Genomic DNA, 55,434 nt, shown 5'->3' on the forward strand with positions numbered 1-55,434 from the left:
CGAGGTGGGCCAGGCCGCCCCGAATGTGCTGAAGCGCCAATTCGAGGCCACTGGTGCCAACCAGAAATGGGTAACGGATGTGACCGAATTTAATGTCGCTGGCGAAAAGCTGTATCTCTCGCCGGTGATGGATTTGTATAACGGCGAAATCATCGCCTTCGAGACGGCGAAACGGCCAGCATTTGAGTTGGTGGGATCGATGCTCAAGAAGGCATTGGCTAAGCTAAAGGCCAGTGATCGTCTGGTACTGCATTCCGATCAGGGCTGGCAATATCGCATGCCGGCCTACCAGCGCGCACTGCGACAGAAACAGGTTGTACAAAGCATGTCGCGCAAGGGCAATTGCCTCGACAACGCAGCAATGGAGAGTTTCTTTGCCGTGTTGAAGTCGGAGTTCTTTTACTTGAACAAATTCGGCAGCGTCGACGAGCTGCAAGCTGGCATCAAGAAGTACATCCGATATTACAATCACGACCGCATCAAGATGAAACTAAAAGGGCTGAGTCCTGTGCAATACAGAACCCAGCCCTTGGCTACCTAACAAACTTAACCGTCCAACTTTACGGGGTCAGTTCATTGCGGCCCCTTTTTATTTGCCGCGTGCGATGGGCGCAGCTTCGCAGTGGCCCCGCGTCATGGGAAAGTCGATGGTGGTGAGCTTGCCCTTCAAGGTGCCGGTGATGCTGGCGTGCAAGATGCGCTCGCTGTCGTGGCGGTAGATGATGCGGCTGGGGAAGTCATTGTCCAGGTTAGCGAAGATGAATTCATTCGGTTTGTCCTGGCGCAGCAGATTGAAGATCACGGGCGGCTGGCCCGACGGCTGGACGATGTAGGCCAGCTGGCCCGGCTCGGTGAGGCGGATCTGCACGAATTCAAAGGCCGTCGTCTTGCCGCCCTTGACGGTGCGGCTGGCGCCGAGCAGGGTGCCGCCGGCGGCCGTGCTCCATTGTTCCCCGGAACCGGGTTCGGCGCCATCGACATTCCAGCAGCCGGCCAGCCAGGCCAGCTTGTCCACCGTTTCCGGCGGCCGCACGGCTTTTTCCGTAGCCTGGGCGGTACTCATGGCCAGCAGCGCTGCCAGCAGGGTGGGGATGCATCGTTGCATGCGGTCTCCTTTCATCGAATCGTTTTTCGGTTCGGGGTGCCCCGGCAGTGTTCTGGCCCGATGCGGCCTGGCAAGGACTATTCTTTCGGATTAATGCGCGGCAAGACGACGGTCAGGGCCGTGCCGCCTTGCGGGATGGTTGTCAGGCTCAGGCTGCCTCCCAGGTAGTGCACGCGTTCGCGCACGGAGCGCAGGCCGTGCTTGCTCATTTCCACGGGTTCCCTCGCCGGCAGGCCGCTGCCGTTATCCTTGACGGTCATCATCAGCGCTTCATCATTGTCATCGATGATGATGTCTACTTCTGTGGCGTTGGCGTGCGTGGCGATGTTGCTGAGCGCTTCTTCCAGAGTGCGCAGCAGGGCCACGCCCACGTTACGCGGGCAAATCAGTTCATCGTCGGGCAGGCTGCAGCGCACGGTAATTTTGTGCTGTTCGGCAAATTGCGCGGCCAGCTCGCCCAGCGCTACGTTCACGCCGAGAAACTCCAGCTTGTCGTTCCACAACTTCATCTGCATTTGCCGATTGGTTTCAATCACATTCAGCAGCAATTGCTTCATGGTCGCCGCACGGTCGAGCAAGGCCGCTTCCTGTGGCATTTTTTGCGTCAGCAGCGACAGGTGCATGGTCAGCGCCGTCAGCGATGAACCGAGGCTGTCGTGCAACTGGCGCGACAGGGCGCGCCGTTCATTGTCCCAGCTGGTGTTGACATGACCCAGCAACTCGCTGAGGTCGGCGGCGCGTTCCGCATCGGCCTGGGCCGCTTCCTTGTTCGGATTTGTTTGTGCGGACATAGCGCCCCGTGAATGGTGAAAGGTGGACCAAATTCAAGTGGTGGATCATACATGATGATTTCATCGCAGGGCGCATGGATGGAAAATTTCTGTCTTTTCGGCAATTTTAATCTCCTCCCATCATTTTTATATCATAGGCAAGATTATCGTTTTCGCCAGGTGGAATTGTTCCCGTCGTTTCGTACGGCTGCGCACATACCGGGACGCTGCGCGCTGCCATAGTGGGGTCATGCATTCTCCCCATGCAGCATAGCCGCCATGCGGCGCAGGGCGCAGCACCGGCCCGTTTACCGAAACGAAAGGATATGCCATGAATATCGATACCATCGTCGACCAGGAATACCTCGACAAAAGCTTCCGTGACATCGTCAATGCCCCCATCAGCGCCCTGCGCGGCGTCAGCGCGAAGGACGCCAAAGCCTTGCAGCAGGCATTTGGCGTGCACACCGTGCGCGAACTGTCCAACCTCAATTTCGTCAAATGGGCCAGTGCGCTGGCCATCCTGGCCGATGAAGAGGGCATGAGCGGCGAAGAACGGGCCAAGGAAGAACTGCTCGACGACGCCGTGGAAATGACCTTCCCCGCCAGCGACCCGATTTCCGTCGATGCCGGCATCACGCGCATCGAAGTGGCGCCGGACACCGTGAATGCGCAAACGGACCACCAGCATGCGGGTCAGCATGAAGTGACGGCTGGCAAGAAATAAAGTGTCGCTACAATAAAAAACCGGCTGGCCGTGATGATGGCCAGCCGGTTTTTTACGCGCCGCGCGCAGTAAAATTCAGGCGATCGAGGGGATGCTGCTTTTCTGCATGTTGACCTGCGACACCATCACGTCGTGGGGCGAGCAGCAAAAGCGGTTCTTGCCGGAGCGCTTGGCTTCATACAGGGCCGTGTCGGCTGCGCCCAGCAGGGACTCGACGGTACTGGCGTCGTCCGGGTAGATGGCGATACCGATGCTGGTCGACAGGCGCAAGGTCAGGTCATTGATGAAATACGGTTCGGAAATGACTTCGATCAGCTTGGCGGCCGGTTCGCGCGCGTCGCCCTTGCCGGCCAGGTTGCCCAGCACGATGACGAATTCGTCGCCGCCGATGCGCGCCACCGTATCTTCCTTGCGCGACGCGCCCACGAGTCGTGCCGCCACCATTTTCAGGATCTCATCGCCATAGCCGTGACCGTAACTGTCGTTGATGGCCTTGAAGCCGTCCAGGTCCAGGTACAGGATGGCCGACTTGCTGCGGCTGCGGGCCGATTGCTGCAGGGTGTGCTCGATGCGGTCTTCCAGCAGGCGCCGGTTCGGCAAGCCCGTCAGGGGGTCGTGCAGCGCCAGTTCCTGCTGCTGCTTGCTGTATTGCGCCAGTTCCTTGTACAGCAGGCGCACTTCCAGCATGTTGTGGATGCGCTTGTGCACTTCCATCAGGTCGAACGGTTTGCTGATGAAGTCGCGCGCACCCGCTTCCAGGGCGGCGATCTTGAAACTCGGTTGTGCCGTCAGAGCCAGCACGGGCAGGTAGCCGCCATGCTCGATCTCCTTCAAGCCTTTCATGACCTGGAAGCCATTCAGCTCCGGCATTTGCAGATCCAGCAAGATCAAGTCGTAGCAATGTTCCCGGTGCAGGGGGCAGACCTGGGCCGGACGCATGGTGGCCGTGACATTGGTATAGCCGGCATCGCGCAGGATTTCCAGCATCAGGTCGACATTGTCGGGCGAATCGTCGACGACCAAAATTTTGGCTTTCAAAATCTCATCTTGGCTGGGCATGGTGGGTCTCGGTTAATACGGTCTATGCAACGCTGGCGTCTACCGCTGATGATCGGCTGGCGGCGGTGGGAAAGATAGTAGCGCCTTGCAACAAGATAGGGCGCACAACAGCGCTTGAACTCGCTTCTGCCACTGATAGCAGCCAAGGCTGCCTGTTTCCTGCCCGCCATACAGGTGCGCTTCTGGATTTCAGTGTAGCAAACTTCAGCTTAGTTGCTTGTAGGACAGTGCCGCGTCTGAAAGTAGGAAGGCCAACCCACAAAAATAGCTATTATGTTCTGCACTATGTATTTCTTTGCATCATCTTTTTAAGGGTGGTGCCGTAACGCGCGTCGCCGCCAGTTGCGCCACGGCCGCCACCAGTTCGCCCGGGTCCAGCGGTTTCGAGACCCAGCCCTGGAAGCCGCTGGTCAGCGCCCGCTGGCGATCCTGTGGTTGCGCAAACGCCGTCAGCGCCAGCGCGGGCAGCCGGGCGGCATATGGGGAAGCGTGCGCGCGGATGTGCGCCAGCAAGGCGAATCCGTCTGTATCGGGCATGCCGATGTCGCTCACCAGCACATGGGGCTGCACCTGCTCCAGCAGTTGCAGCGCTTGCGCCACGCTGGCGGCGCCATGCCCTTCGGCATGGCTGTCGCGCAGGATGCGTTCCGTCAGTTCGCGCGCATCGGCCTCGTCACCGACCAGCAGCACCCTGACGCCGCGCAAGTCAGGCCTGGCGGACGGGGGTGCTGCCCGCCGGGCGCGCGGCAGCGGCCGGCGTGTCCAGAGGCAGGCGCACGGTGAAACTGGCGCCCTGCATGTCGCCGGCGCTGCTGGCCGTGACCGTGCCGCCATGCTGTTCCACCAGGTGCTTGACGATCGCCAGCCCCAGTCCCAGGCCGCCATGCCGGCGCGTGGTAGAGGCGTCGGCCTGGCGGAAGCGGTCGAATACGTGGGGCAGGAAGTCTTTCTTGATGCCTACGCCGTTGTCGGCCACCGTGATGGCCAGACGGGTGCTCTCGCGGCGCACGCCGATATCGACCCGCCCCCCTTGTGGCGTGAACTTCAGGGCATTCGACAGCAGGTTCCAGATCACTTGCTGGATACGGCCGGGGTCGGCCGTGATGCTGCCCGCATCGCTGGCGATGTTGCAGTGGATGGCGATGTGCTTGGCGTCGGCCGCCGGGCGCAGGGTTTCGATGGCCGAGGCAATGGCGCTGGCGGGCGCGATGGTTTGCAGCTCGAGCAGCACCTTGTCGGAGGTGATGCGGCTCATGTCGAGCAAGTCTTCGATCAGTTGCGCCTGCGCGCGCGCATTGCGTTCGATGCTTTGCAGGCCACGGTGCAGGTCGGCCTGGTCCCGCGTGCCGCGCCGCAGTACCTGGGCCCAGCCCAGGATGGCCGACAGCGGCGTGCGCAGTTCGTGCGACACGGTGGCGAGAAAATCATCTTTCAGCTGATTCGTGCGCTCGGCCTCGGCGCGCGCCTCGCGTTCGCTGTCAAGTAGCACCTTGCGCTCGTCGGCGGCGCGCGTGGCGGCTGCGTACAGGCGTGTATTGTCGAGCGCGACGGCGGCCTGGGCCGCGATGGCCGAGACGATGCGTTGGCTGCGCGCGCTGAATATGCCCGTCTGCGGATGGCCCAGCAGCAAGCGCCCCAGCAACATGCCCGAGCGAGAGCTGACGGGCAGGCTCAGGCAGCTGTGCAGCGGCGGCGCGCCGTCGGCGCTGGCGTCGGGCGCGGTCTGCAAGTCGTTCTGGCGCATGGCCGGTCCCTGGCGCAGTTGCACGGCAATGGCATCGGCCTGGTGCAGGCTGATGCCGTTGACGGCGCGCGCCGCGGGCGGGGCGCCCGGGCTGTCGAGGATATCTCCCGCATCGTCATAGTAAAAGGCGCCAAAGCGCGCGCCGCTGATGCGCGTGGCCGCATCGACGGTTTCCTGCAGCAGGGCAGGCAAGTCGAGCGTGCCGGCCAGGGCCGCGCCCGTGTTATTGAGCAATTCCAGTATGCGCGTCTCGTCGCGCAAGGCTTGCTGCGCGCGCCTGACCTGGTCGACGTCGGTGCTCGTGCCAAACCAGCGCAGCAGCTCGCCGCCCCGGTCGCGCACGGGGTTGGCGCGCGTCAGGAACCAGCGGTACTGGCCGTCGGTGCCACGGATGGGAAATTCCATTTCGAAGGGCGTGCCATCGCGCAACGCAGCCTTCCAGCCTTGCAACATGAGAGGCAGGTGCCGCGCGTCATAGGCGATGCTCCAGCCCTCGCCCGCCATCTGTTCCGCGCTGGTGCCCGTATAGTCGTGCCAGCGCTGGTTGTACCAGGCAATGGTGCCGTCGACGCTGGCGATCCAGGCCAATTGCGGGATGGAATTGGCCAGCGCGCGCAAGTCCTCGTCGCTGCGGCGCAAGCTTTCTTCGGCCGTCTTGCGATGGCTGATGTCCTGGATATACGTGGTCAAGCCTTCGCTGGACGGGAAGATGCGCACTTCCAGCCATCGCCCCAGTGATGGATACGGCAGTTCGACACTGCCGCTGTGCTGCTGCGTCATGGCGCGCCGGTACTGTACTTCCAGTTCTGTGCCCTGCAAGTCGGGGCAGGCTTGCCACAGGCTGCTGCCTGCCAGCTGGCTGCCGGGCGGGCGCTGCGGTGCGAGCATGTCGGCGCCACGCGTATTGATGTAGCGGATGGTCCAGTCGCGGTCGAGCAGGCAGAAGCCGTCGGTGATGCTCTCCAGCAAGGTGGCCAGGCGCTCGTTTGACAAGCTCAGCGGCGCTGATGGGGGGGGCAGATATTTCTTGCGGTCATGCTTAGCCATCGGAAATCCTGCAACGGTGAGTCTGCCGCACAGGCTGTTGCCCCTCCGGGCCGCCATCGCTAAGCTCAGTGAGTGGGGCCTCATGGAACTGCCTGCCGTCATGCATGAGAGGAAGCACAAGCGCCCCTGTCTGGCAAGTATTGTAGCCCCAAGCGGCGTGCCGGCACCGCACGCTTGCGTGCCGCCTGCAGATAGCACTGGACAGGTGGGAATGCAGTCCCTATAATCCCGCTTCTTTCGAGACAGCAACTTCTCGATGCGCTGGATGCTACTGTGAAAGCAAGTGTGTCCATCGATGAAAGGCGTAGGCTTTTCGGCAGTGAAAAGATGCTTGATGTTGCGGGGCGGTATTCTGCAAAATCAGCTAAGCGATTGAAAAATCGAACTTTTCAAAGCGAAATGAATACGCTATAATGTTTGCCTGCGCGGCTGTAGCTCAGCTGGATAGAGTACTTGGCTACGAACCAAGGGGTCGTGGGTTCAATTCCTGCCAGCCGCACCAGAATACTGAAAATCAGACTTAGCCTGGTTTTGTTGTAAAAAGTTTCAAATCCATGTTGTTGATGGACTGTTGTAAAAGTTTTGCGGCTGTAGCTCAGCTGGATAGAGTACTTGGCTACGAACCAAGGGGTCGTGGGTTCAATTCCTGCCAGCCGCACCAGTATTACTAAAACGCAGTTCGCTGCGTTTTGATGAAAGTTTCAAGCTTCGCGCAGTCCGGCGAAGTGTGTCAGAGTTTGCGGCTGTAGCTCAGCTGGATAGAGTACTTGGCTACGAACCAAGGGGTCGTGGGTTCAATTCCTGCCAGCCGCACCAGTATCAGCAGTAGTGAAAAAACCCGGAAAGTTCGCTTTCCGGGTTTTTTTTCGTTCTCGCGGCGGGCAGGCAGCGGTCATGCTGGCGGCCTGGGCAATTGTGAAATTTCCGCACGGCGCCCTTTGCCATTCTGCAAAGCCCTGCTATAATCTTGTCTTAGGCGGCTGTAGCTCAGCTGGATAGAGTACTTGGCTACGAACCAAGGGGTCGTGGGTTCAATTCCTGCCAGCCGCACCAGAATATTGGGGGTCAGATTGTAAAATCTGATCCCCTTTTTCGTTTCCGAATAGATTTATGATGCGCGTTCGGCGCCGCGCCGGTATTGCAGGCGGAATGCGCGCGGCGTGACATGCCGGGCGGCGCGAAACTGGCGGTTGAAATGCGCGAGGTTGCGGTAGCCCGCCTCTTGCGCGATGACGGCGATGGCGAGATTGCTCTCGATCAGCTGTTGGCAGGCGCGGCCGATGCGCAGCCGCGCCAGGTATTCGCCCGGCGTGCAATGCGCGTGGCGCTTGAAGCAGCGGTGGAAGGCGCCCAGCGACAGGGCGGCCTGCCGCGCCAACGTCTCCAGTGCGATCTCTTCCCGGAAATGCGCGTGCATGAAATCAAACACACTGGCCATGCGCTTTTGCTGGCCATCGGGCAGCGGCGCCTGCGCCATCGAGGCCAGCGGCTGCGCCCCCGTATCTCCCGCCAGATCCAGCAACACGTCGAGCAGCAGCGGCAAGCGCTGCGGCACGGGCAGGGCATTCAGTTGCAGCAGTTTATCTGCGCTGCGCGCGCTCCTGTCCGCTGAAAAATGCAGGGCACGGCCGGCGCGGGCCGCCAGTTGCCGCAAGCTGTGCAACTCGGGAAAACAGGCCGCCAGCTGCTCCACCCATTCCAATGAAAACCACACGACGACGGCCAGCATGGGCTGCGCGCCGTCGATGCGCTCGCTGGCTGACCAGGTGTGGGGCAAATTCGGCCCCAGCAGCACCAGGTCGCCCGGCTCGAAGTCGCCCAGGTGGTCGCCGATATAGCGTTGTCCCCGTGCATTGATGGTGAGGGTCAGCTCGAATTGCGGGTGGTAATGCCAGATGAAAGGGATGGCGTCGAGTTCGCGCCACAGCAAGCCCCAGGAGTGGCCCGTGGGGATGGTGACTTGTTCGAATAAAGGCGTCATTGTGACGTTTTGAGGGATTGAATAGTCAGGATCGTATCAGTATTGGCCGCTCAGCGCGCATTTCATGGCGCCGTGCCATCGCACAATCTGTCTCACACCAACACAGGAGACAGCGATGCAAGACAAATATCAATACGGCGAAGACCGTCCCGGCAACCCGTCCGTGGCCTACACGGAACAGACCCAGTTGCGCGACATCCAGAAACAGCTGCCCCTGCGCGTGCTGTCCGACAGCGATTTTTTGCACTGGCAAACTTATGGCTACGTCATCGTCAAGGATGCGGTGTCGCCCGAGCAAGTGCGGCGCACCACGGATTTCCTGTGGGAGTTTCAAGGACTGGACCAGCACGATTCTGCCACCTGGAACCGTGACCAGCTGCGCGACCATGCGATGAAGGAACTCAACGGCTCCGGCATGGTCGAGGCCTATCATAACCAGACCCTGTGGGATAACCGCCAGACCCAACGGGTATATGACGCCTTCGTCGACATCTGGGACCGTCAGGATTTGTGGGTGACCATCGACCGCGCCAACCTGAACACGCCGAACAATGGCAAGCGCAAGTTTGGCGGCTTCATTCACTGGGACGCCGATACCACGCTCGACCCGCTGCCCGTCAATGTGCAGGGCGTGCTGGCCCTGTCCGACACCACGCCCGAGAGCGGCGGTTTTCAATGCTATCCGGAACTGTTCAACAACTTGCTGGCGTGGCGCAAGACCGTGCCACTCGATCGCAACCCATGGCAGCCGGACTTGGAGACGGTGCCATACCCGATGGAATTCATCGCCATGAAGAAAGGCGAGCTGTTGATCTTCAACAGCCTGCTGGCGCACGGCATCCGCCCGAACACGTCGACCGACCAGGTGCGCCTGGCACAATACATTTCCTTTACGCCAGCCCAGGAAGACAATCAAACTTTGCGTGACTGGCGCGTGCAAAGCTGGCGCGAGCGCAGCGCGCCGCAGGGTTATGCATTCCCCGGCGACCCCGAGGAAAAGGAAAAGCTGCGCTATCCGCAGGCGCGCTTGACTGCGCTGGGCGAGAAGATACTCGGCGCGCGCGACTGGTAAGTGTGGCGCGACGGCCGGTGGCATTGCCTGCCGGATAGACAATTGCCAGCAAATGCACGATCATGGTCCGACTTGTCATCGACCGAGGAAACGCATGAGTATCATCACCTGCATCGAAGACTTGCGCGTGCTGGCCCAGAAACGGGTGCCGCGCATGTTTTACGACTACGCCGATTCCGGCTCCTGGACAGAATCCACGTACCGCGCCAACAACAGCGATTTTGCCAAAATCAAATTTCGCCAGCGCGTGGCCGTCAACCTGGAAAATCGCAGCCTGGCCTCGACCATGGTGGGCCAGCACGTGTCGATGCCGGTGGCCCTGTCGCCCACGGGCTTGACGGGCATGCAGCATGCGGATGGCGAAATCCTCGCGGCCCAGGCAGCTGAAAAATTCGGCGTGCCGTTCACCCTGTCGACCATGAGCATTTGCTCGATCGAGGACGTGGCGGCGAACACGACGAAACCGTTCTGGTTCCAGCTGTACGTGATGAAAGACCGCGAATTCATCAACCGCCTGATCGACCGCGCCAAGGCGGCCAAGTGCGCCGCGCTGGTGCTGACCCTTGACTTGCAGGTGCTGGGCCAGCGCCACAAGGATTTGCGCAACGGCCTGTCGGCGCCACCGAAATTGACGATTCCCAACATCATCAACATGGCCACCAAGCCGCGCTGGGTGGCGGGCATGCTGGGCACGAAGCGGCGCGGCTTCGGCAATATCGTCGGTCACGCCACGTCCGTCTCCGACATGTCGTCCCTGTCGGCCTGGACGCAGCAGCAGTTCGACCTGAGCCTGTCGTGGGCGGATGTGGAATGGATCAAGCAGCGCTGGGGCGGCAAACTCATCATCAAGGGCATCATGGATGCGGAAGACGCGCGCCTCGCCGTGAACAGTGGCGCCGACGCGCTGATCGTTTCGAATCACGGCGGGCGCCAGCTCGACGGCGCGCAATCGTCGATCGAAGCCTTGCCCGCCATCGTCGACGCCGTCGGCAGCCAGATCGAAGTGCACATGGATGGCGGCATCCGCTCGGGCCAGGACGTGCTCAAGGCCGTGGCCCTGGGCGCGAAAGGCGTGTACATCGGCCGCCCCTTCCTGTACGGCCTGGGCGCCATGGGCGGGCCGGGCGTCACCAAATGCCTGGACATCATCCGCAACGAACTGGACTTGACGATGGCCTTTTGCGGCTTGCGCGACCTGCAGCATGTGGACAAGAAAATCCTGCTGCCGGGAACGTTTTAATCTTGCCCGCGCCCTGCGCTCGCTGACAGCTTAGTCCTGATGCGTCCACACGACGCTGGTGGTGGGGGCAGCGCTGCGCTGGCGATGAATCAAGGCCGTTGCGTCGAGCGCGCTGCGGCCCACGCGCACCGCGCTTTGCAGTAGAAAGTAATCGCTTCTGATATCGATGCGCAGCGCATCGGGCAAGCGTTGGCCGCGCAGCGCCGCGTTGAATTCGTCCATCGTTCTGAAATAAGCGTGTTGCCGGCGCGCCGCCAGCTGGCGTCCCTCCGGCATGGAAAGATTGATGGCGGCCGCCAGCACTTCTGGCGCCGCCGTATTCACATTCACAGCCGTCGGATGTGGCAGCAGCACCGCGTATTCGCTTAGCAGCAGCACTATCTGCGGCGTATAGCCAGCAATGCCGAGCAGCTCATCCATCCGTTTCAATGCAGGGCGGTCTGCGCCTGTCGCGCCTGCCTCGGCTTGCCGGGTAGCGGCGATGGCGAGGGCGGTGGGCAAGGCCAGGCCCGGATTCAGGTGCAGATTGGCCAGCAGGCGTTCGAAAACGCGTATTTCAGCGGGATCCGGTGTGCGCAGCGTGGCAAGGTTACTCACGTTGTAACGCGACTGGGCGTCTATCATGCGGCTGCCGATGTGCGCTTGCGAGCGCTCGTCTGCGGCAAGTTCATGCTCGACATAGTGATCCAGACGGATGTCTGCCATCGGTGCATTCCATGCTCCGTCGAATGTTGTGTATGCCGGACGGCTTGCGCCATCCTGGCGCAGGATCAGTTGCGCCGAGTCCAGGTTTGCCTGCCATATCCATTGCGTCTGTACGCGTTGGCGCTGGTTTTCCATTCCTCGCACCTGCACCTGCTGCATCCAGAACAGGCTTGTGACGGCGGTGACGGCCAGCGTGGTCAGCAGCAGTGCCGTAATGATCGCCACCCCTCGCTGAGCCTGACCATGCCGACAGTAGCGCCCCGCGCGCGCGGGCATCAGTGCGCCTCCAGCAGGAACAGGTGGGTCAGCGTCCCGGCAGGGCTGCCGGCGCCCAGCAGAACTTGCAGCGCCGCAGGGTCTGGCTGCGGCGCATGCACTATCCGTCGGGTGCGCAGTCTGAGCGGTGCGCCAGGGTTTCCGCCTGATTGCCAGCCGCTGCCATTGCGCCACAGACTGAGTTCAAAGCTGCCCCCGTGCGTGAGCAGCGTCACGCCGTCGAAATGGTCCTGGCCTTGGAGTGTGGCTTGCCAGGCAGCCGCCAGTACCTTGAGATCGCTGCCGGCAGGCGAGGTATGGCGCCGCAGTACGCCTTCTTCGTTGCGGTAGACGACGATTTGCAGTTGATCGCTGTGCCCCTCAAGGGCCACGCTGCGCAGCAAGGCAAGTTGCCCGTTGGCCGTGGATAGGGTGGCTTGCCCGTTGAAGTCGGCGCTGCGCACCAGGTGACGGCAATCGACCTCGATCTGCGCGAACGCCAGTTGCGCGCTGCGTGACTGCTGCAGTTGCTCATGCAGCGTCGCGCGCGCGCGCAAAATGCCATCAAGAGCACGCCATCCGAGGACGCTCATCAATGTCAACAGCAGCACGGCCACCATCATTTCGACGAGTGACATGCCGCGCGCAAGGGCCGGGCGCGTCACGCCAGCCCTTGTCGCTGCGTGCGCACGAAACTGGCTGAAGCTGAACAGAAATGCAGGGCGAAAAATGTTTGCATAAGGAATAGACTAGCCCCTCCCAGCGCACTATTGCTGGCGCCGGGAGGGGTAATGCATCAGCGACTTATTTGCCGAAGACTTTGACTTCTTTGAACGAACCGCTCCACGACGAAGGACCGGCGCGTCCCGATACCCGCACGCCAACCACGCCGCTGATGGTCTTGCCACTGAAGGTGTAGGCAACGCTGCTGGCAGATGCATTGTTCGGATAGGCCGGAGTGACGCTCCAGCCCGATTCCACCCATGTGCTGCCATTCAGCGTGTATTGCAGGCTCAGGCCGGACTCGAAATAGCCGTTGCCGTAGCTGTCCAGAGCGCCATTCACGAACACTGCCGACGTCACGCTTTTTGCAGACGAGAACATCACGCCAGCGGCTTGCCATTTCTGCGCGCCCCCTTCGCCGTTGTTGTTCAACATCAAGGTGGTGCTGAGGTTGCCGTCGTTCACCGCCGGCGCAAGCGCGCTATTGGTGTTGGCGGTGGCGCTGGCATTGGCATTCCAGATATAACCCTTGCCGGCCACGGCGATGTTGCCGTCCGGACTCTCGGGTGGGGCAGGCGGCTGCACACCCAAGCCGGCCGATACTGCGTCCCAGAAGGCGGCATCTTCATAGCCCATTGCCCAGATGCTGGTGCCGCCCAGTTTGTAGGTATTGACCAACGCGGTTTTGGCGGTGATGCTTTGCACGTCGTCGTACCAGAGGACTGGCTGCTTCGTGCTATTGCTCCATTCGACGCCGCTGGTTTGTTGCTTGACTGTGCCCCAGGCCGCATACGGGGTGGCCGCGGCGCTGTCGCGCGATGGCTTGGCGGTGGGGTGGGCTTTGAGGATGTCGTTATAGCCAAGTACGCCATTCGATCCTTTCCAGTACGAGATCTTGCCGGTGCTGTAATCGTAGCCGTAGGTCGGCAAGCCTTGCAAGACCTTGTTGGCCGGTACGCGCGACACAGCATAGCTCAGCTTGGCGTTCATCCAGTCCAGTCCAGCTTGCGGACCGGGCCAGGTGCCCGAGCTCGACGACGACCAGCCTGGGCCTGCCTCATCGTAGGTCATCACCTGGAAGTAGTCGACCGCCGCGCCGAGCGCCTTGTAGTCGTAGCCGGCCATATACGAAGGCGCACCGTCGCCGCTCATGGGCGGAACACTGATGATCAGCTTCTTGCCTTTGGCATGCAGGGCGTTCGACAGCGCGGCAATGAAGGTCGACAAGTGCGCCTTCATGGGCGGCTGCACCGCTTCCAGATCGATGTTGATGCCGGCGTAGTTCCCGTTGATCGTCAGGCTGAGCAGATTGGCGATGGCGTTCGTGCGATTGGCCTCGCTGCTGAGTATGGTGTCGCTGACCACGCGGTCGAATTCAGATTTCTCGTTGCTCCAGTCGGACACCGTGGGATACACCGGCAGCCGTTTTTCATTGGCAAATCGGACGATATCATCATTGGTCGTATTTTTGCCTTCGTCGAGGACGCTGCCGTTTGCCTTCAGGGCATAGCGCGAACCCAGGCCGACCGCATCGAGGTTGGTATAAAAGTTGCGCAGGTTGCTGAAGGACTGGGGATTCTGCCCGTCGGTATAGGCCAGCACGAATGGCTTGGCCATGGCGCTGGTGCTCAGGCCTGCGGCGGCCAAGGCGATGACGATGCTGCACAGCGCGGTCGAAACGGGGTTTTTAAGGTTCAAAATACAGTACTCCCAGATGGATAAAAGTTGAAAAAAGCGTATTTTTGCCCCGGCGCACCACGGTTTTCTGCTTTCTCAGCTCGATGGCGGAAAAATGGCAGAGCGCATCACCCGTCCTCAGGCCGGCTGTTGCTGATGGCACTACCTCAGCGAATAGTTTGCTGGGATGCGTCAACGCAGCCAGGCGCGACAGCTAGCCGACGGGGGGCGCCGAGTGGGTGGAGCAAGCTGGCGTTGCAGGCAGGGCAGAAACGGCGCCAGTATTTTAGTTGGGCAGTCATTATTCCCATAGCGCAATTTTTTCATGTTGCTGTGCTCGCTGCCCATGCCTGCCTGGCTGCCGTGCACTGCTGGCCGCCGTCCGGCACGCTGGCCAGCCGGGTGGTCAAGGTGGCGTTTTCGGAAGCAGTCTTGCCGCGCACGAGGTGCAGGGTGGGGCTAACGGTGACGCTGTAAAGGGAGCATGGCCGCTCGCTCGGCTCGGGGATACCAAGCCTGCGAGACGCCAGATGAAGCCAAGCCGCCTTGCGGGCGGCTTGGTCTATGTCATTCCTGCCTGGCCACCCTGGTTCGAATGGTGGCAATAACCGATGACAGGGGCGGGAATGGCGATTGCATGGCTGAACGATGCCGTGCGATGGCTCGCACTGTCAAGCTTGCTCCATGCGCGTCCATGGCTCGCAAAACGCTGCTGCATCGAGCGGCCGCGCATGCGGGTCGTCGTGCTGGAACAGGCCTCCGATCAGCATATCCTGGATGGCGTCCGTGAAACCGCCGTACGCGGCGCGGCCCCACTGGCGCTGCGTATGGGCGAAGACGACGGCGTTTTGCTGCGCGGCCAGTTGCGCCAGGGATAGGCGCAAGGTCGCGGCCGCTTCCGGGCCCATGTCCGTGGCGATGGCACACACCAGGCGCTGGCTGAACTGCAAGGTTTTGCCTGCCAGTCCCAGCAGCGATTCATTGGCCAGGGAGAGGAACAAATCGGGCGCCTGGTCGTCTTTTTCGCAAATGGTCCAGGTGGGCGCCCACGCTTCCAGGCTCATGAAACGGGCTTCCGACGTGGCCGGCGTGTGCGTCCATTTCGCGTGCGATTTGGCGTCCCAGCCCAGGCGGCCAAAGGGAATCGACTTGCCCTTGGGATTGTATTGATGGCAGCGCACGCTGGCCTTGCCCCGCGCTTGCGCCACGACGCCATCGAGGCTGGCGGCAAACGGCGCCCATTGCGCCGCCTCCCACAGCGGCGCTGCATCGGGCGCGGCCAGCAGCAGGAATACTTCATAATCACGTGAAAAAAACGCCATGCGATGCCTCAGTCAATGGATAGTCAATCGTGTCGCAATATTATAATTGTGGTTGCGACATGGCGGCGCGCTGGCTGGGGCGCAGCAGGTAGACGCCATACAGGCACAAGGGCAGCACGGCCAGCAGGGCGATATATGGCAGGATGGACACGCCATACTCGGCAGGGTTCGGCAAGGTGGCTGTCACCAGCGCGTAGTCCCACAGTCCATGCACGAGCACCATGGGCCATACCGAACGGGTGCGCAGGCGGATGGCCGCATAGCCGATGCCCTGCAAGGTGGCGGCGACGGCTTGCCACAGGGCGCCGCTGACGTCGCCCGTGGCCAGGCCGTTGGCCGTATGGGCCAGGCCGAACAGTGCCGAGGACATCAGAACGGCTGGCCAGACGGCATACCGGTCCAGCATGCCCTGTAACAAAATGGCGCGGAACATCAGTTCTTCCGAGATGGCCACCAGCGCCGCATTGCAGGCCACGATCAGCAGCACGCGCGGCTGCGGCCAGCCGCCCGCCCAGGCCAGCAACAGCATCAGCAGCGCATACAGCAGCGGAGGCCAGACCAGCCACAGCGTTTTGAATGGCTGCGGCGCACCCAGGCCCGACGCGCGGCGCCGGCTTGAGGCCAGCAGCAGCGCCAGCGCGAACAGTGCGGCCAGCGCCCACGACAGGCCGATACGGCCGGTGACGGCTGCGCCCGGCAAGGCGTAGCCGGCGGATTCCAGCCAGCGGCCGCCCAGGCTCAAGCACAGCCAGACGGCCAGTGCGCCGACGGCGAGCGGCATGGTGAGGTGGATTCTAGGGATGGACATGGTTGGCTTCGGTGTTGGCTGCGTCGATTACTGCTTACATAAGCGGAGCATGAAGTTGCATCAATGATATGGTGAAAAATATTGCCATAGTACATTAAAAGCATCGTCACAAAATTGCCACATCGTTATAGTTGCATGGAATAATAAGAAGTCGTCCGTTTTCCGCCAGACTGGAGCGCCATGACCTACAGCAAGACCATCACTACTGAACGATTGATTCTGCGCAAGCCGCAGCCATCCGATGAAGCGGCGCAATTCGCCATGCATGCGGACCCCGAAGTGATGCGCTATTTCAGCGAACCGCCGTGGACCGATGCCGGCCGGGCGGCACGCCAGATTGCCGAAGACATTGCCGCTTTCGAGAAAGAAGAATTCTTCCGCTTTGCCGTCGAGCTGAAGGCGACGGGTGAATACCTGGGCAGCTGCAGCCTGTTTTCCGAGCACCGGCAGAACCGCCGCGCCGAAATCGGCTATGCACTGGGTCGCCCATTCTGGGGCAACGGCTATATGCACGAAGCGCTGTCGGCACTGCTGGAATTCGCCTTCATCGAGCGCGACCTGAACCGCCTGGAAGCCGATATCGACCCGCTCAATGCCGGTTCGGCCAGCGCCCTGGCACGCCAGGGTTTCAACAAGGAAGGCTTTTTGCGCGAACGCTGGATCGTGGGCGGCCAGGTCAGCGATTCGGCCCTGTACGGCTTGCTGCGGCGCGAATGGGAAGCGCGGCGCAAGGGCGCGGCGTGAGCGGGCAAGACATCGACGCCGTCCAGCGTTGGCTGGGTCACGCCTTGCCGGCGCACTACCTGCATTTTCTCGCGGACTGGCAAGAGGGCATGCGCGGCGAACAAATCATGTTGTACGGCCTGGACAGCTTGCGGGAACGTAACGAAACGTATGACACGCAGCAAGCCTGTCCCGGCTATTTCACCATCGGCGATGACAGCGGCGGGCGCGCCGTCATGCTGGCGCTCGATGGTGCCTCAACGGCTGTGTACCTGGTGGGCCATGGCTCGATGCAGCGCGAGGATTTCGAACTGACCTCCGATAATTTCGCGGCCTGGCTGGCCGATGATTGCCCCGTTGACTGAGGAGGGGGTATAGCGATGACGCCAGAAGATTTGCCAAGTTGCGATCATCCACTGGTAACGTTCCGCCACCTCGTGCGCGACGATGCGTGCGCCTGATATGCTTACCTGGCCGATCCCGCCGTCGTGCAATACACGAGCTGGGACTTGCGTTGCGTCGACGATCTGCAGGCCAATTTCGATGACTACGCATCGGCCGAGCCGTCTTCGCCGATACGGCAGGCCCTGGTCCTGCTGCTGGCGTACTGGCTCTCACCCATGCGCAGCCGCTGGGCGGGCAGGAGCTGCCGCAGCAGTTTGCGGCCGACAAGGTGGTCTTGTATGGGGGCAACGATGGCGGCTATCTATCCGCCGAGGATGCCTTTGCCCACTGGCGCAAGCAAAACCGCCTCGAAGGAGCCGCGCCACCGGCGCGCCTGCTGCCCACCGTGCATTGGCAAGACCACGCGCGCCATCGATGCGAATGAGGTGATGTGGGCATTTTTCAGCCGTCATCGGCGTTGACGCCATGCTAGGATGGCGGCCATCGCTGCAGTGCTATGCGGCAAATCAGGGGGAGGGGTAGCACGGTGGCAATGTCAGAGGCAGGTATCGCGGCCTTGGCCGAGGCAATCTTCGCCAAGCCCGGCGCAGCCGTGGCAGAAGCGTATTCGGAGGCGGAACATGAAACGCTGCATTTTCATTCGGCCACGGAACTGTGTGCGTATGCGGCCAGGCTGGAGGCCGAAGGCGCCAGCGAGGTTCTTTTGGCCGTGCATTACCCGGACATGGGCGGGCAGTTTGCCCCGACCCGTATCGCGCTGAACCCGGCCAAGTGCGATGGTCTCACCTACCGCTATGTGTGCGAAGGCTGGGGCGTCATCCGCGTCTACCTGCGCTTGTCCAGCGGCAAGGGCCTGGACTCGAACGTGAGTGCCAATTCGCAGCAGCGCGCGGAAAAATGGCAAGCCCATTACCCGGCATTCGGCCCGACCGACGCCTGGCACTGGGATGCCGTGGGTCGCCATGAACGCCGGCTGATCCGCGTGCTGAAGAAGGTGGCCACACAGGAGGGCCAGTCATGACGGAGCTGATGCGGACCAATCCCGCCCCCATCTTTTGCCGCTCGCTGGCGCAGCTTTCCGCCATGCTCGACAAGAGCGGCACCGCACCGCAACTGCTGGCGGCGCGCTTGCACCCGGATATGCTGCCGTTCGCCCAGCAGGTGCGTGCGGCCGCGAGTTTTTCCCTGCGCGGCTGCTGCCCGCTGGTGGGGCTGGACGTGGCCGATTTCAGCGCCGCCGCCAGCTTGCAGGAACAGATCGCGCAAACCATGTGCTACCTCATGGCGATTCCTGCGGAACGTTTTGACGGGCCGCCCGGCCGCATCTGCCGCGACCGCGCCGGCTTCGCCGATATCGCGCTGCCTGCCGACGAATATCTGAACTTGTACATCCTGCCGAATTTCTATTTTCACTTCAGCATGGCCTATGCGATCGCCCGCAGCGGCGGCGCGGCCATCGGCAAGGGCGATTTCGACGGCTATCATGCCTATGCGCCGGGGTTCAGCTTCGAGCGGCCCGCCGCGCCTTAGTGCCTACAGCCCCGCTTCCTTCCAGGATACCAACCCCAAGCGCTTCAGCAGCCGGCCCGACAGCCCGCAACTCCAGCAGCTCATCTGGATTTGCCGGTGCTGCTCGGCGTCCGCATGCCAGGCTTGCTGCGCGTAATCGAGCAGCGCTTCGCTGAGCGGCGAAGAATCCGCACTGGGGGGCAAACGCGTCATCAGCGCGAAGATGCCCTTGCCGGCGTCCTTGATCTGCAGCAAGCCGGCCAGCAGGGCACGCAGCAAGGCGCCGTCGATGTTGCTGCTCGCTTGCGTGAAACGTTGCTGCCAGCACGGGGTGCGCTGCTGCCACAGGGCCAGTAGCGCAGGCACGTCAGCCGTCCACAGTTGCCCGATCAGCTCGGCCGCTTCGAGAAACAGGTCGAGGCGGTCGTATTCGTCGTCGCTGCACAGCAGTTCATCGAGCTCCTGCAATACCCTCATGCCACGACGTTCGTTGGGACGCCCCGTTCAAACGCTTCCACGTTGCCGATCAAGATGTCAGCCAGTTTTTGCATGGCTTCCCCGCTGGCCCAGGCCGTGTGCGGGGTGAGGATGAAGTTGGGCAGGCGCAAATTGAGCAGCGGATTGTCGGGCAGCGGCGGCTCCGTCGATAACACGTCGACACCGGCGCCGGCGATCACGCCGTTCGTCAATGCTGTGGCCAGCGCCGCCTCGTCGACCAGGCCGCCCCGCGCCGTGTTGATCAAAAGGGCTGTCGGCTGCATGCGCGCCAGTTCTTGCGCACCGATGATGTTGCGCGTCTTGTCCGTCAGCGGTAGGTGCAGGCTGAGCACGTCGGACGTGGCCAGCAGCTCGTCGAACGTCACTTGCGTCACGCCGTCGTCCTCGATGGGCGAGCGCTTGTGCACGATAACGTGCATGCCGAAGGCGCGTCCCAGCTGCGCCACGGCCTTGCCCAGCGCGCCGTAACCGAGCAAACCCAGGCGGCTGCCGGCCAGGTCGCGGATCGGGTGGCCGAACAGGCAAAAGCGCTCCGACGCCTGCCACAGGCCCGCGTCCACGTCGGCGCGGTAGGCAAGCAGCTGGCGGCGCAGGGCCAGCATCAGTGCCAGCGTATGCTCGGGCACGGTGGCGCGCGCATAGTCGCGGATATTCGCCACCACGATGCCCCGTTCGTGACAGGCGGCCAGGTCGAGAATATCCGTGCCGGTGGCAGCCACGGCGATCATTTTCAAGTCTGGCAACTGGGCCAGTTCGGCTGCGCGCAGCGGCACTTTATTCGTGATGGCGATGCTGGCGCCTTGCAGACGGGAAACCGTCTGCGCGCTGCCCTTGGTATGCGCATACTCTGCCCAACTGTGGTCGAAGGCGGGCGGGCGCACGGTGGCGATCAGGCTGTCGCGGTCGAGAAAGACGATGCGGTGGGGGTGCGGAGATGTGCTTGCTGCGGTCATGGCTGGGCCTCGGTCTGGTTGGCGCGCGCGCTGGGAAGACTGCTCTTGCCCTTCAGTTGCGTGGCCGGGTGGTTGCTAAACATGTCGGCGACCCATTCGACAAACACGCGCACCTTGGCGGACAGATGGCGGTTGGGCGGATAGATCACGTGGATGGGCAGCGGGTCGGATTCCCACTCATCGAGCAATTCCACCATTTTGCCCTGTTCTATCAGCGGCGCAAGCATGAAATGCGTCATTTGCACGATGCCGAGGCCCGCCATGCCGGCTGCCGCATAGGCGTTCGAGTCGTTCAGGGCGATATGGCTGGGCATGGACATCTGGATGCGTTCGCCGGCGCGCGTGAAATCCCACTCAAACGTCTTGCCTGTCTTGGCGGAGAAAAAATTGACGCCACGGTGCTGCGCCAGGTCGTTCGGGTGCAGCGGCGTGCCATACCGTGCCAGGTAGCCGGGCGCGGCGCAAGTGATGAAATGCAGCACGCCGACCCGGCGCGCGATCAGGTTCAGGTCGCCCAGCTCGCCGCCGCGCACGGCGCAGTCGACGCCTTCCTCGATCAGGTCGACGGGGCGGTCGCTGCAACCGAGCTCCAGCGAGATGTCGGGGTAGCGGGCGAAAAAGTCGGGCAGGGCGGGGATGATCAGTTCGCTGGCCAGGGCCGTGGGGGCATCCACGCGCAGCCGCCCGCTGGGGCTCAAGCGCGTGCGCGACAGCGATTCCTCCGCCTCGCGCACGTCCGACAGGATGCGCACGCAACGTTCGTAATACGCGGCACCGTCGGAGGTGATGCTGACATGGCGCGTGGTGCGGTTGAGCAACTTGACCGACAGGCTCGCTTCCAGCGACTGGATCAGGGTCGACACGGTGGCTTTCGGCAGCTGCATGTTTTCCGCCGCGCGCGTAAAGCCGCCCGCATCGACGACTTGGATGAAAACTTCCATGGCTTGCAGCTTGTTCACTTGATTTCCTATCACGTTATGCGCGATTATTCAGAATCCTGAACAATCAATTCGTCATTGCACTCTTTATCAGATTGTAGATCAAGTCTATAGTTGCTGTACTGCAGCATAAATTGATTGCTGCGAGAAGTTCACAGGAGAAATATCATGGGTCATCGGAATGGAATCTTTGCAGTGCTTGCTCTCGCTATGAGCTCGCTCGCTCTGGCCGCGATGGTATCGACGGATGCATACTCGTTGGCCGCGCAAAGCGAAGCCAGTGCGTATAGCGCCCTGACCCATGAAGTGGGCGGCGTCGCCCTGTTGTGCCTGAACGACGCGGTACGCGATGTTGCGCTGCAGCCGGTGGTAGCGCAATGAGCTTTGCCGAGACTGCGGCCGAACTGGCACCTGGCCAGGCGCTGAAGATACGCGACATTCAGGTGCAGGGCGCGCAGGATGCGCTCGCCGCGCGCGTCTACACGGCCGGCGTGCCGGGCGCCAAGCTGTCCAGCCTGATCGTCTTCTTCCATGGCGGCGGCTTTGTCGCCGGCGACCTGGACGATGCGGACGACTTCCTGCGCTGCCTCGTACTGAGCAATCCCGACCATGTGGTGCTGGCCGCGAACTACACGCTGGCGAAGGTGCGGCCATTCCCCGCCGCCGTGGAAGACGCGCATGCCGTGCTGCTGTGGGCGAAAAAGAACAAGTCCAAGCTGGGCTGGACCGGCAAGCAGATGGTAGTGTCGGGCATCGAAGCTGGCGCCAACCTGGCTGCCGTGTGCGCCATGATGTCGCGCGACCGGGGCGGACCGCCCCTCGCGGGCCAGGTACTGATCATGCCCATGCTCGACCCCGGCCTGTCGACCTGCTCGATGCGATCCTTGCCGAGCTGTCCCGATCTGGCGGAAGTGGCCGATCAATGCGCCGCCGCCTACCGTGGCTACCTGCCGAATGCCGCTGACCGTACCCACCCGTACGCGTCGCCATTGCAGTCGAGCCGCCTGAAGAACCTGCCGCCAGCCTTGATATTGTCCAGCGAAGACGACCCATTGCGCGACGAGGCTGAACAATACGGCAGCAAATTGATCGCCTGCGGCATCAAGACCACCGTGCGGCGCATGGCCGCCGCGCCGCTGCAAGACGCTACCGCCCGCAATGAGTGCGCGTGCAAGGTGCAGGTATTGAGTGAAATCGCCAGCTTTGTCGCTGGACTGGGGCAGGAGCCCGAGTCATAAAGCCGCCATCTGCGGCACTGCAAAAAAACTTACACTAATCAGTTTACTTTTTGAGTTTTGGTTGCTACACTATGCAGTGTAGTTCCCTTCATGTCTGCGTTGTGCGTTCGCACAGCCAGCTTCGTCGTCCCCGTCCGCTTTTACGCAGCTGGCGGCCTGTTTATCTTTGATCGAGCGCCGTCGGGCGCCATGGCACCACCATACGCTGCAGTTTCCACTTTTAGCTGGGTTGCTTTCTGCCGCCTATACCATTAGAAATTTTCATAAAACAGGGAAATAAAATGAAAAACGTTCAAGAATTTTCCACCTTGGGTACCTTACTCAAGCCGCTGGCTGCCTCGCTCGCGCTGGCGGGACTGGTGGCCGTGAGCCTGGCCGGTTGCGATACGGCCAATAGCAAGGTGCCCGACGCGCCAGCGGCCGGCGGCCCGCCCATCTCGGCCGCTGCCGTCATTGAAAAACAGATCACGGAAACGCAGGAATTCTCGGGCCGCCTGGAAGCGATCGAGCGCGTGGAAATCCGCTCGCGCGTCGGCGGCTTCATCACCGCCGTCAACTTCAAGCCGGGCAGCGAAGTGAAAAAGGGCGATGTGTTGTTCGTCATCGATCCACGCCCCTTCCAGGCCGAAGTGTCACGCGCCGAAGGTACGGCCGCTTCGGCACGCGCCAAGGCGGAACTGGCCAAGCTGGAACTGTCGCGTGCTGAAAAGCTGCTGGCTGAAAAAGCCATCGCCCAGCGCGAATTCGATGAAAAGGCTTCGGGCTTGAAAGAGCTGGACGCGAACGCCCGCTCGGCGCAAGCCGCGTATGAAGCGGCCAAACTGAACCTGTCGTACACGCAGGTGCAGGCGCCGATCAGCGGCCGTGTCAGCAAGGCCGAAATCACCGTCGGCAACCTGATCGACGCTTCCGCCATCCTCACCTCCGTGGTCTCGACGGACCGCATCTATGCCAGCTTCGACGGCGATGAAGATACGTATCTGCGCGTGGCCGGCACGGCGCAAAAGGGCACGCCCGTCACCGTCAAGGTGGGCCTGGCCAACGAAACGGGCTTCCCGCATGAAGGCAAGCTGGAATTCGTCGACAACCAGCTCGACCCGGCCACGGGCAGCGTGCGCATGCGCGCCACCTTCGCCAATGCCGAGCGCCAGCTGGTGCCGGGCCTGTTCGCGCGCATCTTGCTCGATGGCGGCAATGGCCCGCACGCGCAAAGCACGGCGCTCTTGATCTCCGATCGCGCCGTCGGCACGGATCAAAGCCGCAAATACGTCTACGTGGTGGGTGCAGACAACAAGGCTGAATACCGCGCCGTCAAGCTGGGCCCGAACTCGGACGGCTTGCGCGTGGTGCGCGAAGGCTTGAAGGCGGGCGAAAAAATCGTCGTCAACGGCTTGCAGCGCGTGCGCCCCGGCGCGCCCGTGACGCCGCAGATGGTGGCCATGGATTTCGACCCGACTGCGCCGGTCGCCCCTGCGAAACCTGAAGTAAAAGACGCCAAGATCGCCGCGAAAGCAGCATCGACTTCCAAGGAATAAACATGAATTTTTCCCGCTTTTTCATCGACAAGCCGATTTTTGCGGCGGTGCTGTCGATTGTCATATTCGTGGCCGGGTTGCTGTCGATTTTCGGCCTGCCCATCTCCGAGTATCCCGACGTCGTGCCGCCATCCGTGGTGGTGCGCGCGCAGTACCCGGGCGCCAACCCGAAAGTGATCGCCGAAACCGTGGCCGCGCCGCTCGAAGAGCAGATCAACGGCGTCGAGAACATGCTCTACATGTCCTCGCAAAACACCTCCGATGGCGCCATGATGCTGACCGTGACCTTCAAGATCGGCACCAACGTCGAACAGGCCGAGACGCAGGTGCAAAACCGCGTGCAGCGCGCCTTGCCGCGCCTGCCCGAGGAAGTGCGCCAGATCGGCGTGACGACCGTCAAGTCCTCGCCCAATCTGACCATGGTGGTGCATCTGGTTTCGCCGAACAAGCGCTATGACGACATGTATCTGCGGAACTACGCGGTGCTGAACGTCAAGGACCAGCTGGCCCGTCTGCCCGGCATGGGCGACATCCAGATATTTGGCGCGGGCGACTACGCCATGCGCATCTGGCTCGACCCGCAAAAGGTAGCGGCGCGCGGCATGACGGCCAATGACGTCGTCGACGCGATTCGCGAGCAGAACGTGCAGGTGGCCGCCGGTGTGATCGGCGCCTCGCCAGCGAAGAATTCGGATTTCCAGCTGACCGTCAACACCCAGGGCCGTCTGCAGACGCCCGAGGAATTCGGCGCCATCATCGTGCGCACGAATGCCGACGGCGCCGTGACGCACCTCAAAGATGTGGCGCGCGTGGAAATGGGCGCCAACAGCTACTCGCTGCGTTCGCTGCTGAATAATAATCCGGCCGTCGGCATGGGTATTTTCGAGGCGCCGAGTGCCAACGCGCTGCAACTGTCGTCCGACGTGCGCGCCAAGATGGACGAGCTGAAAAAAGACTTCCCGCAGGGCGTGGAATACCGCATCGAGTACGACCCCACGCAGTTCGTGCGCTCGTCCATCGAAGCCGTGATCCATACCCTGCTCGAGGCGATTGCCCTGGTGGTGCTGGTGGTGATCATCTTCCTGCAAACCTGGCGCGCGTCCATCATTCCGCTGCTGGCTGTTCCCGTGTCGATTGTCGGTACCTTTGCCGTGATGCTGGGCTTTGGCTTCTCGATCAACACCCTGTCGCTGTTCGGCCTCGTGCTGGCCATCGGTATCGTCGTCGATGACGCCATCGTGGTGGTGGAAAACGTCGAGCGCAACATCGAGGAAGGCTTGTCGCCACGCGACGCCACCATCCAGGCCATGAAAGAGGTCAGCGGTCCTATCGTCGCCATCGCCCTGGTGCTGTGCGCCGTGTTCGTGCCGATCGCTTTCGTGCCTGGCCTGTCGGGTGAGTTCTACCGCCAGTTCGCGCTGACCATCGCCATTTCGACCGTGATCTCCGCTTTCAGCTCGCTGACCCTGGCGCCAGCCCTGTCGGCCGCGCTCTTGAGGCCGCACGATGCGCCGAAAGATGCGCTGACGCGCGGCATGGACATGGTCTTCGGCCGCTTCTTCGCCTGGTTCAACCGCTTCTTCGGCCGCGCTTCGCACCGCTACGAAGCGGGCGTGAAAGGTGTATTGGGCCGCAAGAGCGCCTCGCTGGGCGTGTATGCACTGCTGGTCGTTGCCGCCATCTTCACCTTCAAGTCCGTGCCGGCCGGCTTCGTGCCAGCGCAGGACAAGCAATACCTGGTGGGCTTTGCGCAATTGCCTGACGCCGCTTCGCTGGACCGCACGGAAGATGTCGTGCGCCGCATGTCCGACGTCATCAAGTCGGTGCCTGGCGTCGAATCGACCATCGCCTTCCCCGGCCTGTCGATCAACGACTTTACCAATGCGCCGAACGCCGGCATCGTGTTCGCTACGCTGAAGCCGTTCGACGAGCGCACCACCAAGGAGCTGTCCGGCGGCGCCATCGCGGCCGAGATCAACAAGCGCCTGGGCGGCATCCAGGACGCCTTCATCATGGTCTTTCCGCCACCGCCGGTCAACGGCCTGGGCACCATCGGCGGCTTCAAGATGATGATCGAAGACCGCGGCAACCTCGGTTACGACGCGCTGTACAACGCCACGCAGGCGCTGGCCGCCAAGGCGTACCAGACGCCGGAACTGGCGGGCGTGTTCTCGGGCTACCAGATCAACGTACCGCAGCTGTTTGCCGACGTCGACCGCGTGAAAGCCAAGCAGATGGGCGTGCAACTGCAAACGATCTACCAGACCTTGCAGATCAACCTTGGTTCGCTGTACGTGAACGACTTTAACCAGTTTGGCCGCACCTACCAGGTGCGCGTGCAAGCCGATGCCGAGTTCCGTTCGCATGCGCAGGATATCGCGCAGCTGAAGGTCCGTAATAACAAGGGCGAAATGATCCCGCTGTCGTCGTTGATGCGCGTCAAGGATAGCTATGGTCCGGACCGCGTGCAGCGCTACAACGCCTACGCCGCAGCTGATTTCAACGGCGGCGCCGCGCCTGGCGTGTCGAGTGGTCAGGCGCAAGTCGCGCTGGAACGCATCGCCAAGGAAGTGCTGCCGCAGGGGATTTCGTATGAATGGACGGAGCTGACCTATCAGGATATCTTGTCCGGCAATACGATGATCTATGTGTTCCCGCTGTGCGTGCTGCTGGTGTTCCTGGTGCTCGCTGCCCAGTACGAAAGCTGGACCCTGCCGCTGGCCGTGATCCTGATCGTGCCGATGTCGATCCTCTGCGCGCTCCTTGGCGTAAAGCTGACCGGTGGCGACAACAATGTGTTCACCCAGATCGCGCTGTTCGTGCTGGTGGGACTGGCGTCGAAGAATGCGATTCTGATCGTGGAATTTGCCCGCGAACTGGAAGAGCATGGCCGCACCGTCGTGCAAGCGGCGCTGGAAGCGTGCCGTTTGCGTCTGCGTCCGATTTTGATGACGTCGATCGCCTTCATCATGGGCGTGGTGCCCCTGGTGTTCTCGCACGGCGCCGGTTCGGAAATGCGCCATGCCATGGGCGTGGCGGTATTCGCCGGCATGCTGGGCGTGACTTTCTTCGGCCTGTTCCTGACGCCCGTGTTCTACGTACTGCTGCGCACCCTGGCGCAGCGTTTTGAGAAAAAACCAGCCGCCGTTGCCGCCAAGCCTGCCGCCGCGCCAGCGCTGGACCTGGAAGGAGATATATATTGAAAACCAAGGAAATCGTCGGGCGCGTCAAGCCCGTGCTGACCGCCATGGCAGCCGCCGTGCTGCTGGCCGCCTGCGCGGCGCCGGAATTCAAGCAGCCGCAGATCGAGACGCCGGCGGCGTTCAAGGAAGCGCAGACCTTGCCGGCCGTGCAGACGGCGGCCGACGGCACGCGCTGGAAGCAGGGCGTGCCAGCCGAGCGCCAGGCGCGCGGCGAATGGTGGCTGGCGTTTAACGATCCGGCGTTGACCAGCCTGATCAACGAAGCCACGCAGGCGAATGCCAACCTGGCTGTCGCCGCCGCCCGCGTCAAGCAGGCGAGGGCGATTGCCGGTATCGCCGAAGCGGACCGCATCCCGCAAGTGGGCGTCAACGTGGGCGGCCAGCGCAACCGCGCCTCCGCCGTGTCGCTCGGCTTGCCGAACGGCGCGCCGGTGGCGGCCACGAATGTCTACCAGGCCAACCTGACGGCCAGCTACGAAGTCGATTTGTTCGGCAGAGTGGCGGCTAACGTCAGCGCCTCGCGCAGCGATGCGCTGGCCGTGGAAGCGACTTACCGCTCGGTGCTGCTGTCGCTGCAGGCCGACGTGGCGCAGACCTACTTCCAGCTGCGCGCCACGGACGCCGAACTGGCGACCCTGGAACAGACGGTGCGCCTGCGCGAGGAAAGCGTGCATGTGAACCAGCGCCGCTATGACCTGGGCGACATCGGCGAATTCGACCTGTCGCGTGCCCGCACGGAGCTGTCGACGACGCGCGCCGAAGCCATCGGCCTGCAGCGCCAGCGCGCCACCAGCGAACATGCGCTGGCTGTCCTGCTGGGTAAACCGGCTGCCAGTTTCACGGCGGGCGTCAACCCGCTGCAGGACAGCGGCTTCCTGCCCGTGATCCCGGCCGGCATGCCATCGTCCCTGCTGGAGCGCCGTCCCGACATCGCGTCGGCGCAGCGCACCATGGAAGCGTCGAATGCGCGCATCGGCGTGGCGAAATCGGCCATGTTCCCGGCCTTGAGCCTGAACGCCTCCGGCGGCGGCGCGTCCGATACCTTCTCGGATATCTTCAAGTGGAGCAGCCGCTCCTGGTTGCTGGGCGCCCTGATGTCGATGCCCATCATCGACGGCGGACGCAATAAAGCTGCCGTGAGCCGTAGCGAAGCGCAGCTGGAAGAGTCGGTGGCGACGTATCGCCAGAGCGTGCTGGTGGCCTTCGCCGAGGTCGAAGACAACCTGGCCGGCCTGCGCATCCTGTCGGGCCAGACGCAGCAGATCGACGAAGCCGTTGTCTCGGCGCGCCGTTCGGCCGACCTGGCGCGAAAGCTGTACGACGCGGGCCGTTCCAGCTACCTGGACCTGCTCGACGCGCAGCGCAACCTGGCGTCCATCGAGCGCAACGCCGTGCAGTTGCGCGGCAACCGCGCCGTTACCACGGTGGCGCTGATCCGCGCCCTGGGCGGCGGCTGGGGAGATGTCGAGCCGCAGGTGGCGGCCAACTAGTTTCCCGGCACCGCGGGCTGGAGTGTCCGGCCCGCGGCAAGGGATGCATATCGGGAACGGCGTCGTGCGCTTGCACGGTGCCGTTTTTTTGTTTTCAGTCAGTTGAATCCGTTTGCGCAAAGGGCGCGTAAATACTCCTGCAATCACGCAAACGCAGTCATCCAGGAGATATCACCATGCGCACCTTCGTTCCCGCAGCACTGTTCATCACTTCCATGCTGGCCGCCAGCGCCCCGTTTGCCGCCGACATGACGACCATGGTGGGTGGCCAGAGTATGTATCCGTCCAAGGACATCGTCGATAACGCCGTCAATTCGGCCGACCACACGACCCTGGTGGCTGCCGTCAAGGCGGCAGGCCTGGTCGATACCTTAAAAGGCAAGGGCCCGTTCACCGTGTTCGCGCCGACGAATGCAGCCTTCGGCAAGCTGCCAGCCGGCACTGTCGAGACCCTGGTCAAACCGGAAAGCAAGGCGACGCTGACCAAAATCCTCACCTACCACGTGGTGCCCGGCAAATATGACTTCAAGGCGCTGGCCAAGGAAATCAAGATGCACGACGGCAAAGCGATCCTGCCCACGGCCAGCGGCGGCAAGCTGATGTTCGCCATGAACGGCATGCACAACATCGTGGTGATGGATGAGGGCGGCAATAGCGCCAACATCAGCACTTATGATGTGTACCAGTCGAATGGCGTGATCAATGTCATCGACACGGTGCTGATGCCGAAATAAATGGACGAATAAGCAGACGAAAAAAAAGACAGGGAAAAACCCTGTCTTTTTGCTTGGTGCCGCCGCGATTACTTGGCTGGCGCTGCTGCCGGTGCGGAAGCTGCCGCTGCGGCTTTTTTCGCCTTGTGATGCTTGGCTTTCTTGTGCGCCGCTGGCTTGACTGCGGCTGCCGGCGCTTCGGCCTTGGCGACAGGGGCGACGACAGGAATCGGTGCTACTGGAGCGACTGGCGCGACGGCAGGCGTCTGGGCGAAAGCGGCGGTGGCGAACAGGCTGGCGATCAGGGTGGCGATGACTTTTTTCATGATGAAATCCTTGGTGTTTTTTCGGGGTGATGCAGTGAGAAGGAATTACTTCGCCGGAGCCGCTTCGGCGGTGGCCGATGCCAGTTTCGCATCTGCCTTGGCTTTGGTTTTTTTCGCAGTGTGGTGCGCTTTGGCTTTCGTGGTGGCCGCTTCCGCTTTGGCGCTGGCCACATCTGTTTTCGCGGCGACGACTGCCTTGGCTTCCTTGGCATCTGCTTTCACGACGGCTTGCGCTTCCTTGGCGTCCGCTTTCACGACGGCCTTGGTGTGTGCCGCTTCCACTTTCGCGGGCGCTGCCGGGGTGGCAGGAGCTGCAGGCGTTTGAGCAAAGGCAGCAGTAGCGAACAGGCCGGCGATCAGGGTGGCGATTACGTTTTTCATGGTGCAGTCCTCAGTGGTGGTTTGTCTGGTGTGTCTGTTGGTGCAGGGATCATTCCCGTGTCACTGAGCATAAAACGCGCCCCCGGACGCTTGCGTTGACGGTCATTACAAACGCTTACATCTGCGTTGCATCCGCCTTCAGGATGGCCTGCAGGATGTCTTCCGAACGGCGCTGCCCATAGCCCTTTCCATACGCGCTCGAGGCGATGCTCACCACCATGCGGCGCGCGGGGATCACATAGATCTTGTTGCCGCCATTGCCCGAGGCGAAATGCACGGCGATCTTTTTTCCCCCGATGTCCTGCGTTTTCGCGTACCAGAAATAGCCGTAGCTGTCGGCGTAGCGGTCCACGGCGCCGATGGCTACACGCGGCGCCAGCGCGGCTTGCAGCCAGGCGGCGTCGATGACCGGTCGGCCATCGAGCATGCCCTTGTCCAGCACCATCTGGCCGATTTTCGCCGTGTCGCGCGCGCGCAGCGACAGATTGCCCTGTCCTTTCGGGTGCTTGGCGACGTCGCGGCCCCAGTTCCAGCGGGTGATGCCCAGCGGCGCGAACAGGACCTTGGCGGCATAGTCTTCCAGGTCGGCGCCGCTGGCGCTTTCCACCACGCGCCCGGCAATATACGAGCCCAGCGAGTTGTAGCGGTAGATGCTGCCCGGCGCCGCGGCGGCCGGCACGCCGCGCACAAAGGCGTCCGGGTCGGGCGCTTCATCGAGCTTGTCTTCATTGCCCGGCGAGTGTTCGTCTTCGTCAAAGGCGGCCAGGCCCGAACGCATGGTGAGCAAGTCGTCGAGGACGATTCTGCCTGCCGGGCTGCCTGCCACTCCCGGCCAGTAGTCGCCCGCCGTTTTTGTTGTCGCCAGTTGGCCACGTTCCACGGCCGCGCCCACCAGCAGCGCGGTGATGCTTTTGCCGGCCGAGCGGATGTCGTGCAGGGTGTCGGCCGTCTCGCCGTTGTAATAGCGTTCGGCCACGATGGCGCCGTCGCGCAGCACGACGACGGCGCGCAAGTCGCCATGGCTGTCGCCGTCCTGGGCTTGCAGGACTTGCGCGATGGTGGCGGGGGCGCTGTCCTGCGCCAGGGCGGCGCAGGACAGGAGGAGGGTAGCGAGGAATGACAGGGGCAGGCGGCGCATGGACAGCTTTCGTGGCGATGGACGGAGTGCCAGTTTCGCTCATGTGTGGCGCTTTGTCGCGCGCAAGCTGGCCTGTTCGATGAAGTTCGCATGAAGGCGCGGCGGAAGGGGCGCCATGTGGCGCGGCACCATGCAAAAGGGACAGCCGAAGCTGTCCCTTTTGCAGGCAAAGTGGCCACGCTAGCGCAGACCCGGCGGACGCGCTCCCGTGGCTGTGTTCGCGATTACTTCGTTGGTGCTGGCGTTGCTGGAACGGTTTCTGCCGCTTTCGCTGCATCCGCTTTCACTTTGGCTTTGCTTGCCTTGTGATGGGCCTTGGCCTTGGTGGCTTTGGCATCGGCCTTGGCGCTGGCGACATCGGCTTTCGCATCGGCGACGACGACCGCTTCCTTGGCATCGGCTTTCACGACAGCCTTGGTCTCCTTGGCTTCGGCCTTGACCACGGCTTTCGTGTGGGCCGCTTCCGCCTTGGCAGGCGCTGCCGGGGCAGCTGGGGTTTGAGCGAAGGCTGCGGTAGCGAACAGGCTGGCGACGAGGGTGGCGATAACTTTTTTCATTTTGTTTTCCTGGCGAGTGGTGAGCGATGGTGTGTCGATGATTACTTGGCTGCTGCTGGCGCTGCTTCAGCGGTGGCCGAAGCCATTTTTGCGTCGGCCTTGGCCTTGGTGTGCTTGGCCTTGTGATGCGCCTTTGCCTTGGCGGCGGTTGCTTCCGCTTTGGCGCTGGCCACTTCCGTTTTCGCGGCGACGACGGCTTTCGCTTCTTTGGCATCGGCTTTCACAACGGCTTGCGCTTCCTTGGCGTCGGCTTTCACGACAGCCTTGGTGTGGGCCGCTTCCACTTTGGCAGGAACCGAGGCTGCCGGGGTGGCAGGAGCCGCTGGCGTTTGAGCAAAGGCAGCGGTAGCGAACAGGCCGGCGATCAGGGTAGCGATTACGTTTTTCATGGTGCAGTCCTCAGTGGTGGTTTGTCTGGTATGTCTGTTGGTGGTGGGATGATTCCCGTGTCACTGAGCATAAAACGCGCCCCGGAAGGTTGTCGTTGACCTTGTTTACACTTTCTTACAATCAGGTGTTTTAAAAGATGTTGCTGTGTGATGTGGCCATGAAAAAGAAAAAAGACAGCCGAAGCTGTCTTTTTATGTGGCGCTAAAAACGCGCGGAACTGATTACTTGGCTGCTGCTGCGGTCGCTTCAGTTTTGGCTTCGTCAGCCTTGGCCTTGGCTTTTTTCGCTTTTTTATGGGCTTTCGCCTTGGTGGCGCTGGCATCGGCCTTGGCGCTGGCGACATCGGCTTTCGCATCGGCTGCGACGGCGGCTTCTTTGGCATCGGCTTTCACGACGGCCTTGGTTTCTTTCGCTTCTGCTTTAGCCACTTCCTTGGTGTGCTTGGCTTCGGCCTTGGCAGGCACGGCTGGCGTTTGAGCGAAGGCTGCGGTAGCGAACAAGCCGGCGATCAGAGTAGCGATTACTTTTTTCATGGTGCAGTTCCTCGAGAAGTGGGTTGTAGTTCAGGAGATGCATTTCCCCTGTCACTGAGCCAAAAACGCGCGGTGTGGCAATTGCGTTGACACACCATTACAAATACTTACACTTGCTGCGTAAGTGCCTTGCCGCCTGGTCTGCATGCGTCGACGCACTCTGTTAGCTGGCGTACCGCGCTACGCCAAGCGGCGGCCTGGACTCGATGCCATCGTCACCGCATGGGTCCGCCATGAAAGCCGCCCTGAAAACCTATCAAGCCAAGCGCAATTTCACCGTCACGCCCGAGCCTGCAGGCGGCGGCGAGGACGCCAGCGACGGGCGCACCTTCGTCATCCAGAAGCACTGGGCCAGCCGTTTGCACAATGCTTTTCTCCTGGAACGCGATGGCACGCTGAAAAGCTGGGTCGTGCCGAAAGGGCCCAGCTACGATCCGCACGACAAGTGCATGGCCGTACAGGTGGAAGACCATCCGCTGGCCTACGCCAGTTTTGAAGGCACGCTCCCCGAAAAACAGTTTGACGTGGGCAAGGTCATCATCTGGGATCAGGGGACATGGCAAGCACAGGCTGCCACGCCGGACGCGCGTGAGGCCCTGGCGGCCCGTGCTGCGGGCGTCTTCTTGCCCAGGCTTTGCTGCAGCAGGGCGACCAGGTCGATCACATTGCTGCCGTGCTCTTCTTCGGGCTCGGGCGCGGGCGGCGCCATGGCCTAGTTCCCCACGCTGCCGGTGACGGGCAGGATGATGCCCGTGATGTAGCTGGAACAGGCGGGCGAGGCCAGAAAGACGTAGGCAGGCGACAATTCCTCGGGCTGGGCCGGGCGGCGCATGTCCGTGTCCGCGCCGAATTTCGCGATTTCCTCTGGCGTCTTGTCGGCCGGGTTGAGGGGCGTCCACACGGGACCGGGCGCGATGGCGTTGACGCGGATGCCCTTGTCGAGCAAGTTGCCGGCCAGCGCCATGGTGAATGCATGGATGGCGCCCTTGGTGGTGGAATAGTCGAGCAAGTGCTTCGAGCCTTGCAAGCCCGTCACGGAGCCCGTGTTGATGATGGACGCACCGCGCTGCAAGTGGGGCAGCACGGCCTTGGCCATGTGAAAGTAACCGTAGACATTGGTTTTCATGGTGAGGTCGAAGCGTTCCTCGCTCAGGTCGAGCAGCGATTCGGCGTGCTCCTGGAAGGCGGCGTTATTCACCAGTATGTCGATATGCGTGAACTTGTCCATCACCTGGCTGACGGCTTGCTGGCAAAAGCCCTGGTCGCGCACGTCGCCGGGGATCAGGAGGCAGCTTTGGCCTTCCGCTTCCACGTAGCGGCGCGTTTCGTTGGCGTCGGCGTGCTCGTTCAGGTAAATGATGGCGACATCAGCCCCTTCGCGCGCGTACAGCACGGCCACGGCGCGGCCGATGCCCGAATCGCCGCCCGTGATGATGGCCACCATGCCGGCCAGCTTGCCGCTGCCGCAGTAGTCGGGTGCCAGGAAGCGGGGTTTCAATTGCATCTGCGCTTCGATGCCGGGTTTGGCCAGGTGCTGGGCGGGCAGGGGAGGGGCAGGCTGGCTACGGCTGCCCGTTTGCACGGGGGACGTGCCTTGTTGCTCGGCGGGCTTGGCAGCATCGCGGGCATCCTGCTCCTGCTGGATGCTGCGCTGTAAGTTACCGGCGCACTGGTCCTTGTTCTCGTTCATGCTGGCCTCCGTGGAAACGAAGATCCAGTATCGGCGCGGCACCAGCATCCAACGGTGCGCTTGCTAACAGAGTTGCGAAAACAGGCGTAAAGTTACATGATGATTGACATCATAATGGGAGGCCAGCATCAGAGTGAGCAGGGAACAGGCGGCGTTGAACCGCCAGCGTATCGTCGACGTGGCGGCCAGATTATTCCGCGACAAGGGCTACGACGGCATCGGTGTGGCCGACCTGATGAAGAACGCAGGCCTCACGCATGGCGGCTTCTATGGTCACTTCGCGTCCAAGGAAGACTTGATGATCGAGGCGTGCCAGCATGCCTTGAACAAATCGCTGGAAGGCTGGCGGGCGAAGATCGCCAGCAACCCGCAGCGGGCGCTGCCAGCCATTATCGAGAACTATCTGACCACCAGACACCGCGACCAGCCCGGCAGCCATGGGTGTCGATGCTGCACGCATGTCGCCTGGCGCGCGTCCCGCGTTTACGCAAGCCACGCAGCAGCAGTGCGCGCTGCTGCAGGATTTGCTGCCCGAAGGCGCGCCTGGTTGCACGCAGGAGCGGCGGCGCCAGCAGGCGATTGCCACGTTTGCCGCCATGGTGGGCGCCATGGTGCTGGCCCGATCCGTCGATGACGAGGCCCTGTCGGCGGAAATCCTCGATGCCGGGAAGGCGCAATTGTTGCCAGACTGAGCACAGCAGCCAAGTACCCCCCCCCTGTCAGCCGGCCTCGTCGCATGATAGGCTTCGGTTTTCAGATTTTGGGATTTCATCATGCTGCTCTGGCTCAGGCAATACCGGCGTCCTTTGTTGGCCGGGGACATCACTGCCGGTATCGTTGTCGCCATGATGATGGTGCCGCAAGGCATGGCCTACGCGCTGGTGGCGGGCTTGCCGCCCGTGGTGGGCATCTACGCCAGCATCTTGCCGCCCGTGCTGTACGCCTTGTTAGGCAGCAGCATGACGCAATCGGTGGGCCCCATGGCCATCGTCTCGCTGATGACGGCCGCCGCCCTGGCGCCGCTGGCCGACCCCGGTTCCTCCTTATATATCGTGCTGGCCGCCCAGCTGGCCTTCATCAGCGGCCTGGTCCTGCTGTTGTGCGGCGTGCTGCGCCTGGGCTTCATGGCCAGTTTTTTGTCGCGCCCCGTGATTAGCGGCTTCAGCAATGGCGCCGCGATCCTGATCATCTGGGGGCAAATCACGCCCTTGCTGGGCGCCAGCATTCCCCACTGGCATGCGCCCAGCCTCGTGCTGGGGCTGTCCGGCCTGTTGTTCCTGTGGCTGGCCAGGCGTTACGCGTCGCGCCTGCTGCAGCGCTGCGGCTTGAACAAGGTGGCGGCCGATGTGGGCGCGCGCCTGGCGCCGATGGCGCTGGTGCTGGCCGGCATCGCGCTCGTCGCCTATGGCGGCCTGGAAGCGATGGGCGTGCAGACGACGGGCCACGTGCCCAGCGGCTTGCCGGGCCTGAACCTGGCCACCTCCAGCGCCCATTGGCGCACTCTGCTGTCGCCGGCGCTGCTGATCGCCTTCATCATCTTTTTGATGAGCATGTCCGCCGCCCAGACGCTGGCGCAAAAGCGCGGCGAAAAACTGCACACGAACCGAGAACTGCTGGGCCTGGGTGCCGCCAACGTGGCCAGCGCACTGTCGGGCGGCTTTCCGGTCACCGGTTCCATCTCGCGCTCGGCTGTCAATTTCCAGGCGGGCGCCAACACGCCGCTGGCCAGCATCATCACTGCGGGCTTGCTGGCGCTGGCGCTGGTGGCGCCCACGGGCTGGCTGGCCCTGTTGCCGCTGCCCGTGCTGGCGGCCACCATCATCTTTGCCGTGGCCAGCCTGCTTGACTGGGATACCTTGAAATTGTCATGGCGCTACGACCGCAGCGATGCGCTGGCCCTGCTGGCGACCACTGCCGGCGTGCTGGTGCTGGGCGTGGAGGCGGGCGTGGTGATCGGCGTGCTGCTGTCGATGGGCACCCTGATCTGGCGTGCCAGCCGTCCGCACATCGCGGTGCTGGGGCGTATCCCGAATAGCGAGCACTTCCGCAATGTGGAGCGCTACGAGGCGCAAACCTTGCCCGACGTCTTGCTGCTGCGCATCGACGCGGGCCTGTTCTTCGGCAACGTCGAAGCCGTCACGGAGCGCGTGGAAGACGAGTTGCGCGGCCACCCGACGGCGCGCCACCTGGTGCTGGTGCTGTCGGCCGTCAACCAGATCGACAGCACGGCCTTGCTGGGCTTGATCGAGCTCAACTGCGCGCTGATCAAGCGTGGCATCAGCCTGAACCTGGCCGAAGTGAAGGGTCCCGTGATGGACCGCCTGCGCCAGAGCAGCCTGCTGCAAGACCTGAGTGGCAAGCTCTACCTGAGTACGGCGCTGGCGACCAACGATTTGAGCGGGAAAAAGAGTGGAGAACCGGCATGACGATGGAATTGAATCTGCATGGTGAGCCGCGTGTGCTTGACAGCGTGCTGGCACTGCAACAGGCACTGCAGGAAGCACGTGCGCTGGCGCAATGCGAATTGTGGCTGACCAGGGCCAAGGAGGCGGAACAGGGCCCGGCTCTGTGCATGCTGCGCAATGGCGGCAATGCCTGGCTGATGTATCTATCGGGGCAGGATGACGTGAGTTTTCATACACTGGGCGACGATGAGGCAGACGGCGTTTGCAGCTACCTGCTGGCCAACGGCCAGGTGGACGAGTATCCCGAAGCCTGGTGCGTGGACGTGGAACATTGCGAGCGTGCCTTTGTCGCGTTTTTCAGAACAGGCGGCGCGCGGCCGGCCAACATCGCATGGGAGGCGGATTGAGATGCTGCAAACCACGCAAACCATCATCGCCGACATCGACCGGGACTTGCTGACCGCGCTGGACGCCAGGGCGGGTTTATTGAAGCTGCGCGCCATCCTGCTGCGCTACCACGCCAGCGGCGTGACGGCGGCGCAGCTGACCGGCTTGTTGCACGCCGCAGCTGCGAGTATGGGACAGGGTAGGGGAAACCGTGCATCCTGAAAAGTTCAAGCAGGTGGCGGGGCTGCCATCGGCCGAACGCCATGCCTATTTTGTGCGCAAGGTGGCCGATACGCAAGAAGTGTGGGGCTTGTTCCATGCAGGCTGGGCCACGACGCAAGCCCACGGCAAGGTCGCCGTCCCGTTCTGGCCGGAAGCGGCATTTGCGCAAGCGTGCGCCAGCGGCGACTGGGAGCATTTCCTGCCGCGCGCCATCGCGCTTGACGATTTTCTGGCCAGGTGGCTGCCTGGCATGGCGGGCAATGACCAGCTGGCTTCCGTGTTTGCCGCGCCGCAAGGCAGCGCCAGCGTCGCGGCGCCTGCCGATCTGCTTGCCGACCTGCGAGAGGAAGCCAGGCAGTATGAATAATCAGGACGAACGCCTGGACGCCTGGTACGACGGCTCGGCCATCTGCCTGATCGCCGTCGGCGCGCACGGCGACCCGCAGGACCTGGGCGACGACGAAGTGCGCGCGCTGATCGCGAAACTGCAGCACTGTCTGGCCGAGTCCGAAGTTGCTGCGACAGACGACTGACGGCTCAGGCGGCCGCCAGCGCCTTTTCCATCGCCACGCTGGCCAGGCTGATGCCGCTCGGATGCGCATACGCTTCCTCGCGCAAGGCAACAAAACCGGCGGCCCGGTAAAACGGCACGGCATTGAGCGACGCGGACAGTTGCAGGCGCGCCATGCCGCGCCCGCGTGCCAACAGCTCCAGCGCCGCCAGCAGTCGCTTGCCGATGCCCAGGCCCGCGCACGCGGGATCGACAAACACGGCATCGACTTCGTGTTTATCCGCATCCAGCATGGCGTAGCCGGCAAGGGCCTCGCCCTGCATCGCCACGATGCCGCCGCCCGCAGCGAGCATGGTGGCATACGCAGGCGGCACGGGCGAAGCCGTCCATACGGTGATCTGTTCCGGCGCATAGTGCGTGGCACAACCGACGCGCACGGCCACCGTGCGCAGGGCCCACAGGGCGTCGATGTCAAGGGGCAGGGCGCGGCGCAGGGTGATGAGCATGGAAGCTTTCCAGGCAAAAGCTCATGCTAGCGTAATGGCTTGCATCGCGCCAGCATGATTGCATTCCATGTTTACCCAGTCATCAGGGCGCTGGCTTGTCCGGATCGATGTAGTACGAACCCGGCGGTGCACCCGGCACTTTCACCCGGAATTTCAGGCCGGACAGCAGCTTGTCCCACAAGGCGATGGCTTCTTCGTCCGTCAGCGACGCGGCTTCGGCGGCGCCGACCATGTTGTGGGCGACTTTGGTGTACATCTTGACTTCCAGCACAGATGGATTTGCGATGTCTTTCGGTTTGCCCACCAGTGCCCATTCAAAATCATGGACGCCATCTGTTCGTCGTATCAGCGACTCTTCGCCTTTCCAGTGCTGAACAGTGCGCTTGCCTTCGCGCAGCAAGGTGCGCTTGGGATAGTTATTGCCTTGCATTTTTTTTGCGTCTTGTATGCGTTTGAGTAGTGATAATTCTCCACGCAACCTTGATTCAAATTCTGTCGGCGGGTAGTCACCGTATGCATCCTTATTTGAACTGATGGAGAAAGTAACATCTGGCAAGCTGGGTAAAAAAATACCTACGTCGTCTATTTCTTGATATTTATACTGATTTTCACTTATGAATCCATGCTCTACGCAAAGGCCTGGCGTGACCGGAATTTCTTCAGTAGCACGCAAACGTAGACTTTTTGCTTGAAGGAATTGTCTTTCCGCTGTTGCTCTTTCGGTGTCGCCATTATCTACTGCGTCGCCTATGGCAAATATGAAATTCCCTTTGTTGATTAAGGTTCTATAAATTATGAAATTATCTTCTTTGGCTGATCTGCTATTGTAATATCGAAGTTGCCAACTGTTTTCTATTGGTCCATTTCCATTATAAATAATTTCAGGAGAAATATTCAAAGATTGTATTTTTCTTAAGTCAATTTCTGCTTGGTGTTTTAAAGATTCAGGTCCTCCTTTAAATAGTTCAACTTCAGAATTTCCGATTATTAACTCTGCCTCGTTTGGTAGATTTAATAAATATCTTCCAAAGCAAAGTTTTTTTGTTTTTTGAAATAAATTTTCTATTCTTCTTATTTGTATTGTGTTTGTATGCATTTTATTATCCTCATGTTTTTTACTTGGCATTGTTTCATTTGCCATTGTTTCGGATGGTAGTGCAATTATCGTAATAATGAGAATTTTTTTATAATTTAACATACTCATTTCCATTCTGCTTTTTTGGCAATTTGCACAATTGAATAGAGCATAGATGCCAGGACATGTGGATGAGAGTAGCTATTTTGATGTTCATATCCATTTTCAGATTTAGCGCCATGGGAAAATTTTTCCCCAGGTATGTGTTTTGCTGAGCGATCCGATGGGACAGTTTCATCGCCAGTAGAATTTGGTGGTTGTAATTTTAGTTTCAAAACACGTGTTCCTGCTTGTACAGTAAGGTTGCCTTTTGCATCGTCAGTCAATAGCTGCCACTTATTTGGTGATGGTATAATTCTTTCCGAGTCGGATGAATTTTTAATTTCCAAACCCTCGATAACTTTGAAAGTGATTTCTCCATAGCTTAAGAATTTTTTTGAGGCACAATAGCTTGCATATGTATTTGGATGAAATATTTGTTCTATTTCTTTTAATAATTCTGATGCATCTTTCAATCGTCGCATGACATTGTTGATGCCGCCCCCTTTTTTTGGCGGAATATTTGCAGGGTTCACCCAGGAAGGATTTATCATCCTCCACCAAGCATTCGCAGGTTGTAAGTAGATACTTTCTACCGCACTATCCTTACCTCGTGGCCAGCTCCAAAGTAATTTATCTGTTGCATCAACAACCTTGATCCATTCTTGACCATATGCCATGCTTGGCAACATTTCTAATGGTGCAGGTGCATTTGCGAGAATTGCGGTGGCGTGTTCACCATCAATGCCAAAAATTTTGGCTTCGAGAGTATTAATTGGGCCACTCTTTTCCTTAAAGCCGAAACGCATGCGTTTGTATGCACTGGCAGCCCCTAGGGTAGGCATCACATTATGATATATCCCAAGTATTTTTACACTTTTATCATTAAGCATATTTCCATATCTAGGATGCATTAAGGCTCGGGCGAGCAGACCTCCCATGCTATGTGTGACGAGAATGACCTCACTGCATTTGAAGCCGCATTTCTGATAGCCTATTACTATGCCGCGTATGCGTTTGGCAATAATAATAGCGCTAATGGCATTGCTCTGTAAAAAGTTGTATCCCAATGCATGGACCGGATACCAGCATGGGGAAATCTTGACCATGTCAGAATTGTTAATTGGTATTCCGGAGGAGCCACCAAATTCTTTTGGATCTTTTATAAGAAGCTTGGCCACAGACGGATAGGCTTGTTGGCCATATGAATATCTGCCAGTGGATTGATCGGACGGGTCAATTTTCCAGTGAGATAAAACTTGCCCTTTTTTTGTTATATTATTCATGAAAAATTCTGTTTTTTGAAGCATTTCGCCATACGCGCCGGCGAAAAGAACTTCACTCCATCCACGCCACCGTGCAATATGTGCTGGCGTTTCACGTATTTCACGGGGAATGAATTTTCCCGCTACACCAGGTTTCTGAATTGCATCTACCTGAGAATTTTTTTTAGGACTAACAGAAATCAATGGAGGAACACCAAGAAAATCGTCAGGGACGTTGTTATGACGGGCGTCAGATCCTTTGGTTACGTCTCCATCAGGGAAGAAGCGCTCATTTTCAATAGAATATTGATAGTACTCAACTTCAGTTTCATTTGGATCAAAGACCAATTGTCGATCTCTGGGGGATGCTCCCCTAAACCAACCACCTAAACCACTACCGGTTGCAACCGCCAAATTACCAGATTTGTCGACCATGTCATCTGGTCTCCATGATCTGTTATCCGGTCGCTTCAGATCGTCTTGACGTTGTTTTGTCATTCTTAAATTGCTACCCATAACGCCGGGTAAAAATATAATCGGTATGATTTTTCTGGGTGGAATCGTGACGTCATGACGAATCGTATCTTCTATTTCCGTCATATGAACGGTGTATTCAGCCCACCCACCGACAGTCTGCCGAAACTCACCTTGGTGATTGCCGTGTTCATTCAAGTCGTTATCATCACTCATGGCAGTTCTCCCTTGTAACGTATCGTATAGCTGTCCATGCCATCTCCTTTTTGTAATGACGTCAGTCCGTCAGCGCCGCTTTTTTCGCTAATAATGTTGCCGTCGTCACGTATGAGTTCAAAGGCGATATCGGGTGCAGGTTTTCCGTCCACTTCCAGCAAGCGGACGGCCTGATCAAAACGGGTTACGGGCCTCTCATTAAATTCCTGCGACACGCTCTTCGGCGCCAGGGTTTCCAGGTTGCCGTTGAAGAGCACGGGGGATGAGGTGAAGAACTGCACCTTGTCGCTGATTTCCAGCATGTGGTTGGCGCCGTGCAGGCGGATGCCTTTTTTGCCCTTGATGTTGACCCAGTCCGCTTCGCTGATCAGCGACAGCACTTTCCGGGCAAGGATTTCCACCTCGTCGCTGTGCGCCTGGATGGACACCTTGCCGCTGGCCGCAATCAGTTTCATGCCGGCCTTGTGCACGAACAGGCTGAAGCTTTTGGCGATGCTGGCAAACATGCTGTCGCCGCTGGCGAGTGCAATATGCTTGCTGCTGGTGAGCGCCACATGCTCGCTGGCGGCCAGGTGGATGGACTGGGCGGTGCTCAGTTCGATGCCGGCTGGGCTGGCCAGCAGCAGATGCGCTTCGGACAGCTCCGGGAAATCGCCGCTGGCACCTTTGATGGCAGCGTTTTGCCGTTGGATGGACTCGGCGACGGCACCTTGTTGTGCGGCGCTGTCTTGCGCACCCGCGTCGACGGCCATGCCGCCCAGTCCCTCTTGCAGTTGGCGTGCCTGCGCCAGGCGGGCTTGTGTTTCGTCGAGCTGTTTGACTGATCCCGTTCCTGTTGATGTTTCGGTGGTGATCAGCATGCCTTTGGCAGCGCGCAGTGCACCCCAGGCGTTGCTGGCCAATTCAAAGCCCACGCCGCGCGCTTCCTTGCGGCCTGCGTTGTCGTCGATGCGGGTGATGTTGCCCAATGACAGCCGGCTATCCTGGTACTCGCTGCGCAGCTGCGCCTGGATCGCCCCCTTGGTATCGTCGAGCACGAGATGGTTGGCGCTGCGGGCACCCTGTTCGCGGCTGCGCAAGCCGGACAGGGCACGCTGCTGTGGCAATTGCCATGGCGGCGGATTGGCGCTGTTATAGACCACGCCGATGACGATGGGGTGGTCGATATTGCCGTCCTGGAATTGCACGACGACTTCCTGGCCCACGCGCGGCAAGGCGATTTGCCCCATTTGCTGGCCCGCCATCGGCATCATGACGCGTATCCATGGCGAGCTGCGTTCATCGAATGTACCCAGGCGGTCCCAGTGAAATTGCAGGCGGATGCGTCCCAGGGCATCGGTATGGATTTCCTCCCCGGCCGGCCCGACGACCAGCGCCGTCTGCACGCCGGCAACGATGCATGGCGTGCTGTTGTAGTCACGGCCCGGCCGCCAACGGATATCCCGGCGCACGCACAGCAACTTGTTGACATAGTGGGATGGTGCGCTGGGGCCAGCCTGATAATTATTGCTGGCGCTATGCTCCACTGACAGGATCAGGTAGTCGCGTTCGGCGATACTGTCAGGGCGCTCCTGGCCAGGCTGGTAGCGTTTTTCTTCGGCGCTGAAATGTCCATCGAGCCGGAAGCAAAGACCAGGCTGTGCGCCGCGATGATTGCCGCCCGCCTCGAAATACTGGCGCAGATGGTCGCTTTCCTCCATGCGGCGTTGTGCCAGAGCTTCCCCAGCATCGACATTCTTAAAACCGTAGGCCCCAATGTTTTCATATAGTTCGTGGGCAAAGACATCACCCTGGCGATTCAGGGAGTAGCCGCTGGCGAGGCGTGGCTGCGGATTTTTATAGTCGAAACTGGCCAAGGTCAGCTGCCCGGAGCCGATGCGACGCACGGCTTGCCACTGTTGCAAGCCATCGTCTTCCATGGAACCCGACTCGCAGTGGAAACGCATGGCGCCGTCGCCGGATACCGTGGCGATCATGTCCGCCAGGGTGCTGTTGTCCGCCAGCCAAAGCGTATGGCCATCGGCGCGGTGCTCGTACCAGTAATGCCAGCCCAGCGCCTCCCAGCGCCGGTGCAGGTGGTTGTAGTCGGTTTCATTGTGCTGGTTGGCGCAGGTGATCTGTGGATCGTCGCCATGGATGCTGGTTTTCCAGTCGCGCTGCCCGTAGTGCGCAAACGTCGTTTCGGTCAGCTGCATCACGCTTTGGCCATGAAAGGAGACATTGTCCTGGCGCAGCCGGGCGAAGGCCAGCCATGGTTGCAGCACCATGCGGTACCAGGCAAAGCCGCCATCGGCGCGCAGCAGGCAAAATTCGCCCACATAGCCGTTAAAGTGGCGCAGCGTGCCATCGTCGCGCAGCATGGAAATGGTCGCCATGCGGCCCATCATGGCCTTGAGCGCAATATGCGCGTCATCGGACAGCAATTCGGCCTCGAAACGGAAGTCGCGCGACACCTCTTCCCTGGCGGTCAGCGAGTTGACCAGCAGGATGGCGCCGGCCGGTCCATCTGCATGGGGAAAATCGATCTTCAGCAGGCGCCGTTCTTGCGCGGCGAGGTCGAAGGCCGACAGTGCCGCCTGAATACTTGCATGCATGGCCTGCCTCCGTTATAGCGATGTGATCAGGTGGGCGCCACAGGCGGTGGCATCGCCGTCATAGGCGTACGCCTTGCCCATGTGTTTTGCGCCGGCGCCATCCGGTGTGATCGGAAAGCTGCCCTTGCACTTGGGGCAGAAGGTGGTGTCATCGGCCAGCGCCGCCGTCTTTCCCATCACGGTGGTGCCGGATGATGCGCTGGTGACCTTGCCGCCATGATCGGTTGCGTCTCCGAGCCGGATGACGCCGCGTCCCGCATGTTTCATGTTTGCCTCGCTTTCCAGGGATGACTGCTCAAGCCAGGTGCAGCAAATAGCGCACTTCCGCGCCGCCTGCCTTGCCGTGTGCTGTTTGCAAGAAAGTCGTCCAGCCAAGGCGCCGGCTTTCTGAAGGTTGGGAGCTCAGGAGCAGGGGAGTAATGCATGGCGGACTCAATATCAGCCGCACTTCGTACTGCAAGTCCGGCACGCCAAACAGCGCCAGCATCTTTGCCAGCACCGCCGCACCTGCGCTGCGCGGCAGGAAACGTTGCAGGCCGGCGCGATCCAGCGGGCCGATATGCAGGCTGACGCGCAGGTCCTGGCGCCAAAGCCGCAGGCCAAGCGTTGCGCCGCGCGCAAGGGTAAAGTTGACGCTGGCTAGCAGGCTGCGCCGATTTTTTTCCAGATAGTCCCAGCCACCGACAAATTGTTGCAGGGTGACTGGTACGCCGCAGTACTCGGTCAGCACACGGCCAATCGCTTGCGCGGAGACGGGACGGCAGCGCAGCTGACCCGCGTACCAGGCCGCGACGTCCTGCGTCACGGCATCCGGTTCGGCGCTCGACGGCAGCGCAGTGCGCCGCACGCCGGCCAGTGCCAGCATCAAAGGCAATTGTGCATCTTTTGCCAGGGTCTGGAGCGTGGATTCCAGTCGATACTTTTCCCACGCCTGGTAATACAGCACGACCATGCGGTGCGAAAAGATATCAAGGAAGGCCGAGACGCCAGTGTCTTTGCTCGACAAGCGGTAGGCGGCGATGCGTTCCGAGTGGTGCAAGGGCAAGGTACCGCCGCCGCCCAGAAAACGCATGAACGTTGGTATCAGGGTCAGTTGTTCATTGTCGTCGAGCGAGAGCTGCTCAATTTCGCTGGCGGGAAAACTCAACGACAAGCTGTTCTTGAAGCGTAACACCTGGCTAAAGGCTTGCGTATGGGATACATTCTGCTGCCGTAGCCAGCACAGCAGAATACGCACTGCCTGTATGAACTGGTAGCGGTATGGTTCGGCCAGCAAGTGGTGCATCACACCAGATTCTGCAGTCCGCTTCTTGGTTTGCATCGGATCAGCTCCTCTCCGCTTTGCCTTGACAGCACCACCAGTTCGATGAAACTGTTGATTTGCACATACAGTCCCAGGAAGTGATCGATAACCTGCACAAACAGGTGCATGCTGCTGCCGACGAACGCTTCCTCGTCCAGCGTGATACGCACCTCCACGCCATGCGCCAACGAGGTGCCGCGCTTGTGCCGCAGCCATGTCGTTGTCGGTGAGTGCGCCAGCGCGGAGATGCCGCCGATCTGGCGTTGCGAGTTTGCCGATTGGGACAGGTCATACAGCGTGAGCATTTCGCGCAGCGCCGGCAGGCCTTCCTGGACCAGCGCGTGATGATTCAGCGCCAGGTGCGAAATCAGGCGCCAGTGCAGGCCTGCGCCCGGTGAAAAGCATCGCGGCTGACTGGGGCGTCGCAGCATGTGCAGTGCCGGTCCGCCGCCGCACGGTTGCAAGTCTCCTTGCGGCTGGCCGTATTTGAGTGCAAGGGGAAGATCGCGGTTACTGCATGTCAGCGACAGCGATAAGCTGGCCTTTTCATGGATCAAGGGATTGAAGTCGCCATCAACCAGCGTGATTTTCTTTTCGTGGCCAGGACTTTTGATGGCCAAATTCGTATCGTGGCGTACGACCCAGTAATGGCCTTGTTGCGCAGCACCTTCGCCATGGCGCAGGCTGTACAGCGGGCGAAATTCGGTCAGCGTGCTTTCGCCTCCCCGTTGGCGCAGCAAACGCACCGCATCGACTGAGACGACTTCGTAGCCATGCGCATGGGTAGCATGGGCCAGCACGGAGTAGTCGGTTTTCTGCCTGGTGACGGCGATCGGCACGCCTTCCTGGCGGAAGAGGTTGACCGCCGGACTGCAGCCCAGCCTCAAGTTTTCGTCGGAAATGCTGGACAACATGCGCGCCGTAGCGGAATCGGGTCGCAAACCGGCCATGCACAGATGTAGGGTAAAGCGCTGGCACTCGGGCGGCAGGGCAGCACTCAGCGCGGCGATATCGAGGTCAAAGAAATTGAATTTTTCCGGATACGCAAAATACTCGCTCAGGATACGGTAGGCCGGCTGCGAACGAGCACCGAAAGGTAGCAAGCCATCCGTGTCGGCGAAGCCGACAGGTGTCAAAGGCACGGCGGGCAAGGCCATCCATTGCAGCGCGTCGATAGACACAAACGCGCAGACTGTATGCATGAACAAGGCATCGCGCAATGCGGCGGAAAAGGAAGCTTCGCCATCGATGAAAACGCGCAGCGATGCGGGCGCCACATCGAGATGCCGGATGCCGATGTTCAGCGAGGAAGTGCCTGATGCAGGCAGGCGTACGCCTGGCGGCGCCTTGATCATGGAATCGAAAACCGCACTTTCCAGCGCCGTTGTTCCTGTCGTTATATCGTAGACCGTCTTGAAACGGCAGCGCACGCCGCGCACAGGCGTTGCATCCATTTCACTGCCGGCCGGCAGGTGCAATATGCCTGCTCCAGCCGCCGGGGCGGGCTGATGCACGATGCTGCACGCTGGAAAGGGACGCAGATAATGTGGGAACAGGGCTTCGAACAGGGCTTCGGTAAATTGCGGATAGTCGTCATCGAGCCGTTTTGAGATGCGTGCCGCCAGCATGGCCACCGATTCGATCAAGTGTTCGACGTGCGGATCTTCGCAAGACTCTCCGGATAGGTGTAACTTGCCGGCGATTCTCGGATAACGTTCGGCAAACTCACGGCTATGTCGCCGCAGCATCACCAATTCGCGCTCGAAATACGGCAGCAAATCCTCCATCTCTATTTTCCTCCTTGGTGTCTTTGCTGCGGAGTGGCCAGTATCCGAGCGTTTGCTCAGAGGTAAATTGCGTTTGCGCAAATAATTGAACAGGGTTGCTGCGCAACATCAAGGACTTCCAAGCTGGCAACATCAGACTGGCAAGGCAGCATGATTCCAACGGTCAACATGGGAGAACGCAATGACATTGCCATCCAAATTACTTTGGTCCGAGGGCCTGGCCATCGGTCCCCAGCAATTCCAGCAACTGGACCGCTACCATGAAGCGCGCCTGCAACGCCTGGCCTCGTTGATTAATCCACATTTGTGGGGCGTGCATGGCGTCAGCTGGAATGCGGATGCACTGGCCAACAATAGCCTGCGGGCGGACAGCATGTCGCTCGTGTTTCAGGATGGAGAACTGTTTGAAGCGCCGCTTGGCGATGTATTGCCCAGTGCGGTTGATCTGTCCAAGCTGCCTTCGAGCGAACATAGTTTTACTTTTTATGCCGCGCTACCGGCGCTGCAGGCACATGGCGGCAATGTGAGCTCTGCAGGCGCGCGCTATGTGCAGGCTGATATCGAGACTCCGGATCTGTACAGCGAGGCAGTCAGCATAGACGTGGCTTTCCTGAAGAAACGCGTGTATCTGCTGTCGCAACTGGACCCCTTGAATGATTACCTTGCCATCCCGGTGATCCGTTTGTACCGGGCTGGCAATGGCAGCTTTGAAATAGATCCTTCCTTCATTCCGCCTGGCCTGACCATCAGCGCCGAGTCCTCGCTGCAGAAAATGCTCGATTCGCTGATTGACCGCATGGGCGCGAAAATTGAGGCGCTGTACAGCCGCCACCGTCAGCCCGGTAACAATATGGTGGAATTTCATGGCGCGGATGTTTCCTCGTTCTGGATGCTCAATACATTGAGCACGGCCAGCGCCACGCTCAGTCATTGCGCCAGTTACCGGCGCCACCATCCCGTGTATTTATTTGAAAAATTGATGGCATTGGCTGGTGGCTTGATGACGTTCTCTAAAAAATACACACTGAGCGACTTGCCGGCTTATTGTCACGATGATGCGGCTCCCGGTTTCGGCAAGCTCGATGGCATCATTCGCGACCTGATCGATACCGTGCTCCTGTCGCGTTACTTCCCGATTGCGCTGTCCAACGACACGCAACAAAACACCCACTATCACGGTTTGCTCGATGCCACGCGGATTGACCGTCAGACCGAACTCTGTCTTGCGGTAAGCGCCGATATGCCGGCGCTGGAACTGGTCGCCACGGTGCCGTTGCAATTCAAAATTTCGTCTCCGGACAATATCGAACTATTGCTGGGCCGGGCGCTTCCGGGTGCCGAGTTGCGCCATATGGCCCAGGTTCCTGCTGAAGTGCCGGTGCGGCCCAATACGTATTACTTTTCGATCGATAACAAGGGCAGTCTGTATGACAGCATGATCAAGGCTCAGGCGATTGCGATTTATGTGCCGTCAGGCATAAAAGGGCTGAAGCTCGAATTGTTCGGTATCAGCGGCACCGCCGCGTGACGATGGTTGGCGTTGCGAGCGGCTGCATTGTCAAAAGATTGCCCTAAGCAATAGACTTGCCCCTGCAGTTGAAGTTATCATGTTTTTGTGAATGTCGGTGGCTGATCAGTCAGTGCATAGTTGAAACATGGTGACAGGCGGGAGTGAGCATAGGCATGGCGAATGATGCGTGATGTGCCGGGCGGCTTGCGGCCTGGCGGCGGGATGGGCAGGGCAGCGGTGCGCCGCTGCTGCCGCGCATTGCTTCTGGCGCTCTGTGTCGCCGCTGCCCCTGCCGCTTTGCCGGCATCGGCGCCCGCCGCTGCGCCGCCGCACCAGGGCCAGCGCGTGCTCTTCCTTAACGCCTACGATTATGGCCGCGCTGGCGTGGAGTCGTACACGCGCACCTATGTGGCCGCCATGGTGGCTGCGGGCCTGGCCAGCGAAGACATCATGGTCGAGCACCTCAACATGAATACCCAGGGCGACCCGGCGCTGCGCAACGAGATGCGTGATTTGTTGCTTTTAAGATACACTCAGATGATGGGGCGCAAAGCCGACTTGATCATCGCCATGCAGCAGCCGGCGCTCGATTTTTTGCTGTCGGACCTGGCGCCGCTGGCGCGCGGCGTGCCCGTACTGGCGATTAACAGTTCGGGCAAGGCCTTGCCTGCCGGCAGCCCGGCTGCCATCTGGCAGCAAAAGGCGAATGTCGATTTTCCCGGCACTCTGGCGCAAGCCATGTCGCTGTTCCCAGACACCAAGACCATCGTCATGGCCGTTGGCACCAGCGAGGCCGACCAGCTCTTGAAGCGCAACATGCAGCAGGCGGCGCTGGCGTGGCAGGGAAAGGTGGCCATGCGCTACCTCGACAACCTGACCCTGGACCAGATGCGCTCGTCGGTGGCGCACTTGCCCGCCGATAGCGTGTTAGTGGCGGGCAATGTCAATCGCGACGTGGACGGCAACATCGCCACGCCCGTGCAGTTTTCCGTGCAGCTGGCTCGGCTGGCCAATGTGCCCACCTTTGGCATGTACAACGCGACGGTGGGCAAGGGCATCGTGGGCGGCTCCATCCTGCACATCGAACAGGCCGCGCAGCAAATGGCGCAGATGTCGCTGGCCGTGCTGGCGGGCAAGGCGCCTGCCGCGCCGGGCGCCTTGCTGCCGCCCGCCCGGCCGGTGCCGATGTATGACTGGGAACAACTGCAGCGCTGGGATGCCGACATCAGCCGCCTGCCGCCGCACACGTTGTTCTTCAACCGGCCGCCGCAACTGTGGCAGGAACACCGCGTTGCCGTGCTGCTGGTGGGCGGCGTCTTCATCGTGATGGCCGGCTTGCTGAGCGCCTTGCTGCTGCAGCGGCGGTGCCTGCGGCGCGCCGAGAGCGAGGCGCGCGAGAGCGAGCAGCGCTTCCGCATCCTGGTCGAGCATGCGCCGGAAGCCATCCTCGTGTATGACCTGGACCTGGACCGCTTCGTCGACGCCAACAGCAGCGCGCAGTGCATGCTGGGCCTGTCGCGCGAAGCGCTGCTGGCGCGCGGGCCGTTCGACCTGTATAGCGGCAAGCAGCCCGATGGCCTGCCGCTGGGGCTGATGATGGAAGAGCATCTGCGCCGCGCCATGCTGGGCGAGCCTGTCCTGGTGGAGCGCAATGTGCGGCGTGCCGATGGCAGCATTTTTCCCTGCGAGGTGCGGCTGGTCAAATTGCCCATGGAAGGGCGGCGCCTGGTGCGCAGCGGCATCGTCGACATTTCCGAGCGCAAGCACAGCGAGCAGGAATTGCTCGGCTACCGGGATCACCTGGAAGAACTGGTGCAGCAGCGTACGGCCGCCCTGTCGGTGGCCGTCACCGAGGCCGAATCGGCGAATCGCGCGAAAAGCGTCTTCCTGGCCAACATGAGCCACGAATTGCGCACGCCCTTGAATTCCGTGATCGGTTTTTCGCAGATGATGGCCGATTCGAGCAGCATGTTCGAGGAAGAAAAGCATAACCTGGCCATCATCAACCGCGCCGGCCACCACTTGTTGACCTTGATCAACGATATCCTGGAATTGTCGAAAATCGAAGCGGGCCGCATGCAGCTGCAAACGGGGCCCGTGGACTTGAATGGTTTGCTCGACGAGGTGCTCGAGATGGTGCGCATGCGCTCGAGCGACCAGGGCATCGCGCTGCAGATCGAACGTTCCGGCGTGCCGCCGCTGGTGCGCCTTGATGGCGCCAAGCTGCGCCAGGTGCTGCTCAATTTGTTGTCGAACGCGCTCAAATTCATCGAGCACGGCAGCGTGATCTTGTCGCTGGCGTGCCAGGCGGCAGAAGGTGGGCAGGTGGCGCTGGCGTTTGCCGTGCGCGATACGGGCAGCGGCATCGCGGAAGCGGATCTGGAACGCATCTTTGAACCGTTCGTGCAGGCCGACAGCGCCGTGGCGCAGGCCGGCACCGGACTGGGGCTGACCATTTCGCGCGAATTCGTGCGCCTGATGGGGGGCGAGCTGCGCGTCGATTCCACCTTGGGAGCGGGCTCCGTATTCCATTTCGACTTGCGCGCACCGGTGCTGCAGCAGCCGGCCATCGCGGCGCTGGCACCGGGCCGCGTGGCGCGCCTGCCGCCGGGCCAGCGCGGGCGCATGGTGCTGCTGGTCGATGATGACGACAATTGCCGCAAGCTGCTGGCCGGCTTGCTGGCGCCGCTGGGTTTCCAGCTGCAGGAGGCGGCGGGCGGCGCGCAGGCGCAAGCCATGCTGACGGCGCAGCGCTATGACATGGTGCTGAGTGACTGGCGCATGCCGGACGTGGATGGCCTGGCGCTGACGCGCTGGCTGCGCGCGCAGCCGGCGCTGGTGCAGCCGCGCCTGGTGATCATGACCGCTTCCGCCTTCGAAGAAGAAAAGCAGGAGGCGCTGGCGGCCGGCGCCGACGGCTTCTTGCGCAAGCCGATCGAGCAGGAACACCTGTTCGCCATGCTGGAGCAGCAATTGGGCGTGCGTTTCCAGCGCAGCGCCGCAGCGCCGCCTCGTGTGCCGGCGGCGGCCTTTGACTTGCAGCAGGCGCTGGGCCAACTGGGTGCAGCTGAACGGCAGGCGCTGCTCGAATCCGTGCAAGCCCTCGATTTGCGGCGCAGCGCCATCGTGCTGGCCGGTGTCTCCACCAGCCTGCCGCAGCTGTCCGCGCACATCGCCGCCATGCTGGAACAGCACCAGTACCAGCCGCTGTGCGCCTTGCTGGCGCAGCTGGCCAGCGAACCGCAGGGCGAAGACGCATGAATTTTCACGCACCCAAAGACGCCCGCCTGGGCAGCGTATCCATCGTGCTGGCCGTCAGCGTGGCGCTGACCTTTGTCGTCACTGCGCTGTTGCTGGTGTTTGCCGTGCTGTTTTACGAGTCCGAACGCGAGCAGCGCTGGCAGCACCTGCATCGCAGCCTGGCAGTCAGTGCGGACCAGCTGGCCGTGGCCATCGAACTGCCATTGTGGAACCTGGACGAAAAGCAGATGCAGGCCATCATGCGCAGCATGCTGGGCAAGCGCGACCTGGTGGCCAGCTCCCTCACGCCGGGCATCGGTAAGGAGGCGCTGGTCCTGCGCCGCAATGCGGACGGCGCCATCGACAGCCTTTCCGCGCTGTCTGCCGAACCCGGCTGGCTGGCGCAGCGGCGCCCTGTGACGATGGGTGGACAAGTCATCGGTAGCGTTGCCGTGTATGCGACGCCGGCCCTGCTGCACGAGCAGCTGCGGCAGCGCGCGCTGGGCATCGGCGCCATGATCGTGGCGCTCGACGTGATCCTGGTGGCCAGCATCTGGCTACTCATGTGGTGTCTGATGCTCAAGCCCCTGAAGGCGATCGGCCAGTATGCCGCAGGCGTCACGGCGGGGCAGGGCGAAGCGTTCGGCACGCCACCGAAAGCGTGGTTCCTGGGCGAGCTGCGTACCCTGTACCGCTCCATCCGCGACATGGTGGCGCTGCTCGACAGCCGCTACCGCGCGCTGCAACGCAGCGAGGAGCGCGTGCAGACGGCGACCGGCGCGGCCAGCATCGGTATCTGGGACTGGAACGTCATCAGCGACGCATTGCAATGGGATGAACAGATGTACGCGCAGTTCAAGGCCGATGCGGCCAGCACCCTGTCGCCGGCGGCGATATGGCGCGCGGCGCTGATGCCGGACGACGTGCCGGCCGCCAAGGAGGCCCTGCGCGCCGCGCTGGCCGCCGGCCAGGCGTTCACGCACGAATACCGCATCCTGTGGCCCGATGGCGCCATCCGCTACATCAAGGTCGATGCCGTGATCTTCCGCGACGGCAAGGGCCGGCCCATGCGCCTGGTCGGGTCGAACTACGACATCACGGCGCACCGCGAGGCCGAACTGGAACTGCTGCGCCACCGCCATCACCTGGAAGAACTGGTGGCCGAGCGCACGAGCGCCCTGTCGGTGGCCGTCAGCCAGGCACAGGCGGCGAACCGCGCCAAGAGCACCTTCCTGGCGAACATGAGCCATGAACTGCGCACGCCCTTGAATTCCGTGATTGGCTTTTCGCGCCTGATGGCCGCCTCGCCCAACATGCAGGACGATGAAAAGCGCAACCTGGCCATCATCCACCGCTCCGGCAACCATTTGCTCACCCTGATCAATGAAATCCTCGAACTGTCGAAGGGCGAGGCGGGACGCTTGCAGGCGCAGACGGCTGTAGTGGCGCTGGCACCCCTGTTGCAGGAGGTGATGGACATGCTGGGCATACGCGCCGAGCAGCAGGGACTGGCCCTGCGCCTCGATTGCGCGGACTTGCCGGCGGCAGTGCTGCTCGATGCGACGCGCTTGCGCCAGGTGCTGCTGAACCTGATGTCGAATGCTATCAAGTTCGCCGGCAGCGGCGAGGTCACCTTGCGCGTGCGTGGCGAGCGGCGCGATGAGGCCACGTGGCGCCTGTCGTTCGCCGTCAGCGACACGGGCTTTGGCATCGCCCCGGAGGACCAGCAGCGCATCTTCGAACCCTTTGTGCAGGCCGACAGCGCTGGGCCGAAGGATGGCACGGGCCTGGGGCTGGCCATCTCGCGCGAATTCGTGCAGTTGATGAAAGGCGAACTGACGGTGGAGTCCACGCCGGGGCAGGGTGCCACCTTCCGTTTCAGCATACCCGCGCAGGCGGCGCAGGCGCCAGTGCAGGCTCCCGCGCCACCGGCCATGCCGGCGCAGGCGGCAGTGCTGCCGGCACTGCAGGCGCAAGACTTGCTGCTGCTGGCAGGGGAAGAGCGCGCCGCCTTGCTGGTGGCGCTGCGCGAATTGAACCTGGCCAGGGTGGCACAGCTGCTGGCCACTCTGCCTGCATCGGTGGCACCGTTGGTGGCGCCGCTGCAGGCCATGCTCGACCAGCATCAGTACCGTCAGCTGTGTGTCTTGCTGGAGAGCGAAGGGACGCTGGCGCCTACCTGAAAGTGTGGGCTGACAACATCGGTTTCGATGAAAAGACGGACTAAGTACCGCGCATGGATGGTGCTAAATTGCAATAAAGATTATGATGATAGTACGTAGTTCATCGCAAAGAAATGTCTTGTCCAGCGTGGCAATCGACCGCCGCGCCTCATCCAAAGCTGAGAGAACTGCTACATGCACCGCGATTTTTTGGAAGTGAATGCTAAGGGCGAAGTACTGATCGTTGAAGATACGCCGGCTTCGCTGAAGTTGTTGAGCGATTTGCTGGGTGGCGCCGGCTACGCGGTGCGCCAGGCGCCGAACGGTGAACTGGCCCTGTGGACGGCCCAGGCGCGCCCGCCGGAGCTGATCCTGCTCGACGTGCGCATGCCGGGTCTCGACGGTTTTGAAGTCTGCCGCCGCCTGAAGGAGATACCGTCCCTGCGCCAGGTGCCGGTGATCTTCCTGTCGGCCCAGCACGATACGGACGACAAGGTGCGCGGCTTTGCGCTGGGCGCCGTCGATTTCATCGCCAAGCCCTTCCAGGCCGAGGAAATCCTCGCCCGTACTGATGCGCACGTGCGCCTGGCGCGGGCGCAGCTGCAGCTGGCGCAGGAGCGCGCCAACCTGGAGCGGCGCGTGGCCGAACGCACGGCCGAACTGGAACAGGTGGCCAGCACCCTGGCACGCGAAGTGCAGATCCGTCGCGCCAATGAAGAATTGCTGCGCCTGTCCGGCCAGGTCTTCGAAGCCACCCAGGACGCCATCCTGATCACCGATCCGGCCGGCGTCATCGTCACGGCCAATCCCTCCTTTACACGTATCACCGGCTACGCGGCGCAGGAAGTGGTGGGCACGGACATCATGCGCCTGCATGCCGGACACACGGGCGAAGCGGTGCTGCAGGCCTTGCGCCAGGGCTTGCGCAGCAGCGGTCGCTGGTCGGGCGAGGTGCAGACCCGGCGCAAGAGCGGCGATACCTATCCCTGCCTGCTCAGCGCCTCCACCGTGCACGGGGATGACGGCGCCGTCGTTAACTACATCGGCGTCTTCCTCGATATCAGCGAACGCAAGGCCGAACAACATCTGATCGACTTCCTCTCTTACCACGACGCGCTGACTGGCTTGCCGAACCGCGTGCTGTTGCGCGAGCGCTTCGAACAGGCGCGCGTGAATGCCCTGCGCGACGGCCAGCAGGTAGTGCTGATGTGCCTGGACCTGGA

At 61.2% G+C, this 55,434-nt stretch carries 53 protein-coding genes, 4 tRNA genes and 1 pseudogene (1 of these 58 only partly in view); 30 read left to right on the plus strand and 28 right to left on the minus strand.

Features of this window, described 5'->3' with window-relative positions; translation table 11 throughout:
* On the plus strand, window positions 1-541 hold a 541-nt coding region (locus ACQ4WN_RS11250; protein ID WP_436551617.1), incomplete at its 5' end, for an IS3 family transposase.
* Window positions 542-589: 48 nt separating this feature from the next.
* On the opposite strand, the gene ACQ4WN_RS11255 is transcribed toward ACQ4WN_RS11250, so the two are convergent.
* Window positions 590-1,105 carry a DUF6265 family protein gene (locus tag ACQ4WN_RS11255; RefSeq protein WP_436551618.1) on the minus strand — a complete coding sequence of 172 codons (516 nt, stop codon included), beginning with the start codon at window positions 1,103-1,105 and terminating at the stop codon, window positions 590-592.
* A gap of 77 nt (window positions 1,106-1,182) precedes the next feature.
* Window positions 1,183-1,896: a sensor histidine kinase gene (locus ACQ4WN_RS11260; RefSeq protein WP_436551619.1), complete on the minus strand. Its 714-nt coding sequence runs from the start codon at window positions 1,894-1,896 to the stop codon at window positions 1,183-1,185.
* A gap of 310 nt (window positions 1,897-2,206) precedes the next feature.
* Between ACQ4WN_RS11260 and ACQ4WN_RS11265 the strand changes: the two genes are divergently transcribed.
* Window positions 2,207-2,602 carry a hypothetical protein gene (locus tag ACQ4WN_RS11265; RefSeq protein WP_436551620.1) on the plus strand — a complete coding sequence of 132 codons (396 nt, stop codon included), beginning with the start codon at window positions 2,207-2,209 and terminating at the stop codon, window positions 2,600-2,602.
* Between the two features lie 75 nt (window positions 2,603-2,677).
* On the opposite strand, the gene ACQ4WN_RS11270 is transcribed toward ACQ4WN_RS11265, so the two are convergent.
* The 3 genes from ACQ4WN_RS11270 to ACQ4WN_RS11280 all read right to left on the minus strand — a co-directional run bounded on the left by ACQ4WN_RS11270 (window position 2,678) and on the right by ACQ4WN_RS11280 (window position 6,452).
* The gene (locus ACQ4WN_RS11270; protein ID WP_436551621.1) at window positions 2,678-3,661 is read right to left on the minus strand and encodes a response regulator; all 984 of its coding nucleotides are present in this window, start codon (window positions 3,659-3,661) and stop codon (window positions 2,678-2,680) included.
* 300 nt (window positions 3,662-3,961) lie between these two features.
* Window positions 3,962-4,366, minus strand: coding sequence for a response regulator (locus ACQ4WN_RS11275; RefSeq protein ID WP_436551622.1), 405 nt, complete (start codon window positions 4,364-4,366; stop codon window positions 3,962-3,964).
* 1 nt (window position 4,367) lies between these two features.
* Window positions 4,368-6,452 carry a PAS domain-containing sensor histidine kinase gene (locus ACQ4WN_RS11280; RefSeq protein WP_436551623.1) on the minus strand — a complete coding sequence of 695 codons (2,085 nt, stop codon included), beginning with the start codon at window positions 6,450-6,452 and terminating at the stop codon, window positions 4,368-4,370.
* 425 nt (window positions 6,453-6,877) lie between these two features.
* Between ACQ4WN_RS11280 and ACQ4WN_RS11285 the strand changes: the two genes are divergently transcribed.
* The 4 genes from ACQ4WN_RS11285 to ACQ4WN_RS11300 all read left to right on the plus strand — a co-directional run bounded on the left by ACQ4WN_RS11285 (window position 6,878) and on the right by ACQ4WN_RS11300 (window position 7,505).
* Window positions 6,878-6,954, plus strand: a tRNA-Arg gene (locus ACQ4WN_RS11285).
* A gap of 82 nt (window positions 6,955-7,036) precedes the next feature.
* Window positions 7,037-7,113, plus strand: a tRNA-Arg gene (locus tag ACQ4WN_RS11290).
* Window positions 7,114-7,191: 78 nt separating this feature from the next.
* A tRNA-Arg gene (locus ACQ4WN_RS11295) sits at window positions 7,192-7,268 on the plus strand.
* A 160-nt stretch (window positions 7,269-7,428) separates the two neighbouring features.
* A tRNA-Arg gene (locus tag ACQ4WN_RS11300) sits at window positions 7,429-7,505 on the plus strand.
* A 55-nt stretch (window positions 7,506-7,560) separates the two neighbouring features.
* Here the strand turns inward: ACQ4WN_RS11300 and ACQ4WN_RS11305 are convergent.
* The gene (locus ACQ4WN_RS11305) at window positions 7,561-8,433 is read right to left on the minus strand and encodes a helix-turn-helix domain-containing protein (protein ID WP_436551624.1); all 873 of its coding nucleotides are present in this window, start codon (window positions 8,431-8,433) and stop codon (window positions 7,561-7,563) included.
* A gap of 115 nt (window positions 8,434-8,548) precedes the next feature.
* Here ACQ4WN_RS11305 and ACQ4WN_RS11310 point away from each other — a divergent pair, with 115 nt between their 5' ends.
* Window positions 8,549-9,505: a phytanoyl-CoA dioxygenase family protein gene (locus tag ACQ4WN_RS11310; RefSeq protein WP_436551625.1), complete on the plus strand. Its 957-nt coding sequence runs from the start codon at window positions 8,549-8,551 to the stop codon at window positions 9,503-9,505.
* Window positions 9,506-9,599: 94 nt separating this feature from the next.
* Entirely contained in the window at window positions 9,600-10,745 is a 1,146-nt protein-coding gene (locus ACQ4WN_RS11315) for an alpha-hydroxy acid oxidase (protein ID WP_436551626.1), read from the plus strand.
* A 30-nt stretch (window positions 10,746-10,775) separates the two neighbouring features.
* On the opposite strand, the gene gspK is transcribed toward ACQ4WN_RS11315, so the two are convergent.
* The 5 genes from gspK to ACQ4WN_RS11340 all read right to left on the minus strand — a co-directional run bounded on the left by gspK (window position 10,776) and on the right by ACQ4WN_RS11340 (window position 16,235).
* Window positions 10,776-11,726 (minus strand): type II secretion system minor pseudopilin GspK, encoded by a 951-nt coding sequence (gene gspK, locus ACQ4WN_RS11320; protein WP_436551627.1) that lies wholly within the window; start codon window positions 11,724-11,726, stop codon window positions 10,776-10,778.
* Window positions 11,726-12,343, minus strand: coding sequence for a PulJ/GspJ family protein (locus ACQ4WN_RS11325; protein WP_436551628.1), 618 nt, complete (start codon window positions 12,341-12,343; stop codon window positions 11,726-11,728). The genes gspK and ACQ4WN_RS11325 overlap by 1 nt, the downstream gene beginning before the upstream one ends.
* A 166-nt stretch (window positions 12,344-12,509) precedes the next feature.
* On the minus strand, window positions 12,510-14,126 hold the full coding sequence (locus tag ACQ4WN_RS11330) for a glycosyl hydrolase family 18 protein (protein ID WP_436551629.1): 1,617 nt from the start codon (window positions 14,124-14,126) through the stop codon (window positions 12,510-12,512).
* 650 nt (window positions 14,127-14,776) lie between these two features.
* Window positions 14,777-15,427 carry a hypothetical protein gene (locus ACQ4WN_RS11335; protein WP_436551630.1) on the minus strand — a complete coding sequence of 217 codons (651 nt, stop codon included), beginning with the start codon at window positions 15,425-15,427 and terminating at the stop codon, window positions 14,777-14,779.
* A 40-nt stretch (window positions 15,428-15,467) separates the two neighbouring features.
* On the minus strand, window positions 15,468-16,235 hold the full coding sequence (locus tag ACQ4WN_RS11340) for a CPBP family intramembrane glutamic endopeptidase (RefSeq protein WP_436551631.1): 768 nt from the start codon (window positions 16,233-16,235) through the stop codon (window positions 15,468-15,470).
* A 180-nt stretch (window positions 16,236-16,415) separates the two neighbouring features.
* Between ACQ4WN_RS11340 and ACQ4WN_RS11345 the strand changes: the two genes are divergently transcribed.
* From ACQ4WN_RS11345 to ACQ4WN_RS11365, 5 genes are all read left to right on the plus strand, one after another.
* Window positions 16,416-16,979, plus strand: coding sequence for a GNAT family N-acetyltransferase (locus tag ACQ4WN_RS11345; RefSeq protein ID WP_436551632.1), 564 nt, complete (start codon window positions 16,416-16,418; stop codon window positions 16,977-16,979).
* Window positions 16,976-17,323 (plus strand): SMI1/KNR4 family protein, encoded by a 348-nt coding sequence (locus ACQ4WN_RS11350; protein ID WP_436551633.1) that lies wholly within the window; start codon window positions 16,976-16,978, stop codon window positions 17,321-17,323. Before ACQ4WN_RS11345 ends, ACQ4WN_RS11350 begins: the two co-directional genes overlap by 4 nt.
* Before the next feature lie 314 nt (window positions 17,324-17,637).
* A complete protein-coding gene (locus ACQ4WN_RS11355) occupies window positions 17,638-17,787 on the plus strand; it encodes a hypothetical protein (RefSeq protein WP_436551634.1) in 150 nt (49 codons plus the stop codon).
* A gap of 132 nt (window positions 17,788-17,919) precedes the next feature.
* Window positions 17,920-18,384: a hypothetical protein gene (locus ACQ4WN_RS11360; protein ID WP_436551635.1), complete on the plus strand. Its 465-nt coding sequence runs from the start codon at window positions 17,920-17,922 to the stop codon at window positions 18,382-18,384.
* Window positions 18,381-18,893: a DUF1993 family protein gene (locus tag ACQ4WN_RS11365; protein ID WP_436551636.1), complete on the plus strand. Its 513-nt coding sequence runs from the start codon at window positions 18,381-18,383 to the stop codon at window positions 18,891-18,893. Before ACQ4WN_RS11360 ends, ACQ4WN_RS11365 begins: the two co-directional genes overlap by 4 nt.
* A 3-nt stretch (window positions 18,894-18,896) precedes the next feature.
* Here the strand turns inward: ACQ4WN_RS11365 and ACQ4WN_RS11370 are convergent, their stop codons facing one another.
* From ACQ4WN_RS11370 to ACQ4WN_RS11380, 3 genes are read right to left on the minus strand one after another with little or no spacing between them, the layout of a single operon-like run.
* Window positions 18,897-19,349 (minus strand): hypothetical protein, encoded by a 453-nt coding sequence (locus ACQ4WN_RS11370; protein ID WP_436551637.1) that lies wholly within the window; start codon window positions 19,347-19,349, stop codon window positions 18,897-18,899.
* Entirely contained in the window at window positions 19,346-20,323 is a 978-nt protein-coding gene (locus ACQ4WN_RS11375; protein ID WP_436551638.1) for a D-2-hydroxyacid dehydrogenase, read from the minus strand. Before ACQ4WN_RS11375 ends, ACQ4WN_RS11370 begins: the two co-directional genes overlap by 4 nt.
* Entirely contained in the window at window positions 20,320-21,282 is a 963-nt protein-coding gene (locus ACQ4WN_RS11380; protein ID WP_436551639.1) for a LysR family transcriptional regulator, read from the minus strand. The genes ACQ4WN_RS11375 and ACQ4WN_RS11380 overlap by 4 nt, the downstream gene beginning before the upstream one ends.
* A gap of 189 nt (window positions 21,283-21,471) precedes the next feature.
* Here ACQ4WN_RS11380 and ACQ4WN_RS11385 point away from each other — a divergent pair, with 189 nt between their 5' ends.
* The 6 genes from ACQ4WN_RS11385 (at window position 21,472) to ACQ4WN_RS11410 (ending at window position 29,461) form a co-directional block, all read left to right on the plus strand.
* Window positions 21,472-21,642, plus strand: coding sequence for a hypothetical protein (locus ACQ4WN_RS11385; RefSeq protein ID WP_436551640.1), 171 nt, complete (start codon window positions 21,472-21,474; stop codon window positions 21,640-21,642).
* Window positions 21,639-22,499: an alpha/beta hydrolase gene (locus ACQ4WN_RS11390; RefSeq protein WP_436551641.1), complete on the plus strand. Its 861-nt coding sequence runs from the start codon at window positions 21,639-21,641 to the stop codon at window positions 22,497-22,499. The genes ACQ4WN_RS11385 and ACQ4WN_RS11390 overlap by 4 nt, the downstream gene beginning before the upstream one ends.
* Before the next feature lie 281 nt (window positions 22,500-22,780).
* On the plus strand, window positions 22,781-24,034 hold the full coding sequence (locus ACQ4WN_RS11395; protein WP_436551642.1) for an efflux RND transporter periplasmic adaptor subunit: 1,254 nt from the start codon (window positions 22,781-22,783) through the stop codon (window positions 24,032-24,034).
* A 2-nt stretch (window positions 24,035-24,036) separates the two neighbouring features.
* A complete protein-coding gene (locus tag ACQ4WN_RS11400) occupies window positions 24,037-27,237 on the plus strand; it encodes an efflux RND transporter permease subunit (protein WP_436551643.1) in 3,201 nt (1,066 codons plus the stop codon).
* A 44-nt stretch (window positions 27,238-27,281) separates the two neighbouring features.
* Entirely contained in the window at window positions 27,282-28,727 is a 1,446-nt protein-coding gene (locus tag ACQ4WN_RS11405; protein ID WP_436551761.1) for an efflux transporter outer membrane subunit, read from the plus strand.
* A 176-nt stretch (window positions 28,728-28,903) separates the two neighbouring features.
* Entirely contained in the window at window positions 28,904-29,461 is a 558-nt protein-coding gene (locus tag ACQ4WN_RS11410) for a fasciclin domain-containing protein (protein WP_436551644.1), read from the plus strand.
* Between the two features lie 68 nt (window positions 29,462-29,529).
* On the opposite strand, the gene ACQ4WN_RS11415 is transcribed toward ACQ4WN_RS11410, so the two are convergent.
* From ACQ4WN_RS11415 to ACQ4WN_RS11440, 6 genes are all read right to left on the minus strand, one after another.
* On the minus strand, window positions 29,530-29,766 hold the full coding sequence (locus ACQ4WN_RS11415) for a hypothetical protein (RefSeq protein WP_436551645.1): 237 nt from the start codon (window positions 29,764-29,766) through the stop codon (window positions 29,530-29,532).
* Window positions 29,767-29,811: 45 nt separating this feature from the next.
* On the minus strand, window positions 29,812-30,147 hold the full coding sequence (locus ACQ4WN_RS11420) for a hypothetical protein (protein WP_436551646.1): 336 nt from the start codon (window positions 30,145-30,147) through the stop codon (window positions 29,812-29,814).
* A 115-nt stretch (window positions 30,148-30,262) separates the two neighbouring features.
* Complete coding sequence (locus tag ACQ4WN_RS11425; protein ID WP_436551647.1) at window positions 30,263-31,285, minus strand: serine hydrolase domain-containing protein; 1,023 nt, start codon at window positions 31,283-31,285, stop codon at window positions 30,263-30,265.
* Window positions 31,286-31,509: 224 nt separating this feature from the next.
* Entirely contained in the window at window positions 31,510-31,842 is a 333-nt protein-coding gene (locus ACQ4WN_RS11430) for a hypothetical protein (RefSeq protein WP_436551648.1), read from the minus strand.
* Window positions 31,843-31,883: 41 nt separating this feature from the next.
* The gene (locus ACQ4WN_RS11435; RefSeq protein WP_436551649.1) at window positions 31,884-32,231 is read right to left on the minus strand and encodes a hypothetical protein; all 348 of its coding nucleotides are present in this window, start codon (window positions 32,229-32,231) and stop codon (window positions 31,884-31,886) included.
* A 222-nt stretch (window positions 32,232-32,453) separates the two neighbouring features.
* The gene (locus ACQ4WN_RS11440) at window positions 32,454-32,765 is read right to left on the minus strand and encodes a hypothetical protein (RefSeq protein ID WP_101481853.1); all 312 of its coding nucleotides are present in this window, start codon (window positions 32,763-32,765) and stop codon (window positions 32,454-32,456) included.
* Between the two features lie 233 nt (window positions 32,766-32,998).
* On the opposite strand from ACQ4WN_RS11440, the pseudogene ACQ4WN_RS11445 reads away from it, so the two are divergent.
* Window positions 32,999-33,367: pseudogene (locus tag ACQ4WN_RS11445) on the plus strand (DNA polymerase ligase N-terminal domain-containing protein); the annotation flags it as partial.
* Between the two features lie 110 nt (window positions 33,368-33,477).
* Here the strand turns inward: ACQ4WN_RS11445 and ACQ4WN_RS11450 are convergent.
* Window positions 33,478-34,455 carry an SDR family oxidoreductase gene (locus ACQ4WN_RS11450; protein ID WP_436551650.1) on the minus strand — a complete coding sequence of 326 codons (978 nt, stop codon included), beginning with the start codon at window positions 34,453-34,455 and terminating at the stop codon, window positions 33,478-33,480.
* A gap of 437 nt (window positions 34,456-34,892) precedes the next feature.
* On the opposite strand from ACQ4WN_RS11450, the gene ACQ4WN_RS11455 reads away from it, so the two are divergent.
* The 6 genes from ACQ4WN_RS11455 (at window position 34,893) to ACQ4WN_RS11480 (ending at window position 38,002) form a co-directional block, all read left to right on the plus strand.
* Window positions 34,893-35,147, plus strand: a complete 255-nt coding sequence (locus ACQ4WN_RS11455) for a hypothetical protein (RefSeq protein WP_436551765.1) — start codon at window positions 34,893-34,895, stop codon at window positions 35,145-35,147.
* A gap of 81 nt (window positions 35,148-35,228) precedes the next feature.
* Window positions 35,229-36,881: a SulP family inorganic anion transporter gene (locus ACQ4WN_RS11460; protein WP_436551651.1), complete on the plus strand. Its 1,653-nt coding sequence runs from the start codon at window positions 35,229-35,231 to the stop codon at window positions 36,879-36,881.
* Window positions 36,878-37,267: an Imm1 family immunity protein gene (locus ACQ4WN_RS11465; RefSeq protein ID WP_436551652.1), complete on the plus strand. Its 390-nt coding sequence runs from the start codon at window positions 36,878-36,880 to the stop codon at window positions 37,265-37,267. Before ACQ4WN_RS11460 ends, ACQ4WN_RS11465 begins: the two co-directional genes overlap by 4 nt.
* A gap of 1 nt (window position 37,268) precedes the next feature.
* Entirely contained in the window at window positions 37,269-37,469 is a 201-nt protein-coding gene (locus ACQ4WN_RS11470) for a hypothetical protein (protein WP_436551653.1), read from the plus strand.
* Window positions 37,459-37,836 carry a DUF2750 domain-containing protein gene (locus ACQ4WN_RS11475; RefSeq protein WP_436551654.1) on the plus strand — a complete coding sequence of 126 codons (378 nt, stop codon included), beginning with the start codon at window positions 37,459-37,461 and terminating at the stop codon, window positions 37,834-37,836. Before ACQ4WN_RS11470 ends, ACQ4WN_RS11475 begins: the two co-directional genes overlap by 11 nt.
* Window positions 37,829-38,002 carry a hypothetical protein gene (locus ACQ4WN_RS11480; protein ID WP_436551655.1) on the plus strand — a complete coding sequence of 58 codons (174 nt, stop codon included), beginning with the start codon at window positions 37,829-37,831 and terminating at the stop codon, window positions 38,000-38,002. The genes ACQ4WN_RS11475 and ACQ4WN_RS11480 overlap by 8 nt, the downstream gene beginning before the upstream one ends.
* A gap of 4 nt (window positions 38,003-38,006) precedes the next feature.
* Here ACQ4WN_RS11480 and ACQ4WN_RS11485 read toward each other — a convergent pair whose 3' ends face one another.
* From ACQ4WN_RS11485 to tssF, 7 genes are all read right to left on the minus strand, one after another.
* Window positions 38,007-38,486, minus strand: coding sequence for a GNAT family N-acetyltransferase (locus ACQ4WN_RS11485; protein ID WP_436551656.1), 480 nt, complete (start codon window positions 38,484-38,486; stop codon window positions 38,007-38,009).
* A gap of 82 nt (window positions 38,487-38,568) precedes the next feature.
* Window positions 38,569-39,684, minus strand: a complete 1,116-nt coding sequence (locus tag ACQ4WN_RS11490; RefSeq protein ID WP_436551657.1) for a T6SS immunity protein Tli4 family protein — start codon at window positions 39,682-39,684, stop codon at window positions 38,569-38,571.
* 2 nt (window positions 39,685-39,686) lie between these two features.
* Entirely contained in the window at window positions 39,687-41,615 is a 1,929-nt protein-coding gene (locus ACQ4WN_RS11495; protein WP_436551658.1) for an esterase/lipase family protein, read from the minus strand.
* Window positions 41,612-44,209: a type VI secretion system Vgr family protein gene (locus tag ACQ4WN_RS11500; RefSeq protein ID WP_436551659.1), complete on the minus strand. Its 2,598-nt coding sequence runs from the start codon at window positions 44,207-44,209 to the stop codon at window positions 41,612-41,614. The genes ACQ4WN_RS11495 and ACQ4WN_RS11500 overlap by 4 nt, the downstream gene beginning before the upstream one ends.
* A gap of 12 nt (window positions 44,210-44,221) precedes the next feature.
* On the minus strand, window positions 44,222-44,476 hold the full coding sequence (locus ACQ4WN_RS11505) for a PAAR domain-containing protein (RefSeq protein WP_436551660.1): 255 nt from the start codon (window positions 44,474-44,476) through the stop codon (window positions 44,222-44,224).
* A 28-nt stretch (window positions 44,477-44,504) separates the two neighbouring features.
* Window positions 44,505-45,494, minus strand: coding sequence for a type VI secretion system baseplate subunit TssG (tssG, locus tag ACQ4WN_RS11510; RefSeq protein ID WP_436551762.1), 990 nt, complete (start codon window positions 45,492-45,494; stop codon window positions 44,505-44,507).
* Window positions 45,494-47,299 (minus strand): type VI secretion system baseplate subunit TssF, encoded by a 1,806-nt coding sequence (gene tssF / locus ACQ4WN_RS11515; RefSeq protein WP_436551661.1) that lies wholly within the window; start codon window positions 47,297-47,299, stop codon window positions 45,494-45,496. The genes tssG and tssF overlap by 1 nt, the downstream gene beginning before the upstream one ends.
* A 181-nt stretch (window positions 47,300-47,480) precedes the next feature.
* On the opposite strand from tssF, the gene tssK reads away from it, so the two are divergent.
* The 4 genes from tssK to ACQ4WN_RS11535 all read left to right on the plus strand — a co-directional run.
* Window positions 47,481-48,827 carry a type VI secretion system baseplate subunit TssK gene (gene tssK / locus ACQ4WN_RS11520; protein ID WP_436551662.1) on the plus strand — a complete coding sequence of 449 codons (1,347 nt, stop codon included), beginning with the start codon at window positions 47,481-47,483 and terminating at the stop codon, window positions 48,825-48,827.
* 162 nt (window positions 48,828-48,989) lie between these two features.
* A complete protein-coding gene (locus ACQ4WN_RS11525) occupies window positions 48,990-52,070 on the plus strand; it encodes a sensor histidine kinase (RefSeq protein WP_436551663.1) in 3,081 nt (1,026 codons plus the stop codon).
* Entirely contained in the window at window positions 52,067-54,232 is a 2,166-nt protein-coding gene (locus ACQ4WN_RS11530; protein WP_436551664.1) for a sensor histidine kinase, read from the plus strand. The genes ACQ4WN_RS11525 and ACQ4WN_RS11530 overlap by 4 nt, the downstream gene beginning before the upstream one ends.
* A 174-nt stretch (window positions 54,233-54,406) precedes the next feature.
* Window positions 54,407-55,434 carry the start of a GGDEF/EAL domain-containing response regulator gene (locus tag ACQ4WN_RS11535; RefSeq protein ID WP_436551665.1) on the plus strand. It continues 1,183 nt past the right edge of the window, so the window shows 1,028 of its 2,211 coding nt (coding positions 1-1,028); its start codon is at window positions 54,407-54,409; its stop codon lies off the right edge, out of view.

It is taken from the genome of Janthinobacterium pasteuri (assembly GCF_051380775.1).
Taxonomy (GTDB): Bacteria; Pseudomonadota; Gammaproteobacteria; order Burkholderiales; family Burkholderiaceae_D; genus Janthinobacterium.

What these genes read in the sequence shown, in the direction of transcription:
- ACQ4WN_RS11255 (WP_436551618.1), bottom strand. Translation starts at nt 1,105, where the DNA reads ATGCAACGATGCATCCCCACCCTGCTGGCAGCGCTGCTGGCCATGAGT.
- ACQ4WN_RS11260 (WP_436551619.1), bottom strand. Translation starts at nt 1,896, where the DNA reads ATGTCCGCACAAACAAATCCGAACAAGGAAGCGGCCCAGGCCGATGCG.
- ACQ4WN_RS11265 (WP_436551620.1), top strand. Translation starts at nt 2,207, where the DNA reads ATGAATATCGATACCATCGTCGACCAGGAATACCTCGACAAAAGCTTC.
- ACQ4WN_RS11270 (WP_436551621.1), bottom strand. Translation starts at nt 3,661, where the DNA reads ATGCCCAGCCAAGATGAGATTTTGAAAGCCAAAATTTTGGTCGTCGAC.
- ACQ4WN_RS11280 (WP_436551623.1), bottom strand. Translation starts at nt 6,452, where the DNA reads ATGGCTAAGCATGACCGCAAGAAATATCTGCCCCCCCCATCAGCGCCG.
- ACQ4WN_RS11305 (WP_436551624.1), bottom strand. Translation starts at nt 8,433, where the DNA reads ATGACGCCTTTATTCGAACAAGTCACCATCCCCACGGGCCACTCCTGG.
- ACQ4WN_RS11310 (WP_436551625.1), top strand. Translation starts at nt 8,549, where the DNA reads ATGCAAGACAAATATCAATACGGCGAAGACCGTCCCGGCAACCCGTCC.
- ACQ4WN_RS11315 (WP_436551626.1), top strand. Translation starts at nt 9,600, where the DNA reads ATGAGTATCATCACCTGCATCGAAGACTTGCGCGTGCTGGCCCAGAAA.
- gspK (WP_436551627.1), bottom strand. Translation starts at nt 11,726, where the DNA reads ATGCCCGCGCGCGCGGGGCGCTACTGTCGGCATGGTCAGGCTCAGCGA.
- ACQ4WN_RS11325 (WP_436551628.1), bottom strand. Translation starts at nt 12,343, where the DNA reads ATGTCACTCGTCGAAATGATGGTGGCCGTGCTGCTGTTGACATTGATG.
- ACQ4WN_RS11335 (WP_436551630.1), bottom strand. Translation starts at nt 15,427, where the DNA reads ATGGCGTTTTTTTCACGTGATTATGAAGTATTCCTGCTGCTGGCCGCG.
- ACQ4WN_RS11340 (WP_436551631.1), bottom strand. Translation starts at nt 16,235, where the DNA reads ATGTCCATCCCTAGAATCCACCTCACCATGCCGCTCGCCGTCGGCGCA.
- ACQ4WN_RS11345 (WP_436551632.1), top strand. Translation starts at nt 16,416, where the DNA reads ATGACCTACAGCAAGACCATCACTACTGAACGATTGATTCTGCGCAAG.
- ACQ4WN_RS11365 (WP_436551636.1), top strand. Translation starts at nt 18,381, where the DNA reads ATGACGGAGCTGATGCGGACCAATCCCGCCCCCATCTTTTGCCGCTCG.
- ACQ4WN_RS11370 (WP_436551637.1), bottom strand. Translation starts at nt 19,349, where the DNA reads ATGAGGGTATTGCAGGAGCTCGATGAACTGCTGTGCAGCGACGACGAA.
- ACQ4WN_RS11375 (WP_436551638.1), bottom strand. Translation starts at nt 20,323, where the DNA reads ATGACCGCAGCAAGCACATCTCCGCACCCCCACCGCATCGTCTTTCTC.
- ACQ4WN_RS11385 (WP_436551640.1), top strand. Translation starts at nt 21,472, where the DNA reads ATGAGCTCGCTCGCTCTGGCCGCGATGGTATCGACGGATGCATACTCG.
- ACQ4WN_RS11390 (WP_436551641.1), top strand. Translation starts at nt 21,639, where the DNA reads ATGAGCTTTGCCGAGACTGCGGCCGAACTGGCACCTGGCCAGGCGCTG.
- ACQ4WN_RS11395 (WP_436551642.1), top strand. Translation starts at nt 22,781, where the DNA reads ATGAAAAACGTTCAAGAATTTTCCACCTTGGGTACCTTACTCAAGCCG.
- ACQ4WN_RS11400 (WP_436551643.1), top strand. Translation starts at nt 24,037, where the DNA reads ATGAATTTTTCCCGCTTTTTCATCGACAAGCCGATTTTTGCGGCGGTG.
- ACQ4WN_RS11405 (WP_436551761.1), top strand. Translation starts at nt 27,282, where the DNA reads ATGGCAGCCGCCGTGCTGCTGGCCGCCTGCGCGGCGCCGGAATTCAAG.
- ACQ4WN_RS11410 (WP_436551644.1), top strand. Translation starts at nt 28,904, where the DNA reads ATGCGCACCTTCGTTCCCGCAGCACTGTTCATCACTTCCATGCTGGCC.
- ACQ4WN_RS11415 (WP_436551645.1), bottom strand. Translation starts at nt 29,766, where the DNA reads ATGAAAAAAGTCATCGCCACCCTGATCGCCAGCCTGTTCGCCACCGCC.
- ACQ4WN_RS11420 (WP_436551646.1), bottom strand. Translation starts at nt 30,147, where the DNA reads ATGAAAAACGTAATCGCCACCCTGATCGCCGGCCTGTTCGCTACTGCT.
- ACQ4WN_RS11425 (WP_436551647.1), bottom strand. Translation starts at nt 31,285, where the DNA reads ATGCGCCGCCTGCCCCTGTCATTCCTCGCTACCCTCCTCCTGTCCTGC.
- ACQ4WN_RS11430 (WP_436551648.1), bottom strand. Translation starts at nt 31,842, where the DNA reads ATGAAAAAAGTTATCGCCACCCTCGTCGCCAGCCTGTTCGCTACCGCA.
- ACQ4WN_RS11435 (WP_436551649.1), bottom strand. Translation starts at nt 32,231, where the DNA reads ATGAAAAACGTAATCGCTACCCTGATCGCCGGCCTGTTCGCTACCGCT.
- ACQ4WN_RS11440 (WP_101481853.1), bottom strand. Translation starts at nt 32,765, where the DNA reads ATGAAAAAAGTAATCGCTACTCTGATCGCCGGCTTGTTCGCTACCGCA.
- ACQ4WN_RS11450 (WP_436551650.1), bottom strand. Translation starts at nt 34,455, where the DNA reads ATGAACGAGAACAAGGACCAGTGCGCCGGTAACTTACAGCGCAGCATC.
- ACQ4WN_RS11455 (WP_436551765.1), top strand. Translation starts at nt 34,893, where the DNA reads ATGGGTGTCGATGCTGCACGCATGTCGCCTGGCGCGCGTCCCGCGTTT.
- ACQ4WN_RS11460 (WP_436551651.1), top strand. Translation starts at nt 35,229, where the DNA reads ATGCTGCTCTGGCTCAGGCAATACCGGCGTCCTTTGTTGGCCGGGGAC.
- ACQ4WN_RS11465 (WP_436551652.1), top strand. Translation starts at nt 36,878, where the DNA reads ATGACGATGGAATTGAATCTGCATGGTGAGCCGCGTGTGCTTGACAGC.
- ACQ4WN_RS11470 (WP_436551653.1), top strand. Translation starts at nt 37,269, where the DNA reads ATGCTGCAAACCACGCAAACCATCATCGCCGACATCGACCGGGACTTG.
- ACQ4WN_RS11480 (WP_436551655.1), top strand. Translation starts at nt 37,829, where the DNA reads ATGAATAATCAGGACGAACGCCTGGACGCCTGGTACGACGGCTCGGCC.
- ACQ4WN_RS11485 (WP_436551656.1), bottom strand. Translation starts at nt 38,486, where the DNA reads ATGCTCATCACCCTGCGCCGCGCCCTGCCCCTTGACATCGACGCCCTG.
- ACQ4WN_RS11490 (WP_436551657.1), bottom strand. Translation starts at nt 39,684, where the DNA reads ATGTTAAATTATAAAAAAATTCTCATTATTACGATAATTGCACTACCA.
- ACQ4WN_RS11495 (WP_436551658.1), bottom strand. Translation starts at nt 41,615, where the DNA reads ATGAGTGATGATAACGACTTGAATGAACACGGCAATCACCAAGGTGAG.
- ACQ4WN_RS11500 (WP_436551659.1), bottom strand. Translation starts at nt 44,209, where the DNA reads ATGCATGCAAGTATTCAGGCGGCACTGTCGGCCTTCGACCTCGCCGCG.
- ACQ4WN_RS11505 (WP_436551660.1), bottom strand. Translation starts at nt 44,476, where the DNA reads ATGAAACATGCGGGACGCGGCGTCATCCGGCTCGGAGACGCAACCGAT.
- tssG (WP_436551762.1), bottom strand. Translation starts at nt 45,494, where the DNA reads ATGCACCACTTGCTGGCCGAACCATACCGCTACCAGTTCATACAGGCA.
- tssF (WP_436551661.1), bottom strand. Translation starts at nt 47,299, where the DNA reads ATGGAGGATTTGCTGCCGTATTTCGAGCGCGAATTGGTGATGCTGCGG.
- tssK (WP_436551662.1), top strand. Translation starts at nt 47,481, where the DNA reads ATGACATTGCCATCCAAATTACTTTGGTCCGAGGGCCTGGCCATCGGT.
- ACQ4WN_RS11525 (WP_436551663.1), top strand. Translation starts at nt 48,990, where the DNA reads ATGATGCGTGATGTGCCGGGCGGCTTGCGGCCTGGCGGCGGGATGGGC.
- ACQ4WN_RS11530 (WP_436551664.1), top strand. Translation starts at nt 52,067, where the DNA reads ATGAATTTTCACGCACCCAAAGACGCCCGCCTGGGCAGCGTATCCATC.